The following is a 46,323-nucleotide window of genomic DNA, read 5'->3' as shown; positions in this document are numbered from 1 at the left end:
TGTGGTGGTACAGCACGAAAGTGGGGGTGGTCGACCTGAAGAAAAAGTCGATCACCCTGGGTAAAGGATGTTAAAAAGTGTTCACCATGTCCCCGAACACCTGTCTGCCATGTCTCCGGACCGTACAGTGGGAGAGGGTCGGGGTGAGGGCAACAGACGACCACAACACTTAAGCGGCAGTTCCCTGCGCCAGCGGTGCCAGCCCCGAAGGAATTCGGCTTAACTCTTGTACCAGCGAGTCTTTGCTGATTTCACTGATGGTCTTCGCACCGGTCAGGGTCATCGCCACTTTCATCTCTTTTTCGATCAGGTTCAGCAGATTCGCCACGCCCGCCTGGCCGTGCGTGGCCAGAGCGTACAGATATGCACGGCCTAGCAGCACGCTGTCTGCGCCCAATGCAATCATGCGTACCACGTCCAGCCCGTTACGAATGCCGCTGTCGGCCAGGATCGCGATATCGCCTTTCACCGCATCGGCAATCGCAGGCAGGGCGCGTGCAGAAGAGAGCACGCCGTCCAACTGCCGCCCACCGTGGTTCGACACCACAATCCCATCTGCGCCAAAGCGCACCGCATCGCGGGCATCTTCCGGGTCGAGGATCCCTTTGATCACCATCGGACCATCCCAGAATTCGCGGATCCACTCCAGGTCTTTCCATGAAATCGACGGATCGAAATTATTTGCCAGCCAGCCAATGTAATCCTCAAGCCCGGTTGGCTTGCCGAGATAGGCCGAGATATTCCCCAGATCGTGCGGGCGGCCGTTAACGCCGACATCCCACGCCCATTGCGGATGCGTCACCGCCTGCCAGTAACGACGCATCGCCGCATTCGCACCGCTCATTCCGGAGTGTGCATCGCGATAACGCGCACCCGGCGTGGGCATATCGACGGTAAACACCAGCGTGGAACAGCCTGCCGCTTTGGCACGTTCCAGCGCGTTACGCATAAAGCCGCGATCGCGCAGGACGTACAGCTGGAACCACATTGGGCGTTTAATGGTGGGTGCGACTTCTTCAATTGGGCAAACGGAGACGGTCGAAAGGGTAAAGGGGATCCCTTTGGTATCTGCCGCAGCCGCAGCCTGCACCTCGCCACGGCGCGCGTACATTCCACACAACCCCACGGGCGCAAGAGCTACGGGCATCGACAGCGTCTCGTTGAAGAGTTTTGTCTCAAGGCTCAGGTCTGACATGTTTTTCAGCACGCGCTGGCGCAGCGCCACCTCTGACAAATCTTCCACGTTGCGGCGCAGGGTGTACTCGGAGTACGCGCCGCCGTCGATATAATGGAATAAAAACGGCGGCAGGATGCGCTGCGCTGCGGCGCGGTAGTCACTGGCTGCGGAAATAATCATGCATTGTTCTCCCTGGAATTATCATGATCGCCGGGCAGGCGGGTAATGCGCGCCTGTCGGGCCTGATCTTCATCGAATCGTTTAATGGTGGTATGCACAAAACCCAGATGCGCCATCATTGCTTTGCGCGCGGCGTCGGCATCACCGGCCAGAATGGCGTTCAGCACCGCTTCGTGCTGTTCGGTCAACTGCGCGAAAACCGGCGGCACCAGATACATGCGCTGGCGGCTCTGCTTAACGGACGATTGCAGCAGATCGAAAAACCCGCGCATGGTTTGCAGCAGCACCACGTTGTGTGAGGCTTCGGCAATCGCCAGATGAAAGCGGACGTCAGCCTGCGAGGCGATATCCGGGTCGCTGCTTTGCGTGGCTTCAAAGCAGGCTTTGAGCTTCTCCTTGTCGCTGTCCGTAGCGCGCATCGCCGCATGCCAGGCGGTGCTGGTCTCAATCGCGTGGCGCGCTTCCAGAATGTCGAAACTGTAATCGGGGTCGTTCTCCATCAGCGTCTTCAGCGGCTGGACGATATTCTGCTCGGACCAGTCGTCGTGCTGCCAGCGCACAAACGTTCCGCCGCCACGACGACTCAGCAGCACCCCTTCGCTGGTCAGCGTCGCTAGCGCTTCGCGCAGTGAATTACGCGACACGCCAAGCTGGGCGGCTAGCTGGCGTTCGGCGGGCAATTTCATGCCCGCTTCCAGCTGTTGTTCTTCAATCAGCGCCCGCACGCGAGAGGCGATCTCATCGGACAGGCGTTTGGGCATCACTATCATGGAATCATCCAGGTTAAGACGTAAGCCTGCAACGTAGTGATAACGCCGACCATGCAGGTGAAAATCAAGCTGTGTTTAACGGTAAAGCGGAACAGATCCGACTCTTTCCCGACCAGGCCCACCGCGGCACAGGCAATGGCGATAGACTGCGGAGAAATCATCTTGCCCGTTACGCCGCCCGTGGTGTTAGCGGCGACTAAGAGTACGTCTGATACGCCAATCTGCTGAGCGGCGGTCGCCTGTAATGCGGCAAACAGTGCGTTTGATGACGTATCCGAACCGGTCAGGAACACCCCCAGCCAGCCGAGGAACGGCGAGAAAAAGGTAAACGCATGGCCAGTGTGGGCGAGCGCTAATGCCAGCGTTGATGACAGGCCGGAATAGTTCGAGATAAACGCGAATGCCAGCACCATCCCGATGGAGTAAATCGGCAGCGCCAGTTCCTTCAGCGTGCTGACAAAAGTCTGTATCGCCGCTGCAGGCTTCATGCGTAGCCATACGATGGAAAGGATAGCGGCAAACAGAATCGCCGTGCCAGTGGCGGAGAACCAGTCGAATTTATACACCGCAGCATACGGCGTGGCGACGTGGACCACGGGCGGCATACGCGCCACCATTTTGTCGAGGAACGGCACGGAGATGTTGATCACCATGTCGTACAGCGCGCCGCCTGGGGCGAAAAGCGCTTTAAAGGGTGGCACGCTCCACAGGGTGACGGTGGCCGTCAGGAACAGGAACGGCGACCAGGCGCGAACAATCTGCCCAACGGTGTAATTCGTGCGTGCCAGCGTTTGATCGACTTGTGACGCACCCATATCGCCAAAGCGGAAGACGCGCACCGGCTGCCAGCGTCGCAGGAACAGGGTAAGACACACCAGCGACACCAGAGACGAGATAATGTCCGGCAGTTCCGGACCAATGAAGTTCGAGCTGAGGTACTGCGCGATGGCGAACGAGCCGCCTGCGACCATCACCGCAGGCCAGGTTTCTTTTACGCCACGCCAGCCGTCCATAATCGCCATGATCCAGAACAGCACGATAATGGTCAGGAACGGCAGTTGGCGACCCACCATTTGGCCGATTTCGAAGCTGTCCAGGCCGGTGACCTGTCCGGCAACCAGAATCGGGATGCCCATCGCGCCAAATGCCACCGGTGCCGTGTTAACGATCAGGCACAGACCTGCAGCGTACAGCGGATTAAAGCCCAGCCCCACCAGCAGTGCAGCGGTAATCGCCACCGGTGCGCCAAATCCCGCGGCCCCTTCGAGGAAGGCCCCGAAGCAGAAGCCGACGATCAGCATTTGCAGGCGTTGGTCCGGGGTGATGGACAAAATCGACGAGCGGATAATGTCAAACTGCCCGGTTTTCACCGAGATTTTATAGACAAATACCGCGGCAATAATAATCCACGCAATGGGCCACAGACCGTAGAAGAAGCCATAGATGACGGACGCCAGTGCGCGATCGACCGGCATTTTGTAGAACAACAGCGCTACCGCGAGCGCGATAGCGACGGTATACGTCGCGGCCAAATAGCCTTTCAGCTTGAGCTTAATCAGCGCGAAGAAAAAGAACAGGATCGGTAGCGATGCGATCAGGCTAGACAACCAAATATTCCCGGCCGGATCGTAGTTTTGTTGCCAGAGGCTCATTGCAGGTCTCCTGTGGACCACACGCTCAGCGTCGCGGTGAGTCTATGCTCATCTCGGCGTCACATTGAGTGTAAAAGTGGTCCTGCCAATAGTGTGATGTAGGGTTAATGACAATGAATGGTTAATCAAATGTTATGGGTAGGCAATGGGTTTGTGAGCGGAATTTGCGGTAATGTGAAGCGTTGTACGATTAGAAAGGGGATTGGTTGGACCAATTTAACGGAGCCTTTCTCTAAATGGAGATTGACCCCGTGAAATGGTCTAAGTCAGCAACTAGCGGTCAAACTACATTTTCAAGGTTGTCAGACTCCTCAATGACCAAAAGGCCGTCTTTTAGCTTGAGCTGATTATCTTTAATCTGCTGCACAATGACGTCAGATATTACTCGTTTAAGAACACTACTGGTTGATTTGAAGCCCAGCATTCTAGATACAGCCGTAACGATTTCATCCTCTGTTGCTCCCATGCTTGCTTTGACGATTTCAATTGCTCCTACAGCAATCTCTTTAGAGGAAATCATTTCAGGTTTACGTAAACCAGGAGATAAAACGTTCTGCCTGTTTCGTGGATAAATCATTGTTTCGGTATGGAAGAGGAAGCCATTTTCTTCATAAATATTGCCTTTCTTACAGGCAATTTTGGCTGATTGGCTGACAACATTTTCGATGCGCGCTCCAGCACGTTGTAATCCCCAAGCTGTACGAAGTCGGGTTATTATTTCGCTTAGGTGAACTGGAGATTCGATAAGAACAATTTTTTCAATCATATCAGCAAGAATGCCGGTAGGTGTTTCATGCAAAGCATAGGAAATATTAGCTTCTGGCCGCGACTCTTCATAGTTAGTAGAGTGGTCATTAATCGATTTAGCGTTTTCTAAACCTACTTCAATAACATCTTCTCGTTCTACCGTTACGATCTCAATGGGAACAGCACGGATAGACCCTGATTTATGTTCTGCTCTGCTATTAAGTTCCGCCTTCGCGTTTTCGACAGCATTGATAACTCGTTGTAACTGTTCTTCAGGGCGCTGGAACCAATCAGTACTCCAGATCCGATGTATGATCCAGCCGTGATCTTCAAGAACGGCCTGACGTAAACGATCGCGTTCACGTGCTGAGCGAGAGGAATGATAAGCGCTGCCATCGCATTCTATTCCCAAGAGATAGCGTCCTGGCAATTCTGGATCCGCAATGGCGAGGTCAATAAAGAATCCAGCAATACCAACCTGCGGATGTACCTGGAAACCTTTGGCCTGCAGTGCAGCAGCGACTTGTTCTTCAAATACACTATCCATAGGGCGACCGGAAGAAGTGGACATTGATAGTCGTCCAGTTCGCGCATATTGAAGGAAAAGTTTGAAAGCAAGTACGCCAACGCCTTTCGCTCGTTCCAGGTCGATATCTTCATCGGTGATGGATGCGAAAACTTCGCAGCGGCGCTTTGCTCGGCTAATCAAAACATTTAAGCGACGTTCACCTCCTTGTGAGCTGAGTGGACCGAATCGCATGGCTAGGTAGCCCTGCGCATTTCGTGAATATCCCACAGAGATCATGATGACATCTCGCTCATCGCCTTGGATATTCTCAAGGTTCTTGATGAAGAATGGTTCGCCTGGATGGGAATGGAAAAATTCTTCATATTGAGGATTTAAGCGACGGAGCAGCTCTAATTCATCCTGAATGGCTTTGCGTTGTGACACTGAGAATGTTGCAACCCCCAAGGAAAGTTGTTGGTTTAATTGTATGTGTTCAAGGATTGCCATAGCGATTCGTTTCGCTTCGATTGGGTTAGATTTGCTGGCCCCTGATTCGAAAATACCTTCTTCAACATAATGGAATCGCAACCCCATACCCGCTTCTTCAGTATATGGGCTCGGAACGATATACAATTTGTTCTCGTAAAACTGACTATTTGAAACGGCAATAAGCGACTGATGTCGGCTTCGATAATGCCAACGCAACATTCGTTGTGGTAAGCCTCTGGCTACAAACAACCCAAGGATACTTTCGATATCGGCAACTTGCGTTGAATCGTCATCGTCATCGTTGCTGGCCTCAGTCATACGGGAGAAGAAGCTTGTAGGCGGCAACTGACGTTCATCGCCGACAACAACAACTTGTTGGCACCGTGCAATAGCTCCAATTGCATCGACAGGCTGGATCTGACTGGCTTCGTCCATCACCAGTAAATCAAATGTTTGTTTTCCAGGAATTAGAAACTGTGCCACTGAGAGCGGACTCATCATCATTACCGGCTTCAATGCTTGAATAGCTGGACCCGCTTTTAGCATTAGTTGACGGATAGGCATATGGCCTCTTTTTCTCGCCATTTCGGCGCGTAAAACCCCTACAGGCCCAGCAGCTCCTATTTTGGACGGGATGCGACGATGATGTGCGCGAGCAACTTCTATACTTGAGGCCTTTATGCGCCTCAAATCCATCTCGGCAAAATAATTAACTTTACGCGTATGAAGTTCGCCATCGAAACGAGAAAGGGACGGCGTCTGGTTTGCCATTGAACTAAACAGCGATTCATAATAGGTATATTCAACAGAGCTATAGCAATTGGTAAGAGATAGTCGTCCATCTTCAAGCCTCTCAATAACCTCTGAAAGACCCTGCTGATTAGCCTGGCTACGTCTGTGTTGCCATGCCACCCATTTTGAAAGTTGCTCAGAATTCTCAACCCATGATGCTAGTTTGCTTAAAACATGATCGATACGAATTGGTTGATCATCCGTTTGGAAAAGCACATTCGACGTAGACTCTAATTCTTTGGCCAACACATCCAGTTCACCAATAATAGATGAACTTACGAATGAAAGCTGATTGGCGGAGTTTAATAATTCATCACGGTTCTCTATAGTTGCGCAAACGAAGCGTAAATCACCATATTTTTCTATCCAGGCATAATCGCAGTTCAGCCTTTTCCAGTTTGACTGGTAGCTTAACCAATCGCTACCGAATGCAGCCTTTCCAGCTTCAGATTGGGCTTCGATAGATTTTTTCTGGTTTTGAAGCTCAATAACCCTTTTAACTAGCAACAAACGGTCACTCAGGAGAGTAGTGGGCGCTTTTATGACCTGATGAGATATGGAATCTATATTATTGAGCTTAAGTACAATGGCTTCGATGAAGCTTAATGGAACCCGTTTAATTGAAAAGTGATTATCAAACCAAGATTCTGGAGATACGCCAAATGCTTTCCAGAGTTGATTCAGTTCGATATTGGTTTTTTCAAGGAGCTGGCTTAACTGTTGGTTGAGATGTTTTAAGGCATCACGATCGGAAAGCTTGCTTGCTAGTATGCGTGCTTCAGATCCTACGTCTTTAAGCGTAGCCATCCACTCCACTAATGCCTTAACTACATTACTATCGCTATTTTCACCTCGCCAATGTGGGCCGAATGCACTACTACCAAATTCATTATTACTAGCGATTTTTTTTCGAAGCGTTTGCGCCTGAATGATATTATCCAGTAGTTCAATCTGTTGCTGAATAGGCTGATTTATATCACGGATAAGAGATCTTGCAAGCGCGCGTGAACGACGCCATTCACCGTTCAGGAATTTGAATACCCCAGTATGAATGGCGAGATTGTGACGAATTTGTGTAAGTTCAGAATCCCAGACGGCATCAAAAGCATGTGGTTCTATTTTTTTGCGTAGTGAATGTAAAGTGGCTATGGAGTTAACCAATTCCATTGCTTGTTCAACACCATGTTCCCAAACAGAAGCGATAAAAGCTTGGGGGCTGACATCAGGAGCATCTGCAACTCGCTGGCTAAGCTCAATCAGGTTTTTAATATCTTGAGCTGAAAGGAATACCGATTTAGTACCTAGCTCCTGGGCCAAGTTGGCAGAGGCAGCTTGGAGTTGAGGTAATAGCATCGATAATGTTCTTGATGAGGCGAATACCTCTGGCAGAAGATTACCAGGTACAGTTTGAAGCTCATCACGAAGCTCAAGGAGTTGCGTATCAAAATGATCTTCGTGTATCAGATGTTTAATCTCATCAAACCCTTTCTCAAACATGCAGCCCTGTTCAAGAAGCGTCCTTATCTCCTTAAGAGATGATGACCAGACCGTGTTAACTAATGCAGTTTCTTCAAATTCAGGTGCATGCTTTATTGTTTCTGCTAATTGTACAATTTTGCTCGCATCGTCAAAAAAACCAGGATCAGGTGTTAAATTGACTCGCCTAGCGATTGCAATAGCTGCGTTATGGAATTCATGAGTTTGGTTTAACAATGTATTAATTTTAGAAAGGAGGCGATCAAGATCGCCAGGCAAAATTGATTCTCGCTTAACCCCGTTCCAGGGATGATTGTGAGGCAGGCCGATATCCTCAATGCGCTCTATGAGTTCTCTCACGAGATTCAACCGTTTCGTTAAATCGTTATTACTCCACTTTTCAAAGTCAGGAAGTCTAAATTCTGTTGGCGTTTGCCCATTTTGGCGAAGGCGTACTAGCTGGCCTATAACCTGATAAGGACTGAGCCCTGAAGGTGAATATATCTTATGTAGTTGGGCTGGATGTTCATTCAGTGAGTCACGGGCTTCGGTTAAGTTTTCTATCAACTCATCGGGGAATTCTCCGCGAGGTGAACCCAATTCCCAAACTCTTTTCAACTCTTCAAGTAAAATACGTTTGTTGGCTTTATTGCTATGCAGTTCAAGACAAGCATCACCCACCCCGGTCTGATCTAAACGCCTTTTTACTACTTCGAGGGCGGCCATTTTTTCAGCAACGAAGAGTACTGTTTTCCCATCTGCAATTGCAGATGCAATGATATTGGCAATAGTTTGTGATTTGCCTGTTCCTGGAGGGCCTTGTATAACCAGGTTTTTGCCTTTCCTTACCTCATGAATAGCTAATGTCTGCGAGCTATCGCTATCCATAATGTGAAGCATATCTTTTGGTAAAATGATGGGATCTATAGGGCTATCATCAGAAAGTAGACCATCGCTTTCATCAAAACCCTCTTCCATTAACGCACGAATAAGGTATTTTGATGTGATCTCTTCTCCATCTGGCCAATTTGCAGGATCCAAATCTTTATACATCAAAAACTTAGAGAAAGAAAATAATCCAAGGGTCATATCATTCGTTTTTACTTCCCAGTCAGATTTCAACGCTACCGCTTGTTGAACTGCTTCGAAGTAATTGCTGACATTTATTTCATCGTCATCATCTTCAGAAAGCATTACTGGCATCTTAATGTGATGAACACGTTCAAGAAAGGCTTCTAATGAGAGATTAGGAATGATGTCTTCTTGCCTGGCTCTTAGTTTAAATCTCTCCCCAGCATTGCCTCGTTCCAGGCTCACTGGTACCAATATCAAAGGCGCATAACGTATATTTTCTTTATTGGCGGGGTCGATCCATTTCAATGTTCCTAGTGCGAGAAATAGGATATTTGCGCCTTGTTCCTCTTCTAGGGTCTTAGAGTCATGGTAAAGATCAAGTAAACGAGTCTGGAGACCTTTAGGTGTAAGACGGGTTTGAAGTTTAGTGTCTAGATGCTGAGACTTCGTCTCAGTGCTTGTTTCATCAAACTGATATATAAATCTTTTTTCGTCAGCCAACTCTTCTTCTTGCTCGACCTCACCGTCCTTGCCTGACTTTCCATGAAGAAAAGTGAATGTCTTTTTTTCATTTACAAGAAGGTTATAGATTAACTCAGACCTTTCATCTATGACTTCCAGGAAACGCGTATTTTTAGAACGAGGGATGTTAAGTAAACGGTTTCTGGCCCCTAAATCGAGCAGTTCTGCTCTGGCTTTCTCTAGTTTCTGTTCTAACGAAAGGAGGCTGTTTTGGAAGGTCGGGCTTTCAGTAGAATTCATAAGATTTATAACCTAATGCAATGACAAAACATCACCCCCAAGAAAACCAATTTGTTTTCAAAGGAATGCCGTGTGTATTAATTTAGATTCGAAAGGAATGAATACTACTTTACTCTCATGGCAAAGAATTGTGAACCTATCCGATTTTGATATTACATGTAATCATTGATTAAGAAGATGGGAGTTATTCTTGAAGAAAAAAGCCCAATATATTCACTATGGTAATATATTGGGCTAACTTAAACTAAATTCATTAGAACGCAGTCTTACAGAACCCCGTCATCTCTTGCAGGTCCATTTCACGGCCCAGCTCAGTCATCGGGTGTACGACGACCAGACCGCGCGCGCTTTTCTTCAGCTTGCCCAGGTCGGCTTGTTCTTTTTTGGTGATCGCACGGCGATGCGGCATACCCATCAGCTTTTGTGCTTCTTTACTCAGCTTATGGCCTTTAACAGCGCGCAGACGCTCGATTTCGCCTTCGAGTTTCTCTTTCTCTTTTTCAAGCTCTGCATATTTTTCGGCAGATTCAACAAGAGACATATCAGCCTGCTGGTGGCGGATCAGATCCAGACGGTCACTCAGGCGTTTAATTTCGTTCTTTTCGACTTCTTTCATCACATATAGCTCTAAAAACGGGGGAATTACAGGAAGGATACACCAATGTGCGCGGTCTTACTTCTGAAACGCTTTCTTTAAGCTGATTCGGGAAATCAGCTCAGTCAGGGAAAGGACCATTGTTGACCGCATAACCTGTTGATAACGAAGCTTTTGCATCGCATGCAGCTCAGGATCGCTGTTATCGAAATGAGGAGCAGGCGGCAGCGCGGTGACGCAATGTAATTCGCCGAAAGGCCCAAGAATTTCGTCATCGGTAAAGGCGTATTCATTGCCGTCGTGATTTAACTCTTCGCGCAGCGCCATCAGCAATTCAGCATCTTCATATTCATGCCTGCTGAGCACGCCAAGGCCATAAATCAGCTTCAGGCGGACTGACAAATCGCCCAGCGGTCCGTCTCCGTCCAGTAACGGTTCTACAGCATATTTTACCGCGTAGTCGTCTTTGCGAAACACCTGAAGAACCAGAATATTGACCGCCTCAGTAAGTAACTCGACGGCAGCAATCAGGAAACTTCGTACGGTTTTGCCAGCATTCAGACGCTCAAGCACACGATTTTCAAAGGCCTGGGTTTGTTCCATTATTGCCTGCATATCTGACAATCTATCCATCGGGCGCAGGGTGACCTGCGCCAGAACCTGCATCATTATTTCGTCGCGTTGTATGCGTTAACCGCCTCCAGCACTACGTCACTCTTCGCTTCAAGACCAGAAAGCTGCGCCAGCGCATCTTGCGGGCCTTTGGCATCAATCAATTCTGCCAGCTCAATCGCCTGCGGATCTTGCTCGCTGCGATAATGCATGGCAGCGGCGATACCTTTCACCAAATTGGCGTGCGGCAAACCGTATTCCAGCGTGCCCAGCAGCGGCTTGATCAGACGGTCGCCCGCGCTGAGTTTACGCAGCGGCTGACGCCCAACGCGCTCAACGTCATCTTTCAGATACGGGTTTTCAAAACGACCGAGGATTTTCTGAATGTATGCCGCATGTTTCTCAGCATCAAAACCGTAGCGTTTGATCAGGACCGCGCCGCTCTCGTCCATTGCACCTTTTACCACAGCGCGGATTTTCTCATCGAGAATCGCGTCACGAATGGTTTGATGACCGGCCAATTTTCCGAGGTACGCGGTTATAGCATGCCCGGTGTTCAGCGTGAAGAGTTTGCGTTCGACAAAGGCCATCAGGTTATCCGTCAATTCCATTCCCGGAATAGCTGGCAGCGTGCCTTTGAACTGGGTTTTGTCGACGATCCACTCGCTGAAGGTTTCAACGGTCACTTCCAGCGGATCGTTTGTTGCAGACTCGGATGGGGGAACGATGCGGTCAACGGCGGAATCCACAAAACCGACGTGCTCTTCAACCCAGGCTTTGTCTTCATCCGCCACGGCGGCCAGAACGTGGCCTTTCAGTTGTGTGGTACCGCGCACCATGTTTTCACAGGCGATGATGTTCAGCGGCGTGATATTGCCCTGTGCTTTGCGTTTTGCGAGGCCTTTTGCGACGGCAGGGGCGATGCGCTCAAGCACCACCGGGCCCACGGCGGTGGTCACCAGATCGACGCTTGCGATCAGGTCTACAACGTCATCGCCAATGCTGCTAACAGCGTTGACGCCTGAGACGGTTTCGACCTGTTCGTTTTCGCCGACAACGTGAACATCGTAGCTATGACGGGCATTCAGGGCATCGAGCACCACCTGATTCACATCGGCGAATGTTAGCGTAATGCCCGCGTCTGCCAGCAGTTTGCCGATAAAGCCACGACCGATATTACCTGCGCCAAAATGTAATGCTTTCATCGTATTAACCTTCATCAATGTTTTTACCCGAGAGGGCTGGGGTGAGGCTTTTCCCTCACCCTAACCCTCTCCCCAAAGGGAGAGGGGGCCAGGCAGAACTTATTTGTTCAGCAGAGCCAGCACTTCTTCAACGCTGGTGGTCTGTGACAGGCGCTCGATAACGCTTTCATCATCCAGCGCGTTTGTCAGGCTGGTAATCACCTGGATGTGCTCGTTGTTGCGAGCGGCGATACCAATCACCAGACGGGCGATATCGTCTTCTTCTTCACCAAAACGCACGCCATCAGGATACTGACAGAACACCACGCCAGTTTTCAATACGCGGTCTTTCGCTTCAACCGTACCGTGTGGCACCGCGATAGATTCGCCCAGATACGTTGGGGTCAGCTTTTCACGTTCCAGCATGGCATCAACGTACTCTGGCTCAACGTAGCCGCCTTTCACCAGTTGCTCGCCGGCAAAGCGAATCGCTTCTTCTTTGTGGCTCGCCGTGCGGCCCAGGAAGATGTTCTCCGCACCCAGTTTGAACAGGTGGCTATCGTTCGGATCAAAACTGTCTTTCAGGCTATCGCGAACTTTCACTTCGTTTTCGGTGTGACGCTGTGCTGCAACCAGACGTTCGGTCAGGCTGGAATACAGGCCGCTATCGAGGAAGTTGGTCAGCGAAATGTGTTGTGCCTGCGGAACCTGACGCATCGCACGCTCAGTCAGATCGCGGTGCGTGATGACCAGGTCAACGTCCCCCGGCAGGCTGTTGATGGCGCTGTTGGTCACGGAGATGTGGGTCAGACCCGCATCCTGGACTTTTTTACGCAGCACACCGGCACCCATGGCGCTGGAACCCATACCCGCATCGCATGCCACGATGATTTTACGCACATGGCTCAGGTCGTTAGAGACATCGCCAGCAGATAGCGGCGTTGCAACACCTTTGGATTCGGACTTCATATCATGCATGCGACGGGTCGCAGCTTCGATATCGTCTTCTTCTTTCACTTTGCTGGTTTTCAGCAAGATGGCAGAGACCACGAAGGAGACCGCCATTGCGGCACAAATCGCTGCGATGTTAGCGAAGTAAGCGCCTTTTGGCGTCATCGCCAGTACCGCCAGGATAGAGCCTGGAGACGCTGGAGAAACCAGACCGCCACCCAACACGCTCAGAGTGAACACACCCGTCATACCGCCGAGGATAACGGCGAGGATCAGACGTGGGTTCATCAGCACGTATGGGAAGTAAATTTCGTGGATACCACCCAAGAAGTGGATGATTGCCGCGCCGCCTGCAGACTGTTTCGCACTGCCGCGACCAAAGAACATATACGCCAGCAGAACACCCATACCCGGACCTGGGTTTGCTTCAATCAGGAAGAAGATGGACTTGCCGAGTTCATGTGACTGCTGAATACCCAGCGGCGAGAAGATACCGTGGTTAATCGCGTTATTGAGGAACAGGATTTTAGCCGGTTCAACAAAGATAGACGCCAGCGGCAGCATGTCGTGAACGACCATGAAGTTAACGCCAGCAGCCAGCACTTTAGACAGCACTTCAACCGCAGGGCCAATGCCGAGGAACGCCAGAATCGCCAGGATCATACCGATGATGCCAGCGGAGAAGTTGTTCACCAGCATTTCGAAGCCGGATTTGATTTTGCCATCAACCCAAACGTCGAATTTCTTAATCGCCCAGCCGCCCAGCGGACCGGCAATCATTGCACCGAGGAACATCGGCATATCCGCGCCGACGATCACGCCCATGGTCGTAATGGCACCGACCACACCACCACGGTCACCGCCGACCAAACGACCACCGGTAAAACCGATGAGCAGTGGCAGCAGATAGGTAATCATTGGACCAACAAGCTTCGCCAGGGTTTCGCTCGGCAACCATCCTGTTGGAATGAACAAGGCGGTGATGATACCCCACGCGATAAACGCGCCGATATTTGGCATCACCATGTTGCTGAGGAAACGACCAAAGCTTTGTACTTTGATCTTGAAATCGGATGACATAAAACACCCCTTCTTATGTTTACGCTTAGGCTTTCAGCCCGAGGTTTATCGTTAATGTGCGGCGGCAGAGGTTGCTGAGCCCTGTTCTGATGCTGTGAAATTTGGCACCGAATCGTTCAACTGTCCAGACAGTGAAAATTTGTGTGATCTGCATCACGCAAATGTAGGGGGGGCGGATAACATTGAGGTGATCGTCATCACAAAATGAGAGTATGAAAAAAATACAATGGAGAAAAAAGTCGCTGATTAGGCATGTTAATGTGAAGTTGATCACATTTTATGATTTGGTGTTTGTCTCGTTATTGTGACTGATTTCACAAAATATTTTTATGCGGATTTCTCTTGATGCGATCGGCGGCAAACTCTGTATCGCCCTCCAGAGCCAGGATCACCTCACACGAAAAGCTAAATGAATTTCACCTCATAGGTTATGGCGAAAAGTGAAAACCTAGATTACGCTCATTATGTAAAGTTAAGTCTATTATTATTCATGATATATTTTGTCACGCTTATAAACTTGCATGGAGATATAACAAAAAACCATACTCCCCGGCTCTGAAATAATAAGTGCATTAGATTGTACTTAAAATGAATTAATTTGGTTGCGTACCATTTTATTAATTTAATGAGTTGACGTTGTTTTGAGTGAGGCAAATATGTTTTTAAACTATTTTGCGCTGGGTGTATTGATTTTCGTTTTCCTGGTTCTTTTTTACGGAATCATTGCCATCCACGACATCCCTTATTTAATGGCAAAAAAGCGTAATCATCCCCACGCTGATGCGATCCATACGGCGGGTTGGGTGAGTCTGTTTACGCTCCACGTTATCTGGCCCTTCCTGTGGATTTGGGCCACGCTGTACCAGCCAGAGCGCGGGTGGGGTATGCAAAATCAAGCCGTTCCCGGCCCGCAGCAACCTGATGTTGATGCCCTTTCTAAACGCGTTGCCGACCTGGAACAGCGGCTTGCCGCCACGCCTACGCCCGCGAATAAAAATACGGCAGAGGGTTAAATATGGATCTGCTCATTATTTTGACTTACGTGGCGTTTGCGTGGGCAATATTTAAAATTTTCCGCATACCTGTTAATCAATGGACGCTGTCTACTGCCGCATTAGGTGGAGTGTTTATTGTCGCTGGTTTGATTTTATTAATGAACTACAACCATCCGTATACGTACACGGCACAGAAAGCAGTAATTTCCATTCCGATTACCCCGCAGGTTACTGGGGTGGTGAGTGAAGTCACGGATAAAAATAATCAGCTCATTAAAAAAGGCGAAGTGTTATTTAAATTGGACCCGGTGCGCTATCAAGCCAGAGTCGACAGACTTAAAGCGGATTTAGTGACGGCGACACACAGTATTGATGTCCTGAAAGCGCAGCTTTCGGAAGCAGAAGCGAATACCACTCGCGTGTCTGCCGAACGTGACAGACTTTATAAAGATTTCCAACGCTACCTGAAGGGCAGCCAGGCGAAGGTCAATCCCTTCTCAGAAAGCGACATTGATAATGCGCGGCAAAACTATCTGGCGCAGGATGCCATGGTCAAAGCGTCCATCGCGGATCAGGCGCAAATCAAAAGTCAGTTAGACAGCATGGTCAACGGCGAGCAATCGCAAATTGTCTCACTGCGCGCCCAGCTTACAGAAGCCAACTACAATCTTGAACAGACCGTGGTGCGCGCACCCAGCGATGGCTATGTCACTCAGGTGCTGATCCGTCCCGGGACCTACGCCGCTGCGCTGCCATTACGTCCGGTGATGGTGTTTATTCCGGAGCAAAAACGACTCATTGTGGCGCAGTTCCGCCAGAACTCGTTACTGCGTCTGAAACCGGGTGACGAAGCTGAAGTGGTCTTCAACGCGCTTCCGGGCCAGGTCTTCAGCGGTAAGCTCACCAGCATTTTACCGGTGGTGCCGGGTGGTTCTTATCAGGCTCAGGGCGCGCTGCAATCGTTAACGGTGATTCCGGGTACGGACGGGGTGCTTGGCACGATTGAGCTCGCGCCGAATGCGGATGTCGAAGCGCTGCCGGACGGCATCTATGCGCAAGTGGCCGTCTATTCCGACCACTTCTCTCACGTCTCGGTGATGCGAAAAGTGCTGCTGCGCATGACCAGCTGGATGCATTACCTCTACCTCGATCATTAAGGTTCTGCCTTTTTTCGTTGCCTGATCCATACTTACCCTTTTGGGTGAATCAAGGATCAGGCAATGAAACTCATCGGCAGCTACACCAGTCCATTCGTGCGTAAAATTTCGGTTCTCCTGTTGGAAAAAGGCATCACGTTCGAGTTTGTGAATGAGCAGCCGTACAACGCAGAGAATGGCGTGGCGCAGTATAACCCGCTGGGAAAAGTCCCGGCGCTGCTCACCGATGACGGCGAATGCTGGTTTGATTCCCCGATTATTGCGGAATATATCGAACTGCTCGGCATTGCGCCTGCGATGGTGCCGCGTGAACCGAAAGCAGCGCTTACTGTGAGGCAAATCGAAGCGCTGGCGGATGGCATTATGGATGCGGCGCTGGCGTCCGTGCGTGAGCAAGCGCGCCCTGCGGCGCAGCAATCCGAAACGGAGCTATTGCGCCAGCGGGAGAAAATCAGTCGCAGCCTGGACAGATGTGAACAGCTTCTGCATGACGGCAGTGTTAAAACCGATACGCTGAATCTGGCCACGATTGCGATTGCTTGCGCCGTGGGCTACCTCAATTTCCGCCATGTTTCTCCGGGCTGGTGCGTAGAGCGTCCACTGCTGGTTAAACTCGCTGAAACGCTCTTCCAGCGCGAAAGTTTTGCCCGTACGGAACCGCCTAAGGCTTGATGCGGGTTATAACACTTCTCCTCTTTAGCCTGTACAATCCCTTTAGAAATTGACTCCCTCTCCCGTCGGGAGGGGGATAAAACCCCCACTTCCAGGCATGACAATGACGACTCATCATTCCCTCTACAGCCAGATACCTGCGTCCGATCGCCTGCTGCGTGATCCCCGCTTCACTCCCATTCTTGAACAGTTCGGACACACTCGCGCCGTCGCGTTGTTGCGTTTGTTACAGGATGAAGCGCGCCTGCATATTCAGGCTGAAAACGCACTGCCACAGTGGTGTGCGGACTGGCCACTGGAAGTCGAAAAGCGCTTGAAAACACAAGCGCAGAGCGCGTTGCGTCCGGTCATTAACCTTACCGGAACGGTACTTCACACCAATTTAGGCCGTGCACAGCAGGCTGAAGAGGCGATTGAGGCCGTCACGCAGGCGATGCGTTCGCCCGTGACGCTGGAATACGATCTGGATGGCGCTGGCCGTGGTCATCGTGACCGGGCGCTGGCGAGTCTGCTGTGCCAGATTACGGGCGCAGAAGATGCCTGCATCGTGAATAACAACGCGGCGGCAGTGCTGCTGATGCTGGCCGCGACCGCAAGCGGAAAAGAGGTTGTGGTGTCGCGTGGTGAATTAGTGGAGATCGGCGGGGCGTTTCGCATTCCGGATGTGATGCGCCAGGCCGGTTGCACGCTGCATGAAGTGGGGACGACGAACCGGACGCATGCGAAAGACTATCGCGCTGCGGTAAATGAAAACACCGCGCTGTTGATGAAAGTCCACACCAGTAATTATCAGATTGAAGGTTTTACCAAAACCGTTGAAGAGGTGGAGCTGGCAGAGATTGGCCGCGAGCTGAACGTGCCGGTGATTGCGGATTTGGGCAGCGGTTCGCTGGTGGATCTCAGCGTGTACGGCTTGCCGAAAGAGCCGATGCCGCAGGAGATGATCGCCGCGGGCGTCAGTCTGGTCAGTTTTTCGGGCGATAAGCTGCTGGGTGGTCCGCAGGCGGGCATTATTGTCGGCAAACGCGAACTGATTGAAAAGCTACAGCAGCATCCGCTGAAACGTGCGCTTCGCGCCGATAAAATGACGCTGGCGGCGCTCGAAGCCACGCTGCGACTGTATCTCCATCCGGAAAAACTGGCGGAACGGCTGCCCACGTTGCGATTGTTGGCGCGCGATGCGGCGTCGATTCGCGCTCAGGCCGAGTTATTGCGCGCAAAAATCGCTGCGCATTTCGTGGCGTTTGACGTGCATGTTGAATCCTGTCAGTCGCAGATTGGTAGCGGCTCGCTGCCAGTGGATCGCTTGCCGAGTGCCGCGCTGACGTTTACGCCCCGCGACGGGCGCGGTAGCCAGCTCGAAGCGCTGTCATCTTGCTGGCGTGCATTGCCTACGCCTGTCATTGGTCGCATCTATGACGGGCGGCTGTGGCTGGATCTGCGCTGCCTTGAAGATGAAGAACAGTTTCTGGAGATGTTGCTGAAATGATTATTGCCACTGCCGGTCATGTCGACCATGGGAAAACCACGCTACTGCAGGCCATCACGGGTGTGAATGCCGATCGCTTGCCCGAAGAGAAAAAACGCGGCATGACCATCGATTTGGGATATGCCTATTGGCCGCAACCCGATGGCCGGATTCTGGGCTTTATCGATGTGCCTGGGCATGAGAAGTTTCTCTCGAATATGCTGGCAGGCGTTGGCGGAATCGACCACGCACTGCTGGTGGTGGCCTGTGATGATGGCGTGATGGCGCAAACGTGCGAGCATCTGGCCATTTTGCAATTGACCGGTAACCCGCAGCTCACGGTTGCGCTGACGAAAGCGGATCGTGTCGATGAGAGTCGTATTAATGAAGTCCGCGAACAGCTTCAGGCGACATTACAGGAATACGGTTTTGCCGATGCGCCTGTTTTTGTCACGGTCGCTACAGAAGGGCGGGGAATCGACGAACTTCGCACGCATTTACAGAATATTTCTTCGCGCGAGCAAACCCGCGATCATCGGTTCCGTTTAGCCATCGACCGCGCATTTACCGTGAAAGGGGCTGGACTGGTCGTCACCGGTACGGCGCTGAGTGGTGAAGTGAAAGTGGGGGACAGCCTGTGGCTGACGGGCGTCAACAAACCGATGCGTGTACGTGGTCTCCATGCGCAGAATCAGCCCTCTGAACAGGCACATTCCGGGCAGCGTATCGCGCTGAACATTGCGGGTGATGCTGAAAAAGAACAGCTCAATCGCGGCGACTGGCTGCTGTCCGACGCGCCACCGGAGCCGTCCGAGCGCGTGATTGTGTCCCTGCAAGCCCATACGCCGTTGACGCAGTGGCAGCCGCTGCATATCCACCATGCCGCCAGCCACGTCACTGGCCGCGTTTCGCTGCTGGAAAACGATCTGGCAGAGCTGGTATTCGATACGCCGCTTTGGCTGGCTGATAATGACCGACTGGTGCTGCGCGATATCTCCGCGCGGACCACGCTGGCAGGTGCTCGGGTAGTGACGTTAAATCCACCCCGTCGCGGCAAGCGCAAAGCTGAATATCTCCAATGGTTGGCGGCGCTCGCGCTGGCAGAGAATGATAAATCCGCCCTGGCGGTGCATCTCGATCGCGGTGCGGTAAATCTTGCTGATTTTGCCTGGGCGCGGCAGCTGAGTGATGAGGGGCTGCGCCGATTGTCGCAGCAGCCCGATTTTATCCAGGCAGGCGTTAACTTACTGAACGCGCCGGTCGCCGCGCGCTGGCAGCGTAAAGTGCTGGCGACGCTTGCGACTTATCACGAACAGCATCAGGACGAACCGGGGCCTGGGCGTGAACGGCTGCGCCGTATGGCTCTGCCGATGGAAGATGACGCGCTGGTTCTGCTGTTGATTGAAAAAATGCGTGAAAGCGGCGTCATCCATAGCCACCACGGTTGGCTGCACCTGCCGGATCACAAAGCGGGCTTCACGCCTGAACAAGATGCGATATGGCAAAAAGTCGCGTCGTTATTTGGTGATGAGCCCTGGTGGGTACGCGATTTGGCCCAGCAGACGGGGACAGACGAGCAGTTCATGCGTCAGGTGTTGCGCCATTCAGCGCAGCAGGGGCTGATTACGGCGATCGTGAAAGATCGCTACTACCGTAACGATCGTATCGTGACGTTCGCCAATTTGATTCGCGAGTTGGATCAGGAAAAGGGATCGACCTGCGCGGCTGACTTCCGCGATCGGCTTAACGTCGGGCGTAAGCTGGCGATTCAGATTCTGGAATATTTTAATCGGATTGGTTTTACGCGTCGTCGTGGTAATGATCATCTATTACGCGATTCGTTATTATTTCCTGAGATAATATCAGTCGATAATACAAATTAACAAAAAGATAAGTTTATATACTAAATAATATATTTCGCAGGCTTAAAAATAAAAAGCCTGCGAATATCCACGCAATATTACATTTTTGATCATGTTTTTTATATTCCCCTTTTTGTATTCTGCCTTGAACATTAACCCCTTCGAGGTATTACTATGACTGCATCCGTATTTTATATTCCTTCGGTGAATATTATAGGCTCTGACTCATTAGTTAGCGCAATGGACACTATGCGCGATTACGGCTGGCGTCGCGCGCTGATTGTGACAGACGCGGTGTTAAACAAAATGGGGATGGTCGCCGATATTCAAAAAGCGCTTCAGGAGCGCGATATTGTGAGCGTGGTTTTTGATGGCACGCATCCAAATCCAACCACCGCCAATGTTGCTGCCGGGCTGAGAATATTAAAAGAGAATAACTGTGATTGCGTTATTTCACTCGGCGGCGGTTCTCCGCATGATTGCGCGAAAGGCATTGCGCTGGTGGCGGCAAACGGTGGCGATATTCGTGACTATGAGGGCGTCGATCGCTCGGCAAAACCGCAGTTACCCATGATTGCGATTAATACCACGGCGGGCACGGCATCCGAAATGACCCGTTTCTGCATTATTACCGATGAAGTGCGTCATATTAAAATGGCGATTGTCGATAAGCATGTCACACCTGTTTTGTCCGTGAATGACTCTTCGCTGATGGTTGGCATGCCGAAATCCCTGACGGCCGCAACCGGTATGGATGCGTTGACTCACGCGATAGAAGCCTATGTGTCCATTGCCGCCACGCCGATCACCGACGCTTGTGCATTGAAAGCGATGACAATGATCGCCGAGAACCTGACGCATGCGGTAGAAGATGGCAGCAATGCTGTCGCCCGTGAAGCAATGGCCTATGCGCAATTCCTGGCGGGTATGGCGTTTAATAATGCGTCTCTCGGGTATGTGCATGCGATGGCGCATCAACTGGGCGGTTTTTACGATCTGCCGCACGGCGTGTGCAATGCGATATTGTTGCCACACGTGCAGACGTTTAACTGCAAAGCGGCAGCCCCGCGTCTGCGTGATTGCGCCCAGGCGATGGGTGTCGATGTCAGTCAAATGACCGCAGAACAGGGTGCACAGGCGTGTATCGCAGAGATTCGCTCCCTGGCGCGTAAAGTGAATATCCCGGCGGGTCTGCGTGACCTCAACGTGAAGGAAGCGGACTTCCCAATTCTGGCGACCAATGCGCTGAAAGACGCCTGCGGATTCACTAATCCAATCCAGGCCACGCATGACGAGATTATGGCGATTTATCGTGCGGCGATGTAATCCGTGATTCCTGTCGTAAAGCTGTAAGCGGCTGGCGAAAAAAACGCCAGTCGTGACTACCCTTGTTAGACACCAACAGCAAGGAGACGGTCATGACGAATAATCCTCCCTCAACGCGTTTGCAGCCTGGCGAGTATGGTTATCCCCTCAAGTTAAAACCCCGGTACGGCAACTTCATAGGCGGCGGCTGGGTTGCTCCCGTCGACGGCGAATATTACTCGAACCTGACGCCTGTCACTGGGCAACCGCTGTGCGAAATCGCCAGCTCCGGCAAAAAAGATATCGATCTGGCGCTGGATGCAGCGCATAAAGCGAAAGAGAAATGGGGACACACCTCGGTTCAGGACCGAGCCGCCATTCTGTTGAAAATTGCCGATCGGATGGAGCAAAACCTGGAGCTGCTGGCAGCGGCTGAAACCTGGGATAACGGCAAACCGATCCGCGAAACCACCGGCGCTGACGTACCACTGGCTATCGACCACTTCCGTTATTTTGCCTCCTGTATTCGCGCTCAGGAAGGGGGAATCAGCGAGGTGGACAGTGAAACGGTTGCCTACCATTTCCACGAGCCGCTGGGTGTCGTGGGGCAAATTATTCCGTGGAACTTCCCGCTGCTGATGGCGAGCTGGAAAATGGCTCCCGCGCTGGCGGCGGGCAACTGCGTGATCCTCAAACCGGCACGCTTAACCCCGCTGTCCGTATTGCTGCTGATGGAAATCATTGGCGACCTGGTTCCGCCGGGGGTGATTAACGTTGTGAACGGGGCCGGCGGCGAAATCGGTGAATATCTGGCGACCTCGAAGCGAATCGCGAAAGTCGCGTTTACCGGCTCCACGGAAGTGGGCCAGCAGATCATGCAGTATGCGACCCAAAATATCATTCCAGTCACGCTGGAGTTGGGCGGCAAATCGCCGAACATTTTCTTTGCCGATGTGATGGATGAAGAGGACGCTTTCTTCGACAAAGCGCTGGAAGGGTTTGCGCTGTTTGCCTTTAACCAGGGCGAGGTTTGCACCTGTCCAAGCCGAGCGCTGGTGCAGGAATCCATTTATGAACGCTTCATGGAGCGGGCTATTCGTCGGGTGGAATCCATCCGCAGTGGTAATCCGCTGGATAGCGTCACGCAGATGGGCGCACAGGTTTCGCAGGGGCAGCTGGAGACTATCCTCAATTATATCGATATCGGTAAGAAAGAGGGCGCAGATGTTCTGACCGGCGGGCGTCGAAAAATGCTTGAAGGCGATCTGAAAGATGGCTTTTACCTTGAGCCGACCATTCTGTTTGGCAAAAATGATATGCGCGTTTTCCAGGAGGAAATCTTCGGTCCGGTGCTGGCGGTGACAACGTTTAAAACCATGGAGGAAGCACTGGAGTTGGCCAACGATACGCAATATGGCCTCGGGGCGGGTGTCTGGAGCCGCAACGGTAATCTGGCGTACAAAATGGGGCGCGGAATTCAGGCCGGACGCGTCTGGACAAACTGCTATCACGCCTATCCGGCCCATGCCGCGTTTGGCGGATATAAGCAGTCGGGGATTGGGCGCGAAACGCACAAGATGATGCTGAACCATTACCAGCAAACGAAATGCTTGCTGGTCAGCTATTCGGATAAACCGTTGGGTTTATTCTAATTATCAGGCGAGGGCCGTCCATGGACGGCCTGAGAAATATGTGTGCGTAAGCTATTCAGAACGCTGTCCAGCACATACTGGACACGCCACGGCTGATACTCTCGCTTGCGGAAAATAGCGGTGAGATCGAGCCACCACTCCTCCCGGTGCGGAAAGCAGGGAACCAGCGTGCCTTTACTGATCTCCTGCTGCAGGCTCTCTTTCGGCGCGAAGACAATACCTAAATTATTTCGCGCTAATTCCAGCGCTGTTTGCGTATTATCACAAATATAATTTCCGGTGACTTTGTAGTCGCGCACTTCATTGCTGTTATAAACACAAAATCGCCAAATATTGGCGTCATCAACCAGCATTGAATCAATCAAAATACAGGAATGATTAATTAAATCGTCTGGGCCTTGAATGGGATGTTGCTTTAAATAGGTTTCAGTGGCGAAAGCGGTCACGGAATATTTTGCCAGTACGCTGGCAACTAAATTTTCGTCTTTAGGTTGCGCATACGTAATTAATATATCGCAATCATCCGGGAAGGATACGCCTTCGGCAAATTCGTTGCGATCAAGATTATACGTTTTTAAGGCGAGACGAATGTCTCCGATCTCTTCAATCTCATGTACGACGTGACGCGCGAGATACGTAATGATTCCGGTAGGGGCATAAATTGTCACGCGGCCACTTTTCTCATGCTTATAATCAGCAATAAAATTAATGAGTTGGCTATTTTTATCCAGCGAAGCATTGATGTAAGGCACCAGCGCTTCGCCGAACTGAGTCAACGCCAGTTGTCGCGTCGTACGTTCAAATACTTTCAGCCCCACACGCATTTCAAAATCGGAAAGATATTTACTGACATTGGCCTGCGCCATGCCTAACAGGGCGGCGGCATCTCCGATACTGTGCGTTGCAGCGATGACGGAAATGATCTTTAACTCACGTGGTTTAATCTGTAAATTATTCATCGTGAACGGCCATTTATATGATTTTGTATATAATATTATACTATTTACGCCATTGCATAGACAAATTTGTAACCATTATTATTCGCCTGCTTCTTTGGCATTTAATGGATTACAGGGAATGAATATCAAAAAGAATTTACTTATCGTCGCGGCATTATTTTCTGCATCATCAGCCATGGCCGGTGAATTTTCACTGGGCGCCGGTGCGGTTTATAATGAATCGGCTTATAAAGGATATAACGAGAACGTTCTGGCAATTCCTTTAATCAGTTATGAAGGCGACAATTTCTATGTGCGTCAATTTACGGCGGGTTGGACGTTCTGGAAAGACAGCAAAAATGAATTAAGCCTGACGGCGTCATGGATGCCACTGCACTTCGATCCGGATGACAATGACGACCACGCGATGGCGCAACTGGACGAACGTAAAGCCTCTGCAATGCTGGGTGGCGCTTATTACCGCCATGAAAAATGGGGCAGCATGAAGTTTGCTGTCGCGGCGGACGCGATGGATGAAAGTGGGGGTGTGGTCGGTGAAATATCTTATTTCAAGCCGATTCGCATGGACAAACTGGCACTCATTCCATCGGTCGGCGTTCTGTACTATGACGAAAGCTTTAACGACTACTACTACGGTGTTTCAGGTAAAGAGTCACGCCGCAGCGGCCTGGATCAATACACTGCCGGAGATAGCTGGAACCCTTACGTGGCCCTGGTTGCCAAATATCAGCTGACGGATAACCTCATCCTGAATGCCAGCGCAGCATATACCGTATTACCTGACGACGTGAAGAACAGCCCAATGATCGACAGGCAAGACAGCCTCGCGCTGATGACTGGCTTGAGCTGGCGTTTCTAAGCACTCAATATTTGTCCTCAAGGATGAGGGCAATACCATATTCAACCCGGTGGTGCTGCACTTACCCGACTGCGAATTACAGCTTGGGTATGTTTAGCGCCACCGGGTTTTTAAGTTTCCCTACAGTTTGTTAAATGTTCATACGTGGTATTATTTGAATAAATTGAGATTCTTTACTGGATGAAATTGAATATTTATGTTTCTCAAGACCGTCGATGTAATAATATAAATTACATTAGATATTTTGAATGCTATTTATAGCATGCTTATTACATATACAAACTTGCAGTTGCTTTTAAAATATCTGCAAAAGAATAGATATCATCTACCGAGCCAATAGGATGGCGCGTCTCATTTTTATCGATATCGAATAAACCTATGTATTTTTGCGATCGATTAAAGTGCAACCGGCAGATTGGCTTGCGATTATTATCATCAACGAGTATGCCAAAGTAACTTTTTGTGTCACGTTGAGTAATGCGAGAAGCCTCCAATACCGTTCGTGTAATTGCTTTAACCACATGGTACCCCTCAAGCTCCTCGGGAGTCGTGACCACATCGCTATCATCCTTTTGAGTGTCTTCGTCTTCAAGTAATGCTTCACTTGGTTGCTCAGCACTAATCGAGGGAATTCCAGTGATAGCTGATTTCAATCTTTCGTTAATTTGATCGTTAATATATTGAGTTGCAGCTTTTTTTGTTAAATTAAGGAACGACTCTCTCACTTTTTGCGTCAATATCCCATCATATACCCTTGAGGCAAAGAATTTAACAAAGTCATCTTCTGGATTATTTAGCTGTGTATGAATAATTTTCTTAATTTGGCTGACATATTTTAACTCACCTGCTGCGTTAATTATTGATTCAAGGTCAAACGAAGCTTTAGTGAGTTTTTTTAATTCAGGTATGATATTTTCATCAATGTCCAATAGATCGATTTCTAAAAATGGTTTCTCATCCATTTTATTTGGTGCATCTAAGTCTGTATAAAACCGGTAAATCTGGCCATTAGTCAAAATCGATATACGTGCATTTGTAACATGGAAGTATCTAAATAATTGTGAGGCATGATTAATATTTAGCGACTCTCCAATTTTTTTGCATTCTATAAGAATTTGCACTTCATTATTTTTAATTATCGCATAATCGATTTTCTCACCTTTTTTTGTTCCAACATCACAAACAAACTCAGGAGTAACCTCAGAAGGGTCAAAAACATCATAACCGAGAACGTTATGAATAAATGGCATGACAAATGCTGTTTTTGTTGCTTCTTCAGTAGTAATAGCATTGATTTGCTGTTTTATTTTAACAGATAAAACATTGAGTCTTTCAGTGAAGTCCATTATAAACCCTTATGATTAGTTACGTTATAAATGGGATATCATTAAATTTTATTTTTTTCAATAAGGTCATCTGATATTTTAGATTAAATAAATGATTCCGAGGTAATGATCACATTTACGAATTAACAGTAAATCTGTAGTTACAAAGATAGATTCATAAATAATTTTATACATATAAATGATTACCCTACAGCGTGTATCGTCTGGATCCCTCTGTGCCCTCGACTAAGCTCGTTGTGGACTGTTGCCTTCATAATTTTCACATGGCTCAAATGATTAACACACTATGCTGAATTAAATCTTTGGCATACGACCAGGAACGATGGCTAATACCACAAATCTGACGTCTTCCCCCTCCAGGATCAAAGCAGCCTGGCGTGCTTTTCGGGCACTCTGGCTTTTTACCTGTTGCGCGGAGTAAGGGATGAACCGGTTTATCGTGGCGAATTCGGAAAAATGCATCGGCTGCCGGACTTGTGAGGTGGCCTGCGTCGTGGCACATCAGCAAGAACAGGACTGCGCGCAGCTTTCTGCCGAGGCTTTTCTCCCGCGAATCCAGGTGGTGAAAGGGGATACCTTTTCCACGGCGGTCACCTGTCATCACTGTGAAGATGCGCCATGCGGGAATGTTTGTCCGACGGGTGCGATTCGGCGCGAACAGGGCAGAATAGCAGTGGACCAGCAACGCTGCATCGGATGCAAAAGCTGCGTGATAGCGTGCCCGTTTGGCGCGATGCGAGTGGTGGCGAACCACCACCGCGCGCAGGCGATCAAATGTGATTTATGTCATCACCGGGCACAAGGGCCTGCCTGCGTCGAGGCCTGCCCAACTCATGCCCTCTCTTGTGTTGACGTCGCCCAACTGCGCGCCGCGAGATTACAGTAAATTATTGAAATTCCACGTCACCGTTAGGCTGTAACGCCAGTCACGGTTGCTGCTGTCTGACGGAACGTTGCCGACCGGACGCGCCGCTTCTACTGTGACGCTGTAGTGGCGATTATCACCCACCATCACCCCGGCAGCCACAGACGCTAATTGTTGATGGGGGAAACCGGTCTGATTAAACCAGGTTTGTGCCGTATCGGTTAAAATATACGGCTGAACGGTGGTAAGCCAGGTGCTCTCTTTGCGCATGTGCAGATACCGGAATTCGAGCTGTCCGCCGTAGCCATAGTCTCCGCTGGCTTCGCCATCCTGATAACCCCGACCAAAACGCTGCGCGCCAAAACTCACGCGTTCCGGTTCCGGTAAGTTGTTGTTTGACCACGCGCCTTCCCATGAAGTCGACAGTCGCCATTTTTCGTCGATGAGCCAGGCGGCATCCAGATACCCTTTCGACAGTGTAAAGTTGAGATCGGTGTTTTGCCCCGACACCACATCGGCTCCCAGATCGTTAAAACCCTGACGGACAACCAGTCTGCTGCTCACGCTGGCGGTGGTGAACTGATGCGCCCCGTTAACGCCGAATTCCAGTGCCGGATAGCGTGTGTGCTGGTTCTGGGGTTCCAGAGGGAAAGTGCGGTTGGCAATGCGCGCCTGCAAATCATAATCATCCTGCCTGTCGGTGTAGTCGAAACCGCTCGTCAGATTAAATTGTGATTTTTGCGTTAACAGCAGCGGGTAGCCAAAATTCACCCCGCCGTTGTACTGGGTCGATTCTTGTCGGGAATCGACAGTCACGTTATTGGGCAGAGACAACAGCGGAGTAAAATCACGTGGTTTTTCGCGGTAATAGCTGCCTTTTAGCTGCAAAGTCAGCCCTTCATCATTCAAAAATTGTTGCCAGTTCAAACCGAGATACGTTTTGCGCGTGTCGCTGTCCAGGGGGATTAGCGTCGCAACACCAAGCTGATCGCCGTACGACGTCAGATTGCTGAGCGTGCCATTGACCATCATCAAGTCTTGCCCTTTACGCGTATCAACGGTCGATGAGATATCCCAGATATGCGGTTGATTGCCGGTGATTTGCATGGCGGCCGCGCCGTAAATATTGGTCGGCAAGCGGGCATTGGCCGTAACGGGCACGCCAGGCGTGCGGGTCATCAACATGCTATAGCGATCAAACGTGTCTTGCGTGAGCGGCTTTTCCTGCATGATTTTTGCTGCCAGCCGCTGCAGACGGGCCGCGATATTGGGGTTGTTACTCTTGATATCGCTGTGGGCCACATACCCCTCGACCAGCACGATTTTGATATTTCCCTGCTGGAAATTATTATCCGGCAGCCATGCGTAAGAGAGGGAATACCCGTCGGCTTTATAGCGTGCCGTGATGTCATTAACCAGGCCAATCAGCGTTTTGAGTGGCACGGTTTTTTTCGCGTAGGGACGAAAAGGTTCCAGCAGTTCTTTTAAGGGATAAACCGTCCCGCCAATAAACTGGATATGATCAACCTGAATGGGCGTTTCGGGCGTGAGCTTGGATTCGGGTTTTTGGATGCTGGTTTTAGGCATCACCGCGGGTGTTGCAGGTGGTGCAGCCACCGTGGGTGAAGTTTGCGCGGGGTTATTTGGATCGACAATCGATGGCAGCGTATCGGCCCGCGCCATGCTCAACACAATCAGTCCAGACAGCGAATAGCGTAAAGTGTGTTTCATCGCGCAATCCCTGTTCTTTAAGCCCTAAGAGGCATTTTGCTGCGAAATGCGCCCCCATGCGGGGGCGCAGAAGGGTGAAGCACTTACTGACGTTTCGGATTCAGCAGGTTGCTGGTGAGTGAGTTAAGGCCACCCAAAGGATTGGCGGTGGCGCCGTTTTGACTGGTGGTTGTTCCTGCATTTGCTGTTACCCCGGCGGTGAGCGTATTGAGCGTGGTATTCACCGTCGCGCCCAGGCCTGAGTTATTCGCCGTGACATTGGCATCCGCAGAAATTGAACCCGTACCGCTGCTGGTGGATGAGGTTGGTTTCACCAACCCACCGACATCCGTGACGGTTTGCCCTGTGTTTTGCACAATCTGGCCGACACCACTTAACCCGCTATTACTGGTACTGATGTTGGTCCCCACGCCGCTGACGGTATTCCCCACCTGCGTCAGCAGGCCATTTACCGGCGTGCCAAGCCCGGTCGTGGTACCTACGCCTTGCGTGACGCCCTGAACACCCCCGAGCGTTTTGTTGACCACTGTGGTGGTGTCTGTCGTCAGCTGTGTCACAGCGGGGCTACTCACGGCGCTGGTCAAACCGGTACCTGTGTTGCTCACCAGTTGCCCGGTATTGTTCACAATGCTTCCTGTCAGGCCGGTTACGCCACTGATCGGTGTGCCCGCGGTCGTGCCAGAAAGACCCGTTCCGACGGTTGAAACCGTGTTACCCAGCGATGTCACGGTCGTGGTGACGCCTTTCACCGTGGTGCCGACGCCGTTGGCATTATCAGGATTACCGATGCCCGCAGTGACACCCGTTCCGACCGTTGAGACCGCGCTCCCAACACCACTAATGGTGGTCGATACGGTAGAGGTTACGGGATTATCAGTCGGAAGCTGGCTACCAAGCCCTTCAAGCGTTGAGCCGACGCTGGTGACGGTCTTTCCGGTATCGCTCAGCACGTTATTAATGGCGGCTGTAGAGGTGCCGCTATTTCCTGTGCCGCCACCGTCGCCACCTGTGCCTCCACCATTATTACCACCGCCTGTACCTCCGCCAGTTCCACCGCCTCCGCTGCCTGTTCCGCCACTACCGGAACCATTGCTTCCTGAGCCGCCATTATTGGCGGTTGAGCCATCCCCGCTTCCGGACCCCGATCCGCTATCTGTCCCAGTAGTCGGATTGTTTTTTGCTGAGGAATGCGAGCCTCCGCCGCTTCCACTGCAGGCAGAAAGAGAAAATGCGAGCAGGACCGCGACAGCAATAACGCTGACGCGGCTAACGTTATTAGGTAGCATATGAATACTCCACTTAATAAAACGCCGAGCGGCGTATTAGTGAGTATATGTGGTATTTACCGGGTTGCTTACGGGCAGTGACAATATCAATGGACAGAAAGAATAAATATATTTTTGGCAAAATAATGGAAATATGCTTCTGCTAAAAATAGCAATATTATCAGGATATTAATTTAATTAATTGCTACTAAACAATTTCCGGAATTAATACAGCGTAAATAAAATTATTCATTTTATAGATTAATCCTGGATAAAGGGGGTTATAGGAGAAAATGAATATATTATATTTCCAACAAGGCGATCAAAAAAATAAGGCTCATCAGTTGAAGAGCCTTATTTATCTGCTACTACTTTTCGCTCCAGGCGATTTCAATTTCTTCGGCAAGAATTTTAACACCGGCCTCGATCTTTTCTGGGTCCGGAACGTAATTCATGCGCATGCACTGGTGAGTGTGCGGCCACGGTTTATCCAGCCCCGGGAAAAAGTAATCGCCGGGCACCATCAACACGCCACGTTTTTTCAGACGCTGGTACAGCAGTTCGGTTGAAATCGGCAGATCTTTAAACCATAGCCAAAGGAAAATGGCTCCTTCAGGTTTATGAATAAGACAACGATCTTCCGGAAGATAGCGGCGAATGGTCGCAATCGTTTCATGAACGCGCTGATAGTAGAACGGTTTAATCACATCATTTGACAGGCGCAGCAGATCGTTACGCTTAATCATTTCACTCATCATCGCCGGGCCAATACCACCAGGCGCCAGGCTAATAATCCCGTTCATGTTGGTAATAGCAGAGATGATTTTTTCATTGGCAATAATAATGCCGCAGCGGCTGCCCGGCAGGCCAAGTTTAGACAGGCTCATGCAAAGGACAATATTCGGGTTCCACAGCGGGCGCGCTTCGCTAAAGATAATGCCCGGGAATGGCACGCCATAAGCATTATCGATCACCAGCGGAATGCCGTGCTGATTCGCCAGCGCGTCCAGTTTCATCAGCTCTTCGTCTGTGATGACGTTGCCCGTTGGGTTGGTCGGGCGCGACACACAAATCATGCCGGTCTCTTCACCAATGTGCAGATGTTCAAAATCGACGTGGTATTTGAACTGACCTTCCGGCAACAGCTCGATATTGGGACGAGCGGAGACAAAAAGATCCTCCTCCAGCCCAGAATCGGCATAGCCAATGTATTCAGGGGTCAGAGGGAATAGCACTTTCCGGGTCGTACCGTCTGCGCGTCGTCCTGCGAAAAGATTAAACAAGTAGAAAAATGCGCTCTGGCTGCCATTTGTCAGTGCAATATTCTGTGGTTCGATATCCCAACCCAGTTCATCGCGCAGCATGTTTGCCAGAAGAGACAGCAGCTCGGTTTTCCCCTGCGGGCCGTCATAATTGCAAAGTGCATCAGCGGCTTTGCCGTTTTGCAACATCTCCGTCAGCAGATCCTGAAAGTATTCATTCATGGCCGGGATTTGCGCCGGGTTTCCACCGCCGAGCATGATAGCGCCCGGTGTGCGCAGGCCGTCGTTGAGATCCTCCATCAGGCGGGTGATACCTGAATGGCGGGTGAATTTGTCGCCGAAAAGTGAAAAGGTCATAGCAGGTGATCTATCGTACTTATTCTAAGAGTGCGTCACCATAACGCTACAAATGCGCAGGTGCAAATCGTGAAAGGCAAGACGACTTATTGTTTTATGTTATGGATTGCTGATTGGGTGGTGGATTATTCTAAATGCGTCTCCGCTCTTTTTAGGCGCGGAGACGGAACGGTTTACTGATTTCCCGCCCACACCACCATCACTTTGTCGGTCTGGTGCTGACGGGTAAAACCGTAGCCCTGCTTCAGGGATAGCGTGGTTTGCGTGCCTTCGCCAATCGCTGGGTGACGGGTGCGGAACTGCCCCAGTATTTGCCAGTGCGCGACAGTTTGTGCCTTGCTGCCCGACACTTCTTGCCAGTTCATATCAGAACGCGTTCCCTGAAGCGGATCGGAACCGGTTGGACCGAACGGGCGTTCAGATTCGTCGCCGTAGTATATTTGTACGGCACCTGGCGCTAGCAGCAGCAGTTCGGCTGCACGTTGGCCACCTTCGCGGAACAGGCGGGTATCGTGAGAAGAGAGATAGCTCAGCACGTTATAGCCTTGCAGTTTTTCGGCCATTTGCTGCCAGGTTAGGTCCATATCAGCCAGACAATCGACCGCTTTTGCTGCCTGCTCCTGATAATCAAAATTGATCATGGCGTCGAAACCATGGCGATAATAGTCGCTTTGCATAACGCCGTGGCCCCAGGATTCGCCGGTCATCCAGAACGGAGCATCATCGAGCTTTTGGTCCGGATGGGCTGTTTTCCACGCTTTCAGCGCCGCAGAAGCCTGTTCTTTCAGCTGTTGCCAGCCCGCCATTTCGACATGTTTAGCGGTATCAACACGAAAACCATCAATGCCGTAATCGCGAACCCATTGACTCAGCCAATGGGTTAAATAATCGCGCGGGGTATAACCGGCGATGGCTTTGGCGTGCGTGTCCGGTTTATGCCGATAGAAATTTGGCAGGCCGGAAGGCGCAGTGGATTCCGTTTTGAGATCGGGTAAGAAGGCCAGCGACATGGTCAGATCATCGAAACCGGGATTGTCGTAATCGCCAATGTCGGTGCGGATCCATTTTTTACCCCACCAGTTTTCCCATCCCGCTTTATCGCTAAAATTAATGTAATCATTAAAGCTGTGCCAGCTTTGCCCCGCAGCGGGCTTCCAGTCGGTCCAGCGCTCACCCAGCGTTTTTTTTAGTTCATCACCCTGCACATACAACGCACCGAACTGATACTCCTGCATATCTGCAAGCGTGGCGTAGCCGGTGTGATTCATGACCACATCAAACAGAATGCGTATCCCGCGCTTGTGTGCCTCGTCGACCAGATGGCGTAAATCGTCCTCCTGACCCATGTTCGCGTCGAGTCGGGTCCAGTCCTGCGTGTAATAGCCGTGATAGGCGTAATGAGGGAAATCGCCCTTGGTTCCGCCGCCGACCCAGCCATGAATTTGCTCTAGCGGCGAGCTTATCCACAGCGCATTGACGCCCAGATTTTGCAGATAATCCAGTTTACTGGTGAGCCCTCTAAGATCGCCGCCGTGGAAAGTCCCAATCTCCTGCATGCCGTCTTTGTGGCGGCCATAGCTGTTGTCGTTTGACGGATCCCCGTTCACATAGCGGTCCGTCAGGACGAAATAAACGGTGGCGTTTTGCCAGCTAAAGGGTGCCGTTTTTTCGGTTTCGGCACGCTCAAGCAACAGAAGGCCATTGCTGTTGGCGGCAGGCTGAAGGGTGATTTTCCCTTGCTGAACCATAGCGGTTTGCTTGCTGTAGAAGTCCCGTACGACTGAGCCTTCCGGGAACGTGTTCGTCACGTCGAGGGTGAGGGGCTTTCCGTCCCATTTAGGACATTGTTGAGTGACGTTCGTAACAGGTTTGTCGGTTACACTTTGCACGGTGATCATGAGCGTGGGTGTACCGGAGCGCGTATCAATGCGAATTTGGTACTCCCCTTCGCGGAATAAGCGCCACTGCGGCGGGGTTCCTTCGCACGGTTTAAGCGAGAGCATTTCGTTGAGCTTTATTGCTTCGGTTGGCTGCCAGCACGCATTGTCAAAACTGAGCGTAAGAGGGCGCGTACCCTTCGCGAGCGTTGCATGGCCTGTGAAAAGTCCGGTCCCTTCAGCGTTAAACGCAGAGAAACCGGGGGATGACCAGCCAGCGTTTGCCATCGCGGGTAAGAGCAAGAGGGCTAAAGCGGAGCGTTTCATTCCTTTTTCCTGTTGTGGCAATTTTAACCAGTTTGCCACCAGGTGTATGCGCAGGACTCCTCCCCAGACGCGATCTTTCAGGTGGAGGGGTGAGGATGAGTGATCTCGCGCAAAATTAAGCTGTTATCTGCGATATCGCACACAATTTTGTAGAAATGATGCTTATGTGAGCAAGTTTCAGGTGACATAGTTTCGGAATTAGACTATTTCTTTGGATGCTCTGAAAGGTTATTTTTGCTATGATTTGAGATTCCGCTCTCAATTTTGTGAAAAAAATAAAGGGTTGGAACACAAATATCCGACCAGGAGACCTAATGATATCGACTCCCATACGACGATTTGGGGCTACGATACTCATGTTGCTCGCCGTGACTTTTTCAGGTGAGGTGCTTGCTAAAACGCACACGGATACAACGAGTAAGAAAGCCCACGTCATAAAGACGACGACAACGAGCAGTAAGAGTAAGGTTAGCAGTAAGAAAGAGTATTCTCGCAATAGTGTTAAGAGTAGTTCACTGCCTGATTTGCGAAAATACCCTTCCGGGACACCAAGAAAAAAAGCGTTTCTCCGGACGGTAATGCCTTATATTACGAGTCAAAATTCTGCGATTACCGCGGATCGTAACTGGTTGATCTCGAAACAGTACGCCAGCCGCTGGTCGCCGACCGAGCGTACGCGTCTGAAAGAGATCGCTAAACGCTACAATGTGAGCTGGAACGGGAATACACGTCGTGTACCGTGGAACTCACTGCTTGAGCGTGTAGACATTATTCCAGGTAGCATGGTGGCGACGATGGCTGCTGCGGAGAGTGGTTGGGGGACATCAAAATTGGCCCGCACCAACAATAATCTCTTCGGTATGAAGTGCGCCAAAGGCCGCTGTAACAACGCGCCAGGCAAAGTGAAAGGGTATTCGCAGTTCGAATCGGTGAAAGATTCAGTGAATGCCTACGTGGTGAATCTGAATACGCATCCGGCGTACGCTTCATTCCGTAAATCACGCGCGCAATTGCGTAAAGCAGACCAGGAAGTTACAGCGAGCACGATGATTCACAAGCTGAAAGGTTATTCCACCCAGGGACAGAGCTATAACAATTACTTGTTTGCAATGTACCAGGATAACCAGCGTTTAATCGCCGCCCATATGTAATCCATTAAAAAAGGCCTTCCATCGGAAGGCCTTTTTCTTTACTCAGCCAGCGCTAAATCAGCACCTCGCTGTACCGCTCCCGATACTCTTTCGGCGTGGTGTCATAATCTTTTTTAAACACCGAATAGAAATACTGTAACGATGGGTAGCCGCACATCTGAGAAATCTCGTTGATCGACAATGACGTCGACACTAACAGACTGCGCGCTTTTTCCAATTTTTCGGCGTGAATGACCGCATGAATCGTTTCCCCGACCTCTTCTTTAAAACGCTTCTCCAGATTCGAACGAGAAATGCCGACGGCATCCAACACCTGATCCACTTTGATACCCTTGCAGGCATGGTTACGGATGTAGTGCATCGCCTGAATCACCGCGGGATCGTTTAAAGAACGGTAATCGGTGGAGCGCCGTTCCACCACACGGACCGGTGGCACCAGTAGACGCTGCAGCGGCAGGGTTTCGTTATCCAGCAATCGGTGAAGTAATTTCGCGGCCTGATAGCCCATCTGACGCGTTCCCTGCGCGACTGATGACAGCGCGACGCGTGACAAATAACGGGTTAACTCTTCGTTATCGATGCCAATGACGCACAGTTTTTCAGGAACCGGAATGTGCAAATGGTCGCACACCTGGAGTACATGACGCGCACGCGCGTCTGTGACCGCAATAATGCCGGTTTGCGGTGGCAGCGTTTGCAGCCAGTCGGCCAGACGGTTTTGCGCGTGCTGCCAGTTTTCAGGTGCCGTCTCCAGCCCTTGATAAACGACGCCACGATACTTTTCCTGGGCCACAATCTGACAAAAAGCATGCTCGCGCTCCATCGCCCATCGCTTACCGCTGGAGGCTGGCAAACCATAAAAGGCAAAGCGGTGAACACCTTTTTCTTTTAAATGCAAAAACGCGCTTTCGACCAGCGCGTAGTTATCGGTCGCGATGTAATGTACCGGGGGATATTTTTCGGGCGAGTGGTAAGAACCGCCGACGCCCACAATGGGGACGTCGACATCGACAAGCATTTTTTGGATATCGGGGTCATCAAAATCTGCGATAACCCCATCGCCTAACCAGTCTTTAATCGTCTCGATGCTGGCACGAAAATCTTCTTCTATGAAGATGTCCCATTCGGATTGCGACGCCTGCAAATATTCACCCACGCCCTCCACGACCTGACGGTCATAGGCTTTGTTGGCATTGAATAACAACGTAATGCGGTGACGCTTCTCAAACATGGCTTATCTTTCCCAAATTTGTGGTTCTCAGGCCCGTCGCTTGGTTGCGGAGTCCATCCAGACTGCCAGCAACAGAATGGCGCCCTTAACGATATACTGCCAGAAGGTCGGCACGTCCATCATACTCATTCCGTTATCCAGCGACGCCATAATAAATGCGCCCATTACGGCGCCGGCAACGCTACCGATCCCGCCTGCCAGGCTGGTCCCACCGATGACACAGGCTGCGATGGCGTCCAGTTCGGCAATGTTCCCGGCAGACGGCGAACCGGCCCCCAAACGTGAACTCAGAATTAGCCCAGCAATCGCCACCATCAGGCCATTGATCGCAAACACCGCTAGTTTAGTCCGTTCGACATTAATGCCTGACAGACGTGCCGCTTCGATGTTGCCGCCGATGGCGTAGATACGGCGACCGAAAGCCGTGCGCGTGGCCATAAACATACCTGCCAGTAACAGCAGCGTCAGAATCAACACCGGCGTTGGAACGCCACGGTAATCGTTCAGCAACCAGATTGCGCCCAGCACAATCACCGCCGTTAATGCCTGGCGTCCAACAACAGAGGTTGATGCGGGTGCGGCGAGTCCCAATGCTTCACGGCGCATACGCGCACGCCATTGCCAGGCGATAAACGCCATGAGACCGATGGCACCGAACGTAAAGCCAAGACCGTCAGAGAGATAGCTTTGCCCAATTTGCGACATGGATGCGCTGGTGGGGGAAACGGTCGTGCCGTTGGTGATCCCAATCAGGATGCCGCGAAACGCCAGCATCCCCGCGAGGGTGACGATAAAGGACGGTACTTTGCGGTACGCGACCCACCAACCATTCCAGGTGCCCAGCAGAAGACCCAGCACAAGCGTCACGACGATGGTGAGCGGTAACGGCCAGCCTAGCCAGACGTCAAAGATGGCGGCAACGCCACCCAGCAATCCCATCATCGAGCCCACCGAGAGGTCAATCTCAGCAGAGATAATGACGAAGACCATACCAACTGCCAGAATGCCGGTGATCGCGGTCTGGCGCAGCAGGTTGGAGATATTACGCGCGCTCAAATACGAGCCGTCGGTCATCCATGTGAAGAACAGCATGATGGCGATTATGGCCGCGATCATGACGAAAACCTGTAAATTGAGCGCCTTGAGTCCCGAGAACGCACCGGGCGTGTGAACGGAGACTTTAAGATCAGACGGGTTGCTTTTCGACATGGCGTTCGCTCCTCAGGGCGGCTTCCATTACCTGTTCCTGCGTCAGGTTTTGGTTGTTCAAATTGGCTTTCAGTTTGCCTTCGTGCATCACAAGAACGCGATCGCTCAGGCCGAGTACTTCAGGTAGCTCAGACGAAATCACAATGACGGCAATGCCCTGCTGTACAAGCTGGTTAATCAGTTTGTAGATTTCGTATTTCGCACCGATATCGATCCCCCGAGTGGGCTCATCGAGAATCAGAATGCGCGGATTGAGCAGCAGGCAGCGGGCCAAAATGGCTTTCTGCTGATTGCCGCCGCTCAGTCGGCCAATCGCCAGTTCGGGCGAAGAGGTTTTGACCTTGAGGCGGGCGAGGGACTGGAGAATACACTGCTGTTCGGCAGCATCGTCCAGGCTGCTCAGCGGACCGGAAAACTGATCGAGTGCGGCCAGCGTGATATTTTTCCCGACCGCCATCACCGGCACGATGCCGTCTTTTTTACGGTCTTCCGGCACCATTGCAATACCGAGCGCAATCGCCTGCTGACAGTTATTGATCTGCACAGGTTGCCCGTCGATAAAAACTTTTCCCTCCCAGCGCCCAGGCCATACGCCGAATAAACACTGCACGGCTTCGGTACGGCCAGCGCCGACCAGTCCCGCAATCCCGAGGATTTCCCCGCGGCGCAGTGAGAAAGAGATATCGTTAACGCGTTTGATATGACGATTGACCGGATGCCAGGCGGTGAGATTCTCGACGCGCAAAATTTCATCGCCCGTGGTGTGGGGTTCGTTTGGATAAAGGGCGGTAAGTTCGCGGCCCACCATCATTGTGATGATGTCATCTTCACTCATGCCTGCTGCGGCGCGGGTGCCAATGTGCTGTCCGTCGCGGATCACGCAGATGGTGTCCGATATCGCTTTAACCTCGTTAAGCTTGTGCGAAATATAAACGCAGGCAATGCCGTGGTTTTGCAGGTCGCGGATGATGTTTAACAGTACCGCAGTTTCCTGTTCGGTAAGGGATGCCGTCGGCTCATCCAGAATCAACAGACGCACCTGTTTATTAAGTGCTTTGGCTATTTCAACCAGCTGCTGCTGGCCTAAACCCAAATCGCCAACACGTGTGTCAGGTGAGATAGCCAGACTGACCTGCGCCAGCAGTTTTTCACAACGCAGCGTCATGGTGTCGTAATCCAGCACCCCGTGACGCGAAAGCTCAGCACCAAGAAAAATATTCTCCAGCACGGTCAAATTCTTCACCAGCGCGAGTTCCTGGTGAATGATGGCAATACCTTTACGCTCGGTATCGCGAATATGAGTCGCTTGCAGCGTCTCTCCGGCAAATACGATTTCACCCTCGTAGCTCCCGTGCGGATAAATACCGCACAGCACTTTCATCAGCGTGGATTTTCCAGAGCCATTTTCACCACAGAGCGAGACGATTTCGCCGGGATTCAAGCGCAGGCTGACATTGTCGACGGCTTTCACCGCGCCAAATGCTTTGGTGATGCTTTTCATTTCCAGTAGATAAGACATAACTGCTCCACAAGACCCGAAGGAATACCCGTACAAGTCGGCACGCCCCTGCAGAACAGGGGCGTGGCTGGATTACAATTGACTCTTACTGTGGAAACCGTCTTTCACAACGGTGGCATCAATGTTGTCTTTGGTGACTTCAATCGGCGTCAACAGACGAGCGGGTACGTCTTTCAGGCCGTTGTTTAATGAGGAGTCTGCCTTAGGCTGTTTTCCATTACCCAACTCAACGGCAATTTCAGCTGCCGTATTGGCGAGTTCAGTGATTGGCTTATAAACCGTCATGGTTTGGGTGCCATTAAGAATACGTTTTACGCCAGCCAGATCGGCATCTTGTCCTGAAATAGCGACTTTACCTGCCAGGCCTTGTGCGCTCAGGGCCTGAATGGCCCCACCGGCTGTTGCATCGTTTGACGCGACGACCGCATCAATTTTGTTATTGTTAGCAGTTAAGGCATTTTCCATAATTTTGAGGGCGTTTTCAGGCAGCCAGCCGTCAGCCCATTGATCGCCTACGATTTTAATTTTTCCGTCATCAATATACGGCTTGAGCACTTTCATTTGCCCTTCGCGGAATAATTTTGCGTTGTTATCGACAGGTGAGCCACCCATCAGGAAATAATTCCCTTCAGGCACTTTTTTGATCAAACTTTGCGCCTGAATTTCGCCGACTTTTTCGTTATCAAAGGAAATATAAAAATCGATATCGGCATTATTAATCATACGGTCATATGCCAAAACTTTAATGCCTTCTTGTTTGGCTTCTTTCACAACATTACTTAAAACCTGACCGTTGTAAGGAATAATAACCAGCACATCAACGCCGCGGTTAATCATATTTTCGATTTGCGACATTTGTGTTTCTTCATTGCCGTTAGCCGACTGTACAAAAACAGTTGCGCCAAGAGATTCTGCTTTTTTAACAAAAATATCGCGATCTTTTTGCCAGCGCTCAAGACGCAGATCGTCGATAGCCATTCCGATTTTGACTTCTTTCGCATGGCCCGCAACGCTTGTCAGCAGCAGCGAAGCGCAGATTGTCAGGCACAGGTTTCTTATCTTCATAATTATTATTACCTTTTTCTGTAGGGTAGAGATTCAGAGAGAAAAGGATGATTCTTGTCAGATACGCAGCAAATTCTTAACGGGTAACGACAAACTAGCAATTACAGATTTTTATCTTCTCATTACGATATTTGGTTTATTTGCGAATTTATGACCGTGATCTGCTTTTAAAATGCACAACTTATTCATTACACATCATTCTGGAATAATTACAGAGAAATCGTTTGCTTGCGTATTATTTTTTTTGGGAGCCAGCGCACGTTTGTGCATTCTCTCAATACCAGTGTGAAATAACGTAATTGAGCAAATCACAATGAATATTCACTATTAGTTCCAGTATCGGTTATTTGCCGCACCTCTTGATTATGGAGTTAAATATGCAAGCTTATTTCGACCAACTCGATCGTGTTCGTTACGAAGGCCCGAAATCCACTAATCCTCTCGCATTTCGTCATTACAATCCCGACGAGCTGGTGCTGGGTAAGCGCATGGAAGATCACCTGCGTTTTGCTGCCTGCTACTGGCACACCTTCTGCTGGAACGGTGCGGATATGTTCGGCGTCGGTTCTTTTGACCGTCCGTGGCAGCAACCCGGCGAAGCGCTGGAGCTGGCGAAGCGCAAAGCGGATGTCGCGTTTGAGTTCTTCCACAAGCTGAATGTGCCGTATTACTGCTTCCACGATGTTGATGTTTCTCCGGAAGGGGCCTCGCTGAAAGAGTATCTGAATAACTTTGCGCAGATGGTCGATTATCTGGGTGAAAAACAACAGCAAAGCGGCGTGAAACTGCTGTGGGGCACGGCGAACTGCTTTACCAATCCTCGCTACGGCGCGGGTGCGGCGACCAATCCGGACCCTGAAGTGTTTAGCTGGGCGGCAACGCAGGTCGTGACCGCGATGAATGCCACTCACAAACTCGGCGGTGAAAACTATGTGCTGTGGGGTGGCCGCGAAGGCTACGAAACTCTGCTTAACACCGATCTCCGTCAGGAGCGTGAACAAATCGGCCGCTTCATGCAGATGGTGGTGGAGCACAAACACAAAATTGGTTTCCGTGGCACGTTGCTCATTGAGCCTAAACCGCAGGAACCGACTAAACATCAGTACGATTATGACGTGGCGACCGTCTACGGCTTCCTCAAACAATTTGGTCTGGAAAAAGAGATCAAAGTGAATATTGAAGCCAACCACGCAACGCTGGCGGGGCACTCTTTCCATCACGAAATTGCGTCTGCTATCGCGCTGGGCATCTTTGGCTCTGTCGATGCCAACCGTGGCGATCCGCAGTTGGGCTGGGATACTGACCAGTTCCCGATCAGCGTCGAAGAAAATGCGCTGGTGATGTACGAAATTATCAAAGCGGGCGGTTTTACCACCGGCGGCCTGAACTTTGACGCCAAAGTCCGCCGTCAAAGTACCGACAAATACGATCTGTTCTATGGGCATATTGGCGCAATGGATACCATGGCGCTGGCGCTGAAAGTGGCGGCCCGCATGATTGAAGATGGCGAGCTGGATAAACGCGTTGCGAAGCGTTACGCCGGTTGGAACGGTGAGCTGGGCCAGCAAATTTTGAAAGGCCAGTTATCGCTTGCTGAGATAGCGAAGTACGCTGAACAGCACTGCCTGGCACCGAGCCATCAGAGCGGTCATCAGGAATTGCTTGAAAACCTGGTGAATCACTACCTGTTCGATAAGTAATCAGCATTGCCCGGTACCCCATTACCGGGCTTCTCTTTTAAGGAGTCACCGCATGTATATCGGGATTGATCTTGGCACGTCGGGTGTGAAAGCCATCCTGTTAAACGAACAGGGCGATGTGTTGGCTACGCAAACTGAAAAGCTGCATGTCTCGCGCCCGCACCCGTTATGGTCTGAGCAAGATCCTGAAGAGTGGTGGCAAGCGACGGATCGCGCCATAAAAGCGCTGGGCGAACAGCACAGCTTACGGAACGTGAAAGCGCTGGGCATTGCCGGGCAAATGCACGGCGCGACGCTGCTGGATAAAGACCATCGCGTTCTGCGTCCGGCTATCTTGTGGAACGACGGTCGCTGCGCGGAGGAATGCGCCATTCTCGAAGAGCGCGTGCCGACTTCTCGCGAGATTACCGGCAATCTGATGATGCCGGGTTTCACTGCGCCAAAACTGCTGTGGGTGCAACGTCATGAGCCTGAGATTTTCCGTCAGGTCGCAAAAGTGCTTCTGCCAAAAGATTATCTGCGTTTTCGTATGACCGGCGACTTTGCCAGCGATATGTCGGACGCGGCAGGCACCATGTGGCTGGATGTTGCTCAGCGCGACTGGAGCGAAGCGATGCTCAGCGCCTGCCAGCTCACGCGCGAGCATATGCCTGCCCTTTTTGAAGGCAGTGAAATCACGGGAACCCTACAGTCATCTCTTGCCGAGCGCTGGAATATGCCCGCGGTGCCGCTTGTTGCGGGTGGCGGGGATAACGCGGCGGGTGCCGTCGGCGTTGGAATGGTTGATGCGGGCCAGGCAATGCTGTCGCTGGGCACATCGGGCGTCTATTTTGCCGTGAGCGACGGTTATCTTAGCAACCCGGAAAGTGCCGTTCACAGCTTCTGCCATGCGTTACCGGGGAAATGGCATTTGATGTCGGTCATGCTGAGTGCCGCTTCATGCCTGGACTGGGCCGCGAAGCTCACGGGTTTTGACGATGTCCCGTCGCTGATCGCTGGCGCACAACAGGCTGATGAAAATGCGGGTGCCGTCTGGTTCCTGCCGTATCTTTCGGGTGAACGTACCCCGCACAACAACCCGCAGGCGAAGGGGGTTTTCTTTGGCTTAACGCATCAGCACGGTCCGGCAGAACTGGCACGCGCAGTGCTGGAGGGCGTGGGCTTTGCGTTAGCCGATGGTATGGATGTGGTGCACGATTGTGGAGTGAAGCCCCACAGCATTACGCTGATTGGTGGCGGCGCTCGCAGCAGCTATTGGCGGCAGATGTTGGCCGATATCAGTGGATTACAACTTGACTACCGCACCGGTGGCGATGTGGGTCCCGCGTTGGGAGCCGCGCGTCTGGCGCAAATCGCAATGAATCCAGCAAAACCGCTCGCGCAGCTGTTGCCGCAATTACCGCTGGAGCAAGAGCACCGCCCAGATTCCGTGCGTCATGCGCATTACGCTAAACAGCGCGACGTGTTCCGCAAAATCTATCAGCAACTTCTGCCATTGATGTCGTGATCCTACATTGTCCCGATGCGGCGTGAGGATGTCCTTTTTTGGTCTTCTCGTCCGCGCTTCTCCTCGTCAGTATAGGGTTACACCCACTGGCGAGGAGAATCACCATGTCACGCACCGCGTTACTTAATATCGATACACAGCAATCATTCCATCACCGTGAATATTGGCAGGAAAAAGGTTTCGCTGAGTTCCAGCAGGCGATCCTGGGGCTTATCGAAGGCTGTGAATCTCATGGCGTCCCCGTTGTTGATATCTTTCACGTAGACGATACCGGCCCGTTCTCATTGGAAAGCGGTTTCGTTGAGCCAATGTCCTTTTTACGTCATCAGCCTGCGGTAGTTTTCCAGAAACATGTCCATAATGCTTTTACCGATACCGGCCTTGATCGTTGGCTGCGTGAGCGGGATATTAATCATCTGATCATTTGTGGTTTGCGGACTGAACAATGCTGCGAAACCACGGCGCGAGTCGCGTCAGATTTAGGCTATGCCGTCACTTTCGTCAGTGAAGCCACGCTGACATTCCCGATGACGCACAAGGGCATTACGCTGGATACCGATGACCTTCGCCATCGTACTGAAACGGTGCTGGATGGGCGTTTTGCAGAAATCAAAACCGTAGCGGAGACGCTGGAGTCACTTTGAAGAGTACCGATGTCTGGTTTGTGATGTTGCCGGGAATATTGTCGCTGGACATGACCGGCCCGGCCGAAACCTTTGCGTTGGCGGGCGATGCGTTTCGCCTGCATTTCGTGGGTCCGCAGCCAGAAGTGCCGACATCCATAGGCCTGACGATGAGCGGTATCAAACCGTTACCAGAAACGCTACCGGAAGGAAGCCTGCTGGTTTTACCGGGCGTCAGCGATTCCAGTCATCAGTTTTCATCACCTCAGGCGCTGAGCATTCAGCATTGGCTGATGCGCTTGCAGCCTGAGATCCATCAGCAACATATTACCGTGATGTGCGTCTGCTCCGGCGCGCTACTGGCGGCGAAATCAGGGCTGCTTGATGGCAAACAGTGCACGACTCACCACGACGTCATTGGCCGTCTCCGTGTCGCAGCGCCAGGTGCGCTGATCAAAGAGAATCGTATTTTTGTGCAGGACCAAAATATCTGGACCAGCGCGGGGATTACGTCGGGAATCGATCTGGCGTTGCACATGATTAACCGCCTGTGTGGGCCAGAAAAGGCCTTGGCGGTGGCTCGCGAAATGGTGGTTTGGTTTCGGCGTTCAGGAGACGATCCGCAGCTTTCGCCGTGGCTGCGTTATCGCAATCACCTGCATCCGGCCATTCATCGTGCGCAAGATGCGCTGACGGCGGAGCCGCAAAAGGGCTGGCAACTGGCTGATATCGCAGATCTGGCACACGTGAGCCCACGCCATTTAACCCGACTTTTTCAGGAACATTTAGGCATTAGCGTGCGCGATTACCTGGAACAGCTGCGACTGGCGGTTGCTGAACAGTGGCTATTGCAAGGACGCGGCGTTGAACACGCGGCAACGGCTGCAGGGTTTTCGTCACCGCGTCAGTTTCATCGCGCCAGGCAGCGTATCGTTAGCTGACAAAGCGGCGCGTATCGACTCGCTGTAACAGCATCGACAGGAGCAGGCTGATCAGCAGCGTGGCGGTGAAAATCCACACGATGTCCAGCAGCGGCCAGCTTTTAAACTCAACGCCTCGCGTGCGCAGAGCGTGGATCACCAGCGCGTGAAAACCATAAATCCCAAGTGAATGGCGTGAAATCAACCCCAGCACTGGGAGTGGACGCGCGTTCAGTGTGTTCTTCACCAGCGTGAGCAGAGAAACTGCGCAGATAAACACCATTGGACCGCAGTACAAATACCAGGTATCGGCAAAATTCCCACGCCAGCGCAACTCATGTAACGTCCCACGAGAAATCACAAAGACTGCGGTGATAAACAGCGCGGCACAGAGCCAGGTCAACCATGATTTGCGCGTGTCCATCATTCCGATTGCGCGCCCGAGCATGCCGTAAATCACGTAGTAAAAGGTGTCGCCATTGATATAAAGATTAATGGGCAGCCACTCAAAACCGCCAATTTTTTGCGAGACAGTATTTGGGTTGGCGAGCACGCCAATGACGATCATCAGCGCCAACAGCATTTTGCCCCCCACGTTTTTTACCTGAATCAGCGGCGACACCAGATAAATCACGACGATGGCGAAGAAAAACCACAGGTGATAGAACACGGGTTTTTGCAGTAAATTTCTGAGCGACAGTTCGCCGTTAATCGACGTAAAAAGGGTGATATAGAGCAACGCAATAGCGCTGTAAAACAGCAAGCACAGCCCGATGCGCAAAAAATGACGCGGCTGCGCGCTGCGCTCGCCAAAGAAGAGAAACCCAGAAATCATGAAAAACAGTGGAACGCTGACGCGGGACGCCGAGTTGAGAATATTCGCGACGTCCCAGTTTACCGGGCTGATGCTGTGGGCGTTGGTGATATACCAGGTGGTGGTGTGAATCATCACCACCATCAAACAGGCTATCCCTCGCAAATTATCAATCCAGTTAATTTTTGACTGCATCAGTTCCTCTGTTTATGCGGTAAATATGTTCTGACTCGTATTGTGTTCCAGCCTCTCACTGGATAAATCTGAGTTTGAATTATCGGACTTGTGTGAACATCGTGCTATTCGCAAAATGCGGGGCGATAAACTATAAAAGCTCTACAACTAAAAATAACAGCCAGAAACCACGGCGGTAATAAAAATGATGATGAAGCGTGCTGTGTCACTGATTGTGATCGTAATGCTTGCAGGATGTAGTTCACAAGAAGAGGCGCCAGCGCAAAGAGCGCAAAAAAGTAAAGTCAGCCCGGAACGCTCATTAAATATGGAGGAACTGTGCAAGGATCAGGCCGCGTATCGGTACAACACAGGTACGCAAAAAATTGATGTAACCGGGTT

The 46,323-nt window shown here is 51.1% G+C and carries 34 protein-coding genes (1 of these 34 running past the window's edge); 15 read left to right on the top strand and 19 right to left on the bottom strand.

Going from position 1 to position 46,323, the window contains the following annotated elements:
* Window positions 1–169: 169 nt before the first annotated feature.
* The 8 genes from lldD to AC07RN_RS19260 form a co-directional block, all read right to left on the bottom strand.
* Window positions 170–1,357, bottom strand: a complete 1,188-nt coding sequence (gene lldD, locus AC07RN_RS19295) for an FMN-dependent L-lactate dehydrogenase LldD (RefSeq protein WP_478337074.1) — start codon at window positions 1,355–1,357, stop codon at window positions 170–172.
* Window positions 1,354–2,127, bottom strand: coding sequence for a transcriptional regulator LldR (lldR, locus tag AC07RN_RS19290; protein WP_407438927.1), 774 nt, complete (start codon window positions 2,125–2,127; stop codon window positions 1,354–1,356). The genes lldD and lldR overlap by 4 nt, the downstream gene beginning before the upstream one ends.
* Window positions 2,124–3,779 (bottom strand): L-lactate permease, encoded by a 1,656-nt coding sequence (lldP, locus tag AC07RN_RS19285; RefSeq protein WP_478337073.1) that lies wholly within the window; start codon window positions 3,777–3,779, stop codon window positions 2,124–2,126. Before lldP ends, lldR begins: the two co-directional genes overlap by 4 nt.
* 280 nt (window positions 3,780–4,059) lie before the next feature.
* Window positions 4,060–9,627, bottom strand: a complete 5,568-nt coding sequence (locus tag AC07RN_RS19280; protein ID WP_478337072.1) for a DUF3320 domain-containing protein — start codon at window positions 9,625–9,627, stop codon at window positions 4,060–4,062.
* 253 nt (window positions 9,628–9,880) lie between these two features.
* Window positions 9,881–10,243: a YibL family ribosome-associated protein gene (locus AC07RN_RS19275; RefSeq protein ID WP_235134436.1), complete on the bottom strand. Its 363-nt coding sequence runs from the start codon at window positions 10,241–10,243 to the stop codon at window positions 9,881–9,883.
* Between the two features lie 57 nt (window positions 10,244–10,300).
* On the bottom strand, window positions 10,301–10,891 hold the full coding sequence (gene mtlR / locus AC07RN_RS19270) for a mannitol operon repressor MtlR (protein WP_478337071.1): 591 nt from the start codon (window positions 10,889–10,891) through the stop codon (window positions 10,301–10,303).
* Window positions 10,891–12,039 (bottom strand): mannitol-1-phosphate 5-dehydrogenase, encoded by a 1,149-nt coding sequence (mtlD, locus tag AC07RN_RS19265; RefSeq protein ID WP_478337070.1) that lies wholly within the window; start codon window positions 12,037–12,039, stop codon window positions 10,891–10,893. The genes mtlR and mtlD overlap by 1 nt, the downstream gene beginning before the upstream one ends.
* Before the next feature lie 99 nt (window positions 12,040–12,138).
* Entirely contained in the window at window positions 12,139–14,049 is a 1,911-nt protein-coding gene (locus AC07RN_RS19260) for a PTS mannitol transporter subunit IICBA (protein WP_011915402.1), read from the bottom strand.
* Window positions 14,050–14,705: 656 nt separating this feature from the next.
* Between AC07RN_RS19260 and AC07RN_RS19255 the strand changes: the two genes are divergently transcribed.
* The 7 genes from AC07RN_RS19255 (at window position 14,706) to exaC (ending at window position 23,160) form a co-directional block, all read left to right on the top strand.
* Window positions 14,706–15,062, top strand: coding sequence for a DUF3302 domain-containing protein (locus tag AC07RN_RS19255; RefSeq protein ID WP_235134438.1), 357 nt, complete (start codon window positions 14,706–14,708; stop codon window positions 15,060–15,062).
* Window positions 15,063–15,064: 2 nt separating this feature from the next.
* The gene (locus AC07RN_RS19250; protein WP_235134441.1) at window positions 15,065–16,201 is read left to right on the top strand and encodes an HlyD family secretion protein; all 1,137 of its coding nucleotides are present in this window, start codon (window positions 15,065–15,067) and stop codon (window positions 16,199–16,201) included.
* A 63-nt stretch (window positions 16,202–16,264) separates the two neighbouring features.
* Window positions 16,265–16,873: a glutathione S-transferase gene (locus AC07RN_RS19245; protein ID WP_478337069.1), complete on the top strand. Its 609-nt coding sequence runs from the start codon at window positions 16,265–16,267 to the stop codon at window positions 16,871–16,873.
* A 103-nt stretch (window positions 16,874–16,976) separates the two neighbouring features.
* Window positions 16,977–18,362: an L-seryl-tRNA(Sec) selenium transferase gene (gene selA / locus AC07RN_RS19240; RefSeq protein ID WP_478337068.1), complete on the top strand. Its 1,386-nt coding sequence runs from the start codon at window positions 16,977–16,979 to the stop codon at window positions 18,360–18,362.
* Window positions 18,359–20,224, top strand: a complete 1,866-nt coding sequence (gene selB, locus AC07RN_RS19235) for a selenocysteine-specific translation elongation factor (RefSeq protein WP_478337067.1) — start codon at window positions 18,359–18,361, stop codon at window positions 20,222–20,224. Before selA ends, selB begins: the two co-directional genes overlap by 4 nt.
* 153 nt (window positions 20,225–20,377) lie before the next feature.
* Window positions 20,378–21,529: an L-threonine dehydrogenase gene (gene yiaY / locus AC07RN_RS19230; RefSeq protein WP_449555333.1), complete on the top strand. Its 1,152-nt coding sequence runs from the start codon at window positions 20,378–20,380 to the stop codon at window positions 21,527–21,529.
* A gap of 92 nt (window positions 21,530–21,621) precedes the next feature.
* A complete protein-coding gene (gene exaC, locus AC07RN_RS19225; RefSeq protein WP_478337066.1) occupies window positions 21,622–23,160 on the top strand; it encodes an acetaldehyde dehydrogenase ExaC in 1,539 nt (512 codons plus the stop codon).
* Here exaC and AC07RN_RS19220 read toward each other — a convergent pair.
* Entirely contained in the window at window positions 23,157–24,119 is a 963-nt protein-coding gene (locus AC07RN_RS19220) for a LysR family transcriptional regulator (RefSeq protein WP_133632066.1), read from the bottom strand. The genes exaC and AC07RN_RS19220 overlap by 4 nt on opposite strands.
* 118 nt (window positions 24,120–24,237) lie before the next feature.
* On the opposite strand from AC07RN_RS19220, the gene AC07RN_RS19215 reads away from it, so the two are divergent.
* Complete coding sequence (locus AC07RN_RS19215) at window positions 24,238–24,978, top strand: MipA/OmpV family protein (RefSeq protein WP_478337065.1); 741 nt, start codon at window positions 24,238–24,240, stop codon at window positions 24,976–24,978.
* 269 nt (window positions 24,979–25,247) lie between these two features.
* Here AC07RN_RS19215 and AC07RN_RS19210 read toward each other — a convergent pair whose 3' ends face one another.
* Window positions 25,248–26,324 carry a type I restriction endonuclease gene (locus AC07RN_RS19210; protein ID WP_478337064.1) on the bottom strand — a complete coding sequence of 359 codons (1,077 nt, stop codon included), beginning with the start codon at window positions 26,322–26,324 and terminating at the stop codon, window positions 25,248–25,250.
* A gap of 424 nt (window positions 26,325–26,748) precedes the next feature.
* Between AC07RN_RS19210 and AC07RN_RS19205 the strand changes: the two genes are divergently transcribed.
* Window positions 26,749–27,210 carry a 4Fe-4S dicluster domain-containing protein gene (locus AC07RN_RS19205; protein ID WP_011915412.1) on the top strand — a complete coding sequence of 154 codons (462 nt, stop codon included), beginning with the start codon at window positions 26,749–26,751 and terminating at the stop codon, window positions 27,208–27,210.
* On the opposite strand, the gene AC07RN_RS19200 is transcribed toward AC07RN_RS19205, so the two are convergent.
* The 4 genes from AC07RN_RS19200 to AC07RN_RS19185 form a co-directional block, all read right to left on the bottom strand.
* Window positions 27,202–28,920 (bottom strand): ShlB/FhaC/HecB family hemolysin secretion/activation protein, encoded by a 1,719-nt coding sequence (locus AC07RN_RS19200; protein ID WP_478337063.1) that lies wholly within the window; start codon window positions 28,918–28,920, stop codon window positions 27,202–27,204. The genes AC07RN_RS19205 and AC07RN_RS19200 overlap by 9 nt on opposite strands.
* An 83-nt stretch (window positions 28,921–29,003) precedes the next feature.
* Window positions 29,004–30,206: a collagen-like triple helix repeat-containing protein gene (locus tag AC07RN_RS19195; protein ID WP_478337062.1), complete on the bottom strand. Its 1,203-nt coding sequence runs from the start codon at window positions 30,204–30,206 to the stop codon at window positions 29,004–29,006.
* Between the two features lie 347 nt (window positions 30,207–30,553).
* Entirely contained in the window at window positions 30,554–31,804 is a 1,251-nt protein-coding gene (avtA, locus tag AC07RN_RS19190) for a valine--pyruvate transaminase (RefSeq protein ID WP_478337061.1), read from the bottom strand.
* Between the two features lie 173 nt (window positions 31,805–31,977).
* Window positions 31,978–34,008 carry an alpha-amylase gene (locus AC07RN_RS19185; RefSeq protein WP_478337060.1) on the bottom strand — a complete coding sequence of 677 codons (2,031 nt, stop codon included), beginning with the start codon at window positions 34,006–34,008 and terminating at the stop codon, window positions 31,978–31,980.
* A 314-nt stretch (window positions 34,009–34,322) separates the two neighbouring features.
* Here AC07RN_RS19185 and AC07RN_RS19180 point away from each other — a divergent pair, with 314 nt between their 5' ends.
* Entirely contained in the window at window positions 34,323–35,159 is an 837-nt protein-coding gene (locus AC07RN_RS19180) for a protein bax (RefSeq protein ID WP_478337059.1), read from the top strand.
* 52 nt (window positions 35,160–35,211) lie between these two features.
* On the opposite strand, the gene xylR is transcribed toward AC07RN_RS19180, so the two are convergent.
* The 4 genes from xylR to xylF form a co-directional block, all read right to left on the bottom strand.
* The gene (gene xylR / locus AC07RN_RS19175; protein WP_011915418.1) at window positions 35,212–36,390 is read right to left on the bottom strand and encodes a D-xylose utilization transcriptional activator XylR; all 1,179 of its coding nucleotides are present in this window, start codon (window positions 36,388–36,390) and stop codon (window positions 35,212–35,214) included.
* 27 nt (window positions 36,391–36,417) lie between these two features.
* Entirely contained in the window at window positions 36,418–37,599 is a 1,182-nt protein-coding gene (gene xylH, locus AC07RN_RS19170) for a xylose ABC transporter permease XylH (protein WP_235134459.1), read from the bottom strand.
* Window positions 37,577–39,118, bottom strand: coding sequence for a xylose ABC transporter ATP-binding protein (locus AC07RN_RS19165; RefSeq protein ID WP_478337058.1), 1,542 nt, complete (start codon window positions 39,116–39,118; stop codon window positions 37,577–37,579). Before AC07RN_RS19165 ends, xylH begins: the two co-directional genes overlap by 23 nt.
* 72 nt (window positions 39,119–39,190) lie before the next feature.
* On the bottom strand, window positions 39,191–40,183 hold the full coding sequence (gene xylF, locus AC07RN_RS19160; protein ID WP_011915421.1) for a D-xylose ABC transporter substrate-binding protein: 993 nt from the start codon (window positions 40,181–40,183) through the stop codon (window positions 39,191–39,193).
* 377 nt (window positions 40,184–40,560) lie between these two features.
* Between xylF and xylA the strand changes: the two genes are divergently transcribed.
* The 4 genes from xylA to AC07RN_RS19140 all read left to right on the top strand — a co-directional run bounded on the left by xylA (window position 40,561) and on the right by AC07RN_RS19140 (window position 44,954).
* Window positions 40,561–41,883 carry a xylose isomerase gene (gene xylA / locus AC07RN_RS19155; protein ID WP_478337057.1) on the top strand — a complete coding sequence of 441 codons (1,323 nt, stop codon included), beginning with the start codon at window positions 40,561–40,563 and terminating at the stop codon, window positions 41,881–41,883.
* A 52-nt stretch (window positions 41,884–41,935) separates the two neighbouring features.
* On the top strand, window positions 41,936–43,390 hold the full coding sequence (xylB, locus tag AC07RN_RS19150; RefSeq protein ID WP_478337056.1) for a xylulokinase: 1,455 nt from the start codon (window positions 41,936–41,938) through the stop codon (window positions 43,388–43,390).
* A 104-nt stretch (window positions 43,391–43,494) separates the two neighbouring features.
* On the top strand, window positions 43,495–44,034 hold the full coding sequence (locus AC07RN_RS19145) for an isochorismatase family protein (protein WP_478337055.1): 540 nt from the start codon (window positions 43,495–43,497) through the stop codon (window positions 44,032–44,034).
* Window positions 44,035–44,057: 23 nt separating this feature from the next.
* Window positions 44,058–44,954 (top strand): GlxA family transcriptional regulator, encoded by an 897-nt coding sequence (locus AC07RN_RS19140; protein ID WP_478337075.1) that lies wholly within the window; start codon window positions 44,058–44,060, stop codon window positions 44,952–44,954.
* On the opposite strand, the gene AC07RN_RS19135 is transcribed toward AC07RN_RS19140, so the two are convergent.
* Window positions 44,947–45,942 (bottom strand): acyltransferase, encoded by a 996-nt coding sequence (locus AC07RN_RS19135; RefSeq protein WP_449545923.1) that lies wholly within the window; start codon window positions 45,940–45,942, stop codon window positions 44,947–44,949. The two genes, AC07RN_RS19140 and AC07RN_RS19135, sit on opposite strands and share 8 nt — an antisense overlap.
* 223 nt (window positions 45,943–46,165) lie before the next feature.
* Between AC07RN_RS19135 and AC07RN_RS19130 the strand changes: the two genes are divergently transcribed.
* Window positions 46,166–46,323 carry the 5' portion of a YsaB family lipoprotein gene (locus AC07RN_RS19130; RefSeq protein WP_011915427.1) on the top strand. The gene runs 109 nt beyond the window's last position, so only the first 158 of its 267 coding nucleotides appear in the window; its start codon is at window positions 46,166–46,168; its stop codon lies off the right edge, out of view.

The sequence above is a fragment of the Lelliottia sp. GFLA7 genome (assembly GCF_056490165.1).
This window is presented reverse-complemented; position numbering and strand designations above follow the sequence as displayed.

Excerpts from the sequence above, each read along its gene's own strand:
- xylR (WP_011915418.1), bottom strand. The coding sequence starts at position 36,390 with ATGTTTGAGAAGCGTCACCGCATTACGTTGTTATTCAATGCCAACAAA.
- AC07RN_RS19200 (WP_478337063.1), bottom strand. The coding sequence starts at position 28,920 with ATGAAACACACTTTACGCTATTCGCTGTCTGGACTGATTGTGTTGAGC.
- selA (WP_478337068.1), top strand. The coding sequence starts at position 16,977 with ATGACGACTCATCATTCCCTCTACAGCCAGATACCTGCGTCCGATCGC.
- exaC (WP_478337066.1), top strand. The coding sequence starts at position 21,622 with ATGACGAATAATCCTCCCTCAACGCGTTTGCAGCCTGGCGAGTATGGT.
- AC07RN_RS19255 (WP_235134438.1), top strand. The coding sequence starts at position 14,706 with ATGTTTTTAAACTATTTTGCGCTGGGTGTATTGATTTTCGTTTTCCTG.
- xylH (WP_235134459.1), bottom strand. The coding sequence starts at position 37,599 with ATGTCGAAAAGCAACCCGTCTGATCTTAAAGTCTCCGTTCACACGCCC.
- AC07RN_RS19215 (WP_478337065.1), top strand. The coding sequence starts at position 24,238 with ATGAATATCAAAAAGAATTTACTTATCGTCGCGGCATTATTTTCTGCA.
- AC07RN_RS19210 (WP_478337064.1), bottom strand. The coding sequence starts at position 26,324 with ATGGACTTCACTGAAAGACTCAATGTTTTATCTGTTAAAATAAAACAG.
- xylA (WP_478337057.1), top strand. The coding sequence starts at position 40,561 with ATGCAAGCTTATTTCGACCAACTCGATCGTGTTCGTTACGAAGGCCCG.
- yiaY (WP_449555333.1), top strand. The coding sequence starts at position 20,378 with ATGACTGCATCCGTATTTTATATTCCTTCGGTGAATATTATAGGCTCT.
- xylF (WP_011915421.1), bottom strand. The coding sequence starts at position 40,183 with ATGAAGATAAGAAACCTGTGCCTGACAATCTGCGCTTCGCTGCTGCTG.
- mtlR (WP_478337071.1), bottom strand. The coding sequence starts at position 10,891 with ATGATGCAGGTTCTGGCGCAGGTCACCCTGCGCCCGATGGATAGATTG.
- AC07RN_RS19260 (WP_011915402.1), bottom strand. The coding sequence starts at position 14,049 with ATGTCATCCGATTTCAAGATCAAAGTACAAAGCTTTGGTCGTTTCCTC.
- AC07RN_RS19185 (WP_478337060.1), bottom strand. The coding sequence starts at position 34,008 with ATGAAACGCTCCGCTTTAGCCCTCTTGCTCTTACCCGCGATGGCAAAC.
- AC07RN_RS19180 (WP_478337059.1), top strand. The coding sequence starts at position 34,323 with ATGATATCGACTCCCATACGACGATTTGGGGCTACGATACTCATGTTG.
- AC07RN_RS19145 (WP_478337055.1), top strand. The coding sequence starts at position 43,495 with ATGTCACGCACCGCGTTACTTAATATCGATACACAGCAATCATTCCAT.
- AC07RN_RS19275 (WP_235134436.1), bottom strand. The coding sequence starts at position 10,243 with ATGAAAGAAGTCGAAAAGAACGAAATTAAACGCCTGAGTGACCGTCTG.
- AC07RN_RS19220 (WP_133632066.1), bottom strand. The coding sequence starts at position 24,119 with ATGAATAATTTACAGATTAAACCACGTGAGTTAAAGATCATTTCCGTC.
- AC07RN_RS19250 (WP_235134441.1), top strand. The coding sequence starts at position 15,065 with ATGGATCTGCTCATTATTTTGACTTACGTGGCGTTTGCGTGGGCAATA.
- AC07RN_RS19135 (WP_449545923.1), bottom strand. The coding sequence starts at position 45,942 with ATGCAGTCAAAAATTAACTGGATTGATAATTTGCGAGGGATAGCCTGT.
- xylB (WP_478337056.1), top strand. The coding sequence starts at position 41,936 with ATGTATATCGGGATTGATCTTGGCACGTCGGGTGTGAAAGCCATCCTG.
- lldR (WP_407438927.1), bottom strand. The coding sequence starts at position 2,127 with ATGATAGTGATGCCCAAACGCCTGTCCGATGAGATCGCCTCTCGCGTG.
- AC07RN_RS19140 (WP_478337075.1), top strand. The coding sequence starts at position 44,058 with ATGTTGCCGGGAATATTGTCGCTGGACATGACCGGCCCGGCCGAAACC.
- AC07RN_RS19245 (WP_478337069.1), top strand. The coding sequence starts at position 16,265 with ATGAAACTCATCGGCAGCTACACCAGTCCATTCGTGCGTAAAATTTCG.
- selB (WP_478337067.1), top strand. The coding sequence starts at position 18,359 with ATGATTATTGCCACTGCCGGTCATGTCGACCATGGGAAAACCACGCTA.
- AC07RN_RS19280 (WP_478337072.1), bottom strand. The coding sequence starts at position 9,627 with ATGAATTCTACTGAAAGCCCGACCTTCCAAAACAGCCTCCTTTCGTTA.
- AC07RN_RS19195 (WP_478337062.1), bottom strand. The coding sequence starts at position 30,206 with ATGCTACCTAATAACGTTAGCCGCGTCAGCGTTATTGCTGTCGCGGTC.
- AC07RN_RS19165 (WP_478337058.1), bottom strand. The coding sequence starts at position 39,118 with ATGTCTTATCTACTGGAAATGAAAAGCATCACCAAAGCATTTGGCGCG.
- avtA (WP_478337061.1), bottom strand. The coding sequence starts at position 31,804 with ATGACCTTTTCACTTTTCGGCGACAAATTCACCCGCCATTCAGGTATC.
- AC07RN_RS19205 (WP_011915412.1), top strand. The coding sequence starts at position 26,749 with ATGAACCGGTTTATCGTGGCGAATTCGGAAAAATGCATCGGCTGCCGG.
- lldD (WP_478337074.1), bottom strand. The coding sequence starts at position 1,357 with ATGATTATTTCCGCAGCCAGTGACTACCGCGCCGCAGCGCAGCGCATC.
- mtlD (WP_478337070.1), bottom strand. The coding sequence starts at position 12,039 with ATGAAAGCATTACATTTTGGCGCAGGTAATATCGGTCGTGGCTTTATC.
- lldP (WP_478337073.1), bottom strand. The coding sequence starts at position 3,779 with ATGAGCCTCTGGCAACAAAACTACGATCCGGCCGGGAATATTTGGTTG.